Source organism: Flavobacterium sp., assembly GCF_024710485.1.
Taxonomy (GTDB): Bacteria; Bacteroidota; Bacteroidia; order Flavobacteriales; family Flavobacteriaceae; genus Flavobacterium.
Window position 1 is genome coordinate 57,282 of sequence record NZ_JANJUQ010000030.1, and the last position, 57,671, is coordinate 114,952.

Consider the following 57,671-nt stretch of genomic DNA (forward strand, 5'->3'; position numbering starts at 1 on the left):
GGTACAAATGCGCGTGTAGCGGACCAATTCCGGGATAATCCAATCCGGCTGAAATAGAGTACGGTTCTGTGATTTGTCCGTCATTCGTTTGCATTAATAACGTTTTGCTACCGTGGATAACACCTGTTTTGCCCAATACTGAGGTAGCGGCACTTTCTCCGCTGTGAATGCCTTTTCCCGCGGCTTCTACGGCAATTAATTTCACTTTTTCTTCCTCTAAAAAATGATAAAAAGCACCGGCTGCATTGCTTCCGCCGCCCACACAAGCGATGACGTAATCCGGGTTGTCACGGTTTTCTTTTTCTAACAGTTGCTGTTTGATTTCTGTTGAGATAACGCTCTGAAAGCGAGCTACCATGTCGGGATAAGGATGCGGACCAACCACAGATCCAATGATGTAAAAAGTATCTTCAGGATTGCTGATCCAATCACGAATAGCTTCGTTAGTGGCGTCTTTCAAGGTTTTTGAGCCTGAAACTGCTGCTCGAACTTCGGCACCGAGCATTTTCATGCGAGTCACATTTGGAGCTTGGCGTTGGATGTCAACTTCGCCCATATATACTATGCAGTGCAAACCCATTAAAGCACAAACTGTTGCAGTGGCAACACCGTGTTGTCCGGCTCCGGTTTCAGCGATGATTCGGGTTTTGCCTAATCTTTTGGCTAGTAAGATTTGGCCGATGGTGTTGTTGATTTTGTGCGCGCCGGTATGACATAAGTCTTCGCGTTTGAGGTAGATTTTAGTGTCAAATTGCTTTGATAAGCGTTCGGCATAATAAAGCGGTGTTGGGCGACCGACATAATCCCGTAAAAGCGCTTTAAATTCGTCTTGAAACGAAGGTTCGTTGGTGATGGTTAAATACTGTCGGCGCAAGGCTTCAACATTAGGGTAAAGCATTTCGGGGATAAAAGCGCCGCCGAACTCGCCGTAGAAGCCTTTTTCGTTAACGTTGTACGTGGTTTTCATAGCTGTTCTTTGATTTTTTTGAGGAATGTTTTTAGGGTTTCCGGATTTTTTTGCCCGGGTTGCGTTTCAAACCGACTGTTTAGGTCGATGGCGTAACAATAATGAGCGGCAGCTGTAGAAAGGAAGTCTTTCAAATCTGAAATGCTTTCGGGTCCGATTCCGCCGCTTAGAAAGTATGGTTTGGGCAAATGATATTGCTCTAAAAGTTTCCAATCGAATACCGTTCCGTTGCCGCCATATTGTTGGTCTTTGGTGTCAAATAAAAAGTAGTCGCAATAGTTTTTATATTTTTCTAAAATATTAAAATTAAATTGTTTATCTATGTTAAACGATTTTATTACTTTAAGTTTTAGTTGTTGAAGGGAACGGCAAAAATCCGGACTTTCTTCACCGTGCAATTGGATGAATTCCAATTGGTATTGTCTTGCTTTTGCTTCGATTTTGGGTTGTGTAGCGTTTACAAAAACACCTACTTTAGCAATAGGTTTTTCCAAGGCCGGAATTTCATTCAGCATGAATCGAGGCGATTTATCATAAAAGATAAAGCCCAAATAATCGGGTTGTAAAGCCGCAATTTCCTGAATGTTTTCCGGGTATTTCATACCGCATATTTTGATTTTCATATTGCTTTTAATTGTTTGATTATGGTTGCCAGTTCGGCTCCCGGATTGTTGGTTTTCATAAAAGCTTCTCCTATCAAAAAGCCATTAAATCCCGCGCTTTTGAGTAGTTTTATGGCTTCTGTAGAGTGTAAACCGCTTTCGGAAATCTTTACAAAATCATTCGGAATTTTATCAACTAAGGCTAAACTGGTATCCAAACGCACTTCAAAAGTTTTAAGATTTCTGTTGTTCACGCCAATCATATCTAATCCGGGTATCAGGCTTTTGTCTAATTCCGCTTGGTTGTGTACTTCCAGCAAAACATCCAGGGCGATGGAATGTGCGAATGCAGTAAGTGTTTTAAGTTCTTCTCGACTTAATACCGAAGCAATCAGCAAAATGGCATCGGCACCATAGGCTTTTGCTTCTAAGATTTGGTATTCGTCAATAATGAATTCTTTGCGCAATACAGGTGTTTTGACACTGGCTTTTGCCAACACCAAATCGTCTAAAGAACCGCCAAAAAACTTCGTATCTGTTAATACCGAAATCCCACTCGCTCCGGCATTTTCATAACCTTTTACTATATCTTCCAAGGATAAATGATGGTTGATAGTGGCTTTAGAAGGTGAACAGCGTTTATGCTCGGAAATAATGCCGAAAGGCGAATGCAGTACCGACTTGCTTAAAGAAATAGTTCGGCTGTTGAACAACTCACTGTTTTCTAACTGATTTACAGAAACAACGCTTTTCTTCAAGGCTATTTCTCTTTTTTTGTGCGCTATGATTTGGTCTAAAATATTCATGCTAATTGACTGATTTTTTGAAGTTTTTGTAATTTTTCTAATGCTTTACCCGATTGCAAACTGGCTTCCGCTTTAGCAAAAGCTTCAGGAATACTGCAGTTTTCCACGGTAGCTATGGCTAAAGCGGCATTGGCGCAAACCGCATTTTGTTGGGCTTTAGTACCATGGCCGGAAATGATGTTCATGAAGATTTGAGCCGATTCAGTCACAGTAGTGCCGCCTTTGAGGTCTTCAAATGTCGCCGGATTAAGATTGAAATCGGAGGCACTGATTATTTTTTCGGTTGCTTTAGTAATGACTTTGGTATCCGCGGTTAGGGAAATCTCGTCAAAACCGTCTAAAGCGTGAAGAATAGTGTAGTTTATATTGGTGTTTTGGTAGAGATAGGCATACATTCGAGCCAATTCTAAACTGAAAACGCCCACCAATTGATGTTTTGGAAACGACGGATTGACCATTGGTCCCAACATATTAAAAAAGGTTTTAACGCCTAATTCCTTCCGAATCGGACCCACGTTTTTCATAGCCGGATGGAATAAAGGCGCGTGTAAAATGGCGATATTGGCTTCTTCCAAACATTTGGTTAAAAAAGCTTTGTCATTGCTGAATTTTACGCCCAAAGTTTCCATTACATTACTGGAGCCGGAAATGGAAGAAACGCCGTAGTTGCCGTGTTTGGCAACCTGAATTCCCGCGCCGGCTGTAACAAAAGAGGCTAGTGTAGAAATGTTGAATGTATCTTTGCCGTCGCCACCGGTGCCGCATAAATCGATGGTGTTGTAAGTCGAAAAATCGACGGGAATGCAAAGTTCCAAAAGCGCTTCTCGAAAGCCTGAAAGTTCTTCTATAGTGATGTTTCGCATCATGTAAACCGTTAAAAAGGATGCGATTTGACTCGGATTGTACTGTCCGTTGGAAATATTAACTAAAACGGTTTTAGCTTCCTCTTTACTGAGGGTTTCGTGATTGATTAATCGATTGAGTATGGATTTCATAGTAACTTAGTTTAGGTGAACTGCCGAAAGCATCGACAGCATAAAAAGATTACTGTCAACGTTGGGCAGACAGTAAACTAAGCGTTAAGCCAGTTTTTTAAGATGGTTTTGCCGTGTGGCGTGAGTACGCTTTCGGGATGGAATTGGACGCCTTTCACGTCGAGCGTTTTATGTCGGAGTGACATAATTTGGCCGTTTTCATCGGTGGAAGTGATTTCCAAAACTTCCGGAAAATCATTGGTATTAACTACCCAAGAATGGTAGCGTCCTACTTCAAATTCTAGCGGTAAATCATTGAAAAGGGATTCATCGCTAGTAGTAGGTTTGACTGTAGAAGCCACGCCGTGATACACTTTCTCTAAATTGATTAGGTTGCCGCCGAAGACTTCGCCTATGGCTTGTTGGCCTAAACAAACGCCTAAAATGCTTTTGGTTGCGGCGTATTGAGCAATGATGGGTTTGAGTAAACCGGCTTCATCAGGTATGCCCGGACCGGGAGAAAGAAGGATTTTGTCGAAAGATTCCAGTTCTTCCAATTCGAGTTCGTCGTTGCGAAAGACAGTCACCGTAGCGTTCAAATCTTCCAGATAATGAACCAAATTGTAAGTGAAGCTGTCGTAGTTGTCGATAACGGCTATTTTCATGTTGTAAAGTTAAAGGGTTTCTGCTAATTCTAATGCTTTATTTAATGCGTTTAGTTTGTTGTATACCTCTTGTGTTTCGTTTTCTTCTGAAGAACTTTCTACAATTCCGGCTCCGGCTTGGTAGTGCAATTGGTGGTTTTTGCTGAGGAAAGTACGAATCATAATGGCATGATTGAAGTTGCCTTCGAAGTCCATAAAACCAATGGCGCCACCGTAAAAAGTTCGGTTGGTGCGTTCGATTTGTTCAATCAGTTGTAAGGCTTTATGTTTTGGAGCACCACTTAAAGTACCAGCCGGAAACGTATTTGCTATCAATGGTATAGTGGTATCTTTTAAATGGCCACAGACTTTGGACACGAGGTGAATGACGTGTGAAAAAAATTGCACTTCTTTGTATTTTTCCAGCGTGACATTAGAGCAATTGCGGCTCAAATCATTTCTCGCTAAATCGACTAACATCACATGCTCACTGTTTTCTTTCGGGTCTTCGGCTAGTTTTTTGGCTAGTTCAGCATCGCGCTCGTCGTTACCGGTTCGTTTGAAAGTTCCAGCTATCGGATGGATTTCGGCACGATTGTTTTTCACGATCAATTGGGCTTCGGGCGAAGAACCGAAAATCTTGAAATTCCCGTAATCGAAATAAAACAAATAAGGGGAAGGATTGATATTGCGCAAGGCTCGATACACGTTGAATTCGTCACCTTTGAAGGTTTGCGTAAATCTTCGGGACAAGACCAATTGGAATACATCGCCGCGGTGACAGTGCTTTTTGGCCAAAGTAACCATCGCTTTGAAGTCGGCATCGGTTAAATTGGAATGCGAATGACCTTCTTTAAAGAAACGGAAACTGGCAAACGTTTTGGTTTGGATGAGTTTTTCTATTTCGGCAGTATTGTCCGAATTGTCGGTGCTGTGGCAAAAAATATAGGCTTCGTTTTTGAAATGGTTGATGGCGATAATGTTTTGGTATACGGCGTAAAACAAATCCGGTATCGCCAAATCGCCGGTCTTTTTGCGGATGTCAATTTTATCAAAATATCGAACCGCATCATAACCGATATAACCAAATAATCCGTTGTTGATGAATTTGAATTGGTTTGGCTCAGGCTTGAAACGAGTCACAAATGTTTCCAGTTCGCGAACGATATCAGTATCAGCATTAACAGTAATGACCGATGATTCACCATCGGGAAAGCTTTGTGTTAGTACGTTGTTTTTCAATGTGATAGTCGCTATCGGATTGCAACAGATGTACGAGAAACTATTGTCGGAAGCGTGATAATCGCTGCTTTCGAGCAAAATACTGTTGGGGAATTTATCGCGGATTTTCAAATACACACTCACCGGAGTGATGGTATCGGCAAGGATGGATTTGTAACGAGTGTAAAGCGGATAATTTTTCATAGTGTAATTTTTAGGCATAAAAAAAGGCTTGTCGTGAATGACAAGCCTTTTTGGATATTTAGATTTTAAAATATACTCATAGCGGACTAATTCACGACGTTCGACGTAAAGTATTCCACCACCAAGTATTGTTTAAAATGTTGTTCATTTGTTATTGTTTTGAACAAAATTAGTCAAGTGCTTTTGAATTTCCAAACTAAAAATAAAAAAAACCTCGAAATTAATCGAGGTTTTGATTTCATAACAATGTTTCCCGTAATTAAAATACCAAGTTTACTTTTAATTCGAAATCATCGTAAATGGTTTTGTCTCCTAAACCTTCAAAGAAGCTTTTAGAACCGTATTTGATGTCGTATTTAGAACGGTCAACTACTAAGTTAGCAGAAGCAGAGTTTCCTTTTACGTTCAAATCGAAGTTGATTGGTTTGGTGATTCCTTTGATAGTTAAGTCGGCTGTAACACCGTAAACACCGTTTCCTTTATCAGCAATTTTAGTAAATTTTAAAGTTGCAGTTTTGAATTTGTCAGTCCCGAAGAAATCATCGGCTTTCAAGTGTCCGTCTAATTTAGCTTTCCACTCTCCGGTTAAATCGGTAGTGTTGATAGAAGTCATGTCTACTGTAAAGTTACCTCCGGCTACTTTTTTACCTTTAAAAATCAACATTCCTTCTTGGAAGTTGATAGTTCCGCTGTGTTCTCCGGTTACTTTTTTACCAACCCAGTTGATAGAACTTTTTTCCGTGTTGATTTTTTTGTTTTGAGCAGAAGCTGTTGAAACTCCTAATGCTACAAATAAGGCTAAGGCAATTGTTTTTAAATTTTTCATTGTAATAAATTTAGTTATAGATTATAAATTGATAAATAATTCTTGTTCTGATTTGCGTACCTTAGGGTAGCTTTGCGTAGCATCATCTGCGTGGCGGTAGCCGATGGTAGCGATAAGACTTGCGTTCAAGCCCATTTCATTCAAGCCTAGGATTTCATTCACTTTTTCAGGTTCGAAACCTTCCATAGGTGTAACATCAATGTTAAGCTCTGCAGCAGCATTCAAAAGGTTGCTTAAAGCAATGTAAGTTTGTTTTGAGGTCCAAATATTTCTTTGTTCTGCCGGAAGCGTAGTGATTTTTGATTTCATAAAATCACTGTAGCCTTGTAAGGTGTCAACCGGTAAACCTCGTGTTGCAGCCACACTGTTAATGTAAGCGTCAATTTCTGTGGCACCAAAGTTGGTAATGTTAGCAAATACCAATAGGTGAGAAGCTTCTGTAATTTGGGATTGTCCCCAAGCAACCGGTTGTAATTTTGCTCTCAATTCCGGATTTTCAACGAAAATAATTTTGTAGGGTTGTAAACCGTAAGAGGAAGCACTCAAACGCACGGCTTCTTTTAAGATTTTCATGTCTTCATCCGAAACTTTCTTCGAAGAATCGAACTTTTTAGTGGCATAACGCCAGTTGGCATTTTTAATAAAGTTACTCATAGCAAAGGGTTAATTAATTGTTCTGTATTTTTCTAATAAGTTATTCAAATTTTGCAATTCATCTTCAGTCAGGTTATTGGCAAAAAGTTGTTCATGGTTGTCTACTTTCGGATCTAGTTCAGTCAAAATATCCAATCCTTTTTGGGTAATTAAAACTTCTATTTTACGACGGTTATCCGGACAAACTTCACGAGTAACTAAATCTTTAAGTAATAACTTGTCAATCAATCGGGTAGTGTTGCTGTTTTTGGCCAACATACGTTCTTGTATAATGCACATATTAGCCGGATTGCCTTTTTGTCCTCTCAAAATACGCAACACATTGTATTGTTCTCCTGACAGGTCATAAGGTTTCAGAATTTCGTTGAACTTATCATTAATGACGTTTTGTGCATACATGATATTTAAAATCACCTTTTTGGCATCTTTCAACGCTACATTTGATTTTATGACTTCTTCGATTTTCATAATTACTATTACAATATTTGTAGGTACAAATGTAAAGGGTTTTTTATTTGTATATACAAATGTTTTGTTATTTTTTTGTTAATTTTTTAAAAATGCTACAGTAGTGGGCTTTTGAAAGGTTTAACGCAACATAGAAAAGCGTTATATTTGTTGAGCTAATACTTACTATTATGATCAACTTATCACAACAAGATTGGAAAGCACAATTGGAAAGAGACCCTAATGCGGTTATTTTGGATGTCAGAACACCTGAAGAATGCAATGAAGGCTACATTCCCAAAGCTATCAATATAGATATTTACAAAGGGCAGGGTTTTATTTATGCTGTGGACGAATTGGACAAATCCAAAAATTATTATGTGTATTGTAAAGCCGGTGCTCGAAGCGCGCAAGCTTGCCAAATCATGAATCAAATGGGGTTTGAAAATACCTATAATTTGGAAGGAGGTTTTATGAATTGGAAGGGAGATGTTGCTTTTTCGAATGAGGACTAACTGTTTTCCCAATTGTAAAAGAAGTCAATCTATATAAATACTTTAAAATTCCGGGAGTAGTGATGGCAAATTTATGGCTAATCATGAATTGGATTATGTTGGCAAACTTTAGCAGGGATACCATTAAATCATGAAGAAATTACTATTACTATTCTCAGTTATCATTTTAGTGTCTTGTAAATCGGCGTATTTGGATTCCAAAAAAGTTACTGTTTTATTGGATATCAATAAAGAAACTGATGACAATGCCTTTGTTAATCTGAAAAATTATAGCAACGATTTTGTGTTTGATATGAAATATGCTACAGCGGATAATTTTTTGAAAGAGAAAGTTTATCCTTGTGACGAGTGTTTCTTGAGAGTCAAAACTATAAAGTCTTTACTGCAAGCCAATCAAGCTTTTATGGCAAAGGGCTACCGAATTAAATTGTACGATTGTTACCGACCGTTAGCGATTCAAAAAAAGATGTGGAAATTAGTACCTAATCCGACTTATGTCGCCAATCCGAAAAAGGGTTCGATACACAATAAAGGAGGTGCTGTTGATATCACATTGGTTGATTCGACAGGAGCAGAGTTGAATATGGGGACAGGATTTGATTTTTTCGGTCCCGAAGCCGGACATAATTACACAGAACTTTCCGCGGAAATCTTGTCCAACCGGGAATTCTTGAAAGCGGTGATGCTGCAGTTTAATTTTAAGCCGTTCGACTCAGAATGGTGGCATTATAACCTGAATAATAGTGCCGCCGATGAAGTGTCTAATTTAAAATGGCGTTGCAACGATTAATTTTCGATGCATTTCAGATTGTTGATAAAGTAGTTTTCGGGACGGTATGTTTTTTTGTCTATTTCTGCTGTCAACTCCGTTCGGAATGGATAATCAACAGTTTCTCCTGCAAACTTTACCCGCATAAAAGTTACGGCTGAGGTTCTTAAGTCTTCAAAATTTTCTTTAGCAAACACAAAATTACCCGACATCACTCGGTTATTGATTTTGTCATCTCCTACAATCAGAGTTCCGCAAGTATCACTGCCAGCGTATAATAATGTCACAATTTTTCCATTAGCCAATTGCAAAAAAATCTTAGAACTATTGTCTAAGCAAGTTGCTTTTATGAAGTCCTGACTTCTCTGTAAAAACTGAGCTTCTAAGCTTAAAAGGCCATTGTTGTTAGACAAAGAAAAGAAGATGTTGGTTGAGTTTCCGGCAAAACTTCGTTCGAAAATAATATAGGATTTGGTAGATTTATAGGTTCCCAAACTGTCCTTAATGTCTTGGTCAATTTCACAAGGCTGTTGGGCATAAGTAGTAAAGCTAAAGAGTAATAGTAGGGCAAAAAATAATCTTTTCATAAGTCGGTTACAATTTGCTGCAAAGTAAAACTATTTTGTGATTATTTATATCGGTAGTAAAAAAACAATAACAATTTCCTCCATCTTTAATTTTCCATTTCTTGCGTATGTTTTCTACAGAATCCGGAAAATTTCTCACGGTGATATTGGCTTTTTGATTGGCCAATAGTTTCATTTCTAACTTGTGGTAGGGGATTGTTTGGTCGATTTTGAAAATCCTGCCGGGAAAGGCTATCACGGATTCAGAAGTGTATAAATGCGAATGTGGATGTAGTTTTTGTAGGTTAAACTGCATTGATATCCAATCAAATCCACCCGATTTCATAATGGCAGCATTAGGTTCATATAAATAGGCCTCGGGTTGACCATAATTGGCTGTTGCAACCGAGTTCCAAACAAAGTTGAACGTTTCGATTTTCTCTTTGGTTAAATTGACTGTAATAATTTCCGGCGCTTGATTCCATTCTTTTTCAATAATCCACAACAACTCTTTAACTTCATTTTCCAGCGCAACAATGTGTATGGATTTGACATTCTTCAATTCGATTAAACCGGCTGTTATATCAAGGATTGGTGCGGTTTTTATCATCAAATTCGAAGTAAAACGAAAGTAGTAATCAAGTTTTTCCGGTACATTCGGCAAACAATCTTTAAGCATGAATACTTTGCCTTTGGCTTCGTTTCTTCTGGAAGGATCGATGTACATCCAATCGAATTTAGTGTTTAATCTCTCCAAAGTAGCTTCACTGTCACCCGAAACACAACTGATGTTAGCAATCTTTAATTGTTCAAAATTATGACGTACAATTTCGGATAAATCCGCATCGATTTCACAGTGGATTACTTCTTTGAATTGTTTGGCGAAATAAAAATCATCTACTCCAAATCCACCGCTCAGGTCAATAAGTTTTTCGCCCGAAATCAATTCCGATTTGTATTTCGCCGTAGGCTCTGAAGATGTTTGCTCTACAGAAACTTTACTCGGATAATAGATGTTTTGGGTAGCAAACCAAGTCGGTAGTTTGCTTTCTGCCTTTTGTTTGGCTACTATTTGTTGTAAAACTAATGTCCAATTGGCTTCCGTAAAGGGATTTTTTTGCAAAGCTAACTTTGAAATGTCTACCGATATGTTTTGGTTGATGAAATCTTGCACAACCTTGGTCATTATGGCATGATCCATCCTAAATGTGTTTGGTTAGCTGTTGGATGATTTTATTTTCGGGATAAAATTCTTTGCCGAAAACTTTCAATATGGTGTACAACGGAATGGCAATAATCATTCCGATGATACCGAAAAGATAGCCTACAATGAGTACTATTAAGAAAATTTCCAACGGATGAGAACTTACGCTTTTGGAAAAAATAACGGGAGAGGTGACATTATTGTCTATCAATTGTACTATCCAAAACCCAATCATGACATAAATGGTTAACGGCAACATATGGGTTTGAAAATCACTGCCCAAATTGCCTAACATGGTTAAAATGGCCGCAACCACTGAGGCAATCAAAGGTCCGATGTAGGGCACTATATTCAAAATGGCGCATAAAAAAGCTATGACCAGCGCATTTTGCACTCCGAAAATTAAAAGGACTATGAGATATAAAACAAATACTATGGAAAGTTGAATTAATAGTCCGATAAAATAGCGCGACAGTAAGTTGTAAATCTTGTCTAAAGAATTTAAGATTTTATCCTCTTGAGCATCGGGAATCAACGCTTTAGCGCTTACAATAAAAGCAATACGGTCTTTGAGGAAGAAGAACGTAATAAACAAGACTGAAACTACGCCAATTCCAAAAGAGCTTATAGTGCCAATTATGGCGTTGAATAGGTTAGGAATAAAATTAAAATTTAATCGTGAACTGATGTCGGCTTCTTTAAAAAGTGCCTTGGAATCGATGTTATGGCTTTCTAAAAATAAGGCTATTTTATTAAGGAGTTCCAACGAATTCTTCTCTATTTCAGCAGTGTTCAGCAGTGAAAGATTGTTGCCTTGGTCGGCTATCAAAGGAACAAACATCAGTATTAAACCGAAGATCATCAATAAAAAGATCATCAAAGTGGCTATGGTTGCCATAAGATGGCTGAATTTTAATCGTCTTTTGAAAAAATCAAGTATCGGATTACCTATCAAGGTCAAAATGAAGGCAACTACCAAATAGATAATGACTGCCTGAATTTGGTACAGAAAATACAAGACCAAGGCAGCCAAAACTAGTATTCCAACACCTTTAACGATTCCCAGTGCAATTGTTTTTGAAGTGACCATGATTTTTAATTTGGTTTAAAAGTAAAAAAAAACTCGTCCGGTTACGAATAACCAAACGAGTTTTTACAATAATATAAATAAAAATTATGGCTGTGCGAAAGAGAATCTAGGACCACCTGAAACAAAGATAGCATCGATTCTTGATTTTTGACCTGCAGTAAACATGTACATACCTCTGTCGTCTGTATAATCCATGTAATTCATGGTCATTTCAACCGGAGTTCCTGAACAAGTACTGTAGTGAGGATAGGTTGGTACGCCATAGTTAGCAGTATTGTGGGTTGGTGTATCGGCAACTAAATCGCTTCCGCAAGTGGTGTCACCCCAAATGTGGCGTAAGTTCAACCAGTGTCCTACTTCGTGAGTAGCTGTTCTACCTAAATTATAAGGATAAGCCGGACCTGAATTGCTGGTTACACCCACATATTTTGAGTCAACCACTACACCGTCAGTAGCAGAGGAACCGCCCGGAAATTGCGCATAACCCAAAATTCCGCCACCTATAGTACAAACCCAAAAGTTTAATTTGGTAGTTGGCGAAGTAGGATTGATTCCTCCTTGTTTGGCCTTTTTCATAGTGTCTCTGGTTCCCCAAGAAGTTTTGGTTGTAGATTTTCTGATTACTTGGTCTAATACGAAAGTTATACCAACATTGGCTTTTACTCCTGAAAATAAAGTCGGCACTTGATTGAAATCAGCGTTGGCAGCATTGAAATCAGCATTTAATACGTCCAATTGTGATTGTAGCTGAGCATCGGAAATGTTTTCAGCAGCCGTTCTGTACAATACATTAAATACCACCGGAATCTCAATTTTTCCATTAACTAAGCGTCCTTGTTGAATGGCATTCTCAGTGAAAGCTTCAATTTCATTCATTTTGATTGCCAAGCTCGGGTTTTCTTTTAATTGTCTTTCCAATACTTCATGAGAAACACAAGTTCTTTTCGCTACTCTAGCGTTAGAATTAGTGGTTTTTTCATCGTCTTGACAAGAAAACACCAATAATAGGGCTGCTAATGATAAACAGATTTTTTTCATAATTCAATAGTAATTTGGTTAATTAGTTACTGCAATTTTATTAAATTATATTTTAATATGAAAATATTGCAACGGAAGTTTTTAATAAATAGATGAACATCACCTAATTTTAAGAATAAATAGGGCTTACTATTATAAAAAGAAAGAAAAATATTAATTCTTAAAAATATAATTTAAGATGTTAGCTCCCATTTTTAAGGCTTTTTCGCGAACTTCTTTAGGATTGTTGTGTACCTCGGGGTCTTCCCAACCGTCGCCTAAATCGCATTCGAATGTGTATAACAACACCAAACGATTGTCTACAAAAATACCGAAAGCTTGTGGTCTCTTCTTGTCGTGCTCATGAATTTTAGGTAATCCTGAGGCAAATGTGTTGGGTTTTTGAAAAATAGGATGATTGGCCGGAATTTCTATTAGGTCCTGATTGGGAAAGATCCGTTTGATTTCTCGGCGGATGTATTGGTCCATACCGTAATTGTCATCGGCGTGTAAAAAACCACCGGAAAGCAAGTAGTTTCTCAGATTCACAATTTCGGCATCGCTAAAAACTACGTTGCCGTGACCGGTCATATGCACAAAAGGATAACCAAAAATATCCGGACTTCCCGGTTCTACCGTGGCCGGTTTAGATTTGATGTTGGTGTTGATGGTTTGATTGGCGTACTTTATTAAATTGGGTAAAGAGGTAGGATTCGCATACCAATCGCCGCCGCCATTGTATTTTAACAGTGCAATTTCCTGAGCGAATCCCATGGAAGTGACCAATAAAAAAAGCAACCCTAATTTTTTCATAAAGCTGAAATCAAAAACCGTTAATCTTCATTCTTAAATACCACACTATGACAAGCCACTACAGCCGCTGTTTCTGTTCGCAATCGCGTTTGTCCCAAAGATACTGGAATAAAATGATGTTCCAGTGCCGATTGGATTTCTTTAACAGAAAAATCGCCTTCCGGACCAATCAAAATCACCACATCTTGTTGCGTTTGCAATTCATTTTTTAGTGATTTTTTATCGGTTGCTTCACAATGGGCAATGAATTTTTGTCCGCTGAATTCTTTTTTGAGGAATTCTTTAAAGCTAACAGGTTCATTCAACTTAGGCAGATAATAGTGTAATGATTGTTTCATGGCGCTTTCCAAAATCTTCTGAAATCTATCCGTTTTGATGACTTTTCGCTCTGAATGTTCGCAAATAATGGGCGTGATTTCCTGAATGCCGATTTCGGTGGCTTTTTCCAAAAACCATTCGTAGCGTTCATTCATTTTAGTAGGCGCTACTGCTAAATGCAAGTGGTGTTTCGGTGGTTCTTGACGCTCGAAAGCGTTGATTTTAACCGTGCATTTGCTGTCGGAAGCCAACGTAATTTCGGTGGTAAATAAGAAGCCTAGTCCGTTGGTTACAAACAAAATATCGCCTTCTTTTTTGCGCAAGACTTTTAGAATATGCTTGCTTTCTTCTTTGTCAAAAACAAAAGAAGTAGCGGTTTCGTTGATGCTTGGATTGTAAAATAGTTGCATGGCTTAAAATTCAATACGGGCTTTAGACACAACAGTCGAATCGGTAAATTGATCTTGTAAATATTTTTGATAACCAACAATCCCAATCATCGCGGCATTGTCCGTGGTATATTCAAATTTCGGAATGTAGGTTTTCCAACCATATTTGCCTTCAGCGGCTTTCAGCGTATTTCGAATCCCTGAGTTAGCCGAAACACCGCCGCCAATGGCGATTTGCTTTATACCGGTTTGTGCTACTGCCATCTTCAATTTGTCCATCAAAATCTCGATAATGATGTTTTGAACCGAAGCACAAATGTCGTGTTTGTTTTCTTCCACAAAATTCGGATTCGTTTGTACATTTTTCTGGATAAAGTACAAAATTTGGGTTTTCAAGCCCGAAAAGCTAAAGTCCAATCCGTCTACTTTAGGTTTGGTAAAAGCGTATTTTTTCGGATTTCCTTCTTTGGCAAATTGGTCAATCAACGGACCGCCGGGATAGGGAAGTCCTAATATTTTAGCGGTTTTATCAAAAGCTTCGCCCACGGCATCGTCGGTAGTTTCGCCTATGATGTCCATCGAAAAATAATCGTTTACTTGTACAATTTGGGTATGTCCGCCCGAAATGGTCAAGGCCAAAAACGGAAATTCGGGTTTGTCAAAACCTTCTTCGTCTATAAAATGCGCCAAAATGTGCGCTTGCATGTGATTAACAGCTATCAACGGAATGTTTAGTGCCATCGCCAACGATTTGGCAAAAGAACCGCCAACCAACAACGAACCCATCAAACCCGGACCTTGCGTAAAGGCTATGGCCGACAATTGCTCCTTACTAATACCGGCTTTTTTCAAAGCTACGTCTATCACCGGAACGATATTTTGTTGGTGTGCCCGTGAAGCCAATTCCGGTATCACGCCGCCGTATTCCTCATGTATGCTTTGTCTGGCTACTACGTTAGACAATACTTTGTTGTTGCGTAAAACCGCAGCCGCAGTGTCATCGCACGAACTTTCAATGGCCAGAATAAAAACTTCTTCAGTATGCATAAAAGGCACAAATTTTGATTTATATTTGACAAGCCTACAAAAAATCAAAAGTACTGATTTTTTGCAAAGGTAATTTTCTTTCCTAAGTCAGTACACCATTTGGAAAAAAATAAAAAAAATAGCAAGCTCATCAAAGTCAGAAAGATTGTATTGCGCACTTTAGCTGTGTTGCTGTTGCTTTTGCTATTATTAGCTTTTGCGCTTTCTCTTCCGGTGGTGCAAACCAAAATTGCCCATTACGCTACGGATAAACTCAATAAAGATTTTGGTACGAATATCAACATCGATGAAGTAGCGATTACTGTTTTCGGCGGTGTTAAGCTCAAAACCGTTTTGGTGTTAGACCATCACAAAGATACCTTGATTTACGCCGATAGGATCAAAACCAGTATTTTAGATTTTAAAAATTTAGTCGATGGTAAACTCCGATTCGGCGATTTGCGGTTTGACGCATTAACCTTGAATATTGTCAACTATAAAAAGGAAAAAGATACTAACTTAGATTTGTTTGTCGCTGCTTTTGACGATGGCAAACCGGGCTCCGGGAAGTTTTTAATGACTTCAGGTAATGTGTATGTTAAGAATTCCCATTTTACCATAACCGATTACAATAGAGCCGTTCCGAAAGATGCTGATTTTACCAAACTCAATGCGCATCTGAAACAGTTTAAAATCAAAGGACCGAATGTAACCTTTCAAATTGCCGAGATGTCGTTTCAAGACCATCGCGGATTGTGGGTAAAAAATTTGACTTCCGATTTTGGGTATACCAAGAAAAACATCAGCTTGGAAAACCTCAAGCTTAAAACCGATGAATCGTATTTGGAAGGCAAAGTAATCCTGAGTTATAGCAGAGAAAACAAAGACTTCAGCAACTTCAACAACAAAGTGGTTTTTGACATTGCCATAGACAAAGCAACTATCGCTACCAACGATATTCGTTATTTTTATGCCGAATTAGGAAAGAATAAAACCTTCTTTTTAAAATCGAAAATCAAAGGAACGCTCAACAATTTTGTAGCGACTAATTTGTATTTAAGAGACGATAAAAACTCCATTATACGTGGCGATGTCAATTTTAAAAATCTATTTCCGCGTAGTCCGGGCGAGTTTTACATGAAAGGCGATTTCGATAAAATCACCTCAAATTACAACGATTTGACGAAGTTATTGCCCAACATACTCGGCAAAAAATTACCAACGTCTTTACAAAAACTCGGGCAGTTTCAATTTACGGGTGAAGCAGAAGTCACCCAAAAACATATTGAAGCCGATTTTGTAATGAATACCGCTCTGGGTTTGGTAGAATCGAGTTTGAAAATGTCTGACATTGACAACATCGACAATGCCCAATACAAAGGCTATTTGATTTTGGACAATTTTGACATCGGCACATTAATTAACGATAAAACCGTTGGCCGAGCGAGTCTCGATTTGGATATAGAAGGCCAAGGATTTACCCAAAAATACCTCAATACTTCCTTTGTTGGGGATATTTATAAGTTGAAATTCAATAACTATAATTACAGCAATATCATAGTCGACGGGAAGTTCAAGCAACCTATATTCTCCGGTAAAGTGATTGCCAATGATCCTAATTTGTACATGGATTTCAACGGAACAGTAGATTTATCGGCCAAAGAAAACATTTATGATTTTCACAGTAAAATTGATTATGTCAACCTGGACAAACTCAACTTCCTTAAAGATTCCATTGCGGTTTTCAAAGGCGATATCGTAGTAAAAGCTACCGGGAATTCGTTTGACAACCTCAAAGGGAATTTGGTATTGAGCAATGCGTCATATCAGAACAAAAAAGACATTTATTTTGTGGACTTACTCGAAATCAATTCGAGTTTTGATGCCACCGGAGAGCGAACCATCATCATCAATTCACCCGATGCCATTCAGGGCGCAGTTGTAGGAAAGTACAAGTTTAATCAGGTGCAAAAAATGGTAGAGAATTCGTTAGGAAGTTTTTATGCCAATTATAAACCTAATAAGGTTTTACCCGGGCAATACTTGAAATTCAATTTCGACATCAACAGCAAGATTATCGAAATCTTTAATCCTGATATTTCTCTGTCTTCCGATACTCAATTAAAAGGCAATATCGGCTCCGACAGCAAGAGTTTTAACCTCGATTTTAATTCGAAACAAGTCACCGCTTATGACAATGTTTTTGACAATGTTTTGTTGCAAGTTGATAACCAAAATCCATTGTACAATGCCTACGTTCAATTGGATTCCATCAAAACGAAGCACTACAAAATCAGAGATTTCAGTATGATTAATACTTTTGCCAACGACACTTTACAATTCAGAACCGAGTTCAAAGGCGGCAAAAAAGGACTTGATTTTTACAACCTGAATTTTTACCACACCATCAACAACGAAAACCAAAATGTGGTAGGTTTTACCAAATCAGAATTACAGTTCAAAGATTACTTGTGGTATCTCAACGAAAAAGATGATTTAAAGGATAATAAAATTGTTTTCGATAAAAAGTTGACCAATTTTTCTTTCCGAGATTTGGAGCTTTCTCACGAAAATCAAACCATCAATTTTGTAGGATTGATAGCCGATAAAGTCAACAAAGACCTTCAATTGACCTTTAAAGATGTCAATTTGAATAAAGTCACGCCCGATGTCGATAAATTCCGCTTTGATGGTATTCTGGACGGCAATATCAATTTCAAACAAAACAACACGGTTTTCCAACCGACATCAACTTTACAAATCGATAGCTTATCGGTCAACGCTATTGCTTTGGGTAAACTGAATCTCAATATTTCAGGAGACGAATCGTTCAAAAAATTCTATTTGACTTCTAATTTAGAAAATGACAATTTTGATTCTTTTGAAGCCGATGGTAAACTTGAAATTGTAGACGACCAAACTTTATTGGATATCGACTTAAGTTTTGATAAATTCAATTTGGGAATTTTGAGCAAAATTGGAGGAGATGTTATTACCAATATCCGAGGGTTTGTCTCAGGAAATGCCCGAATAGACGGAAATATCAATAGTTTGGATTACAATGGTCGACTCTTCATCAACGATGCCGGGTTGACCGTTCCGTATTTGAATACTGATTACCGGTTTGTAAATAATTCCATTGTTGATGTAACCGAAAACAAATTCATCATCCGTGAAACTACAATTACCGATACTCAATTTGATACACAAGGTAGTTTGAGCGGTTTTATCAAACACAAGCAATTCGGCGATTGGCAATTGGATTTAGCTATCAATTCCAATCGATTGTTAGCGCTGAACACCAAAGACCATGAAGACGCGGCTTATTTCGGTCAGGCATTTATGAATGGTTCGGCTGCTATCAAAGGACCAACCGAAAGCTTAATGATTACCGTAAATGCTGAATCGGCTAAAGGAACTGATGTTAAAATTCCGATTAACGAAGCCGAATCCGTGGAAGAAAATAGCTTTATCCATTTTAAAACTCCGGCGGAAAAAAGTAAAAATGGCAAAGACAAATTGGTGCAAAATAAAAAGTATAACGGACTCGAATTGGACTTCAATTTTGAGATTACTAAAGATGCAGATATTGAAGTAATTTTGGATCGCGACTCCGGTCACGGGATGAAAGGGAATGGATACGGAACTTTGTTATTCCGAATTAATACTTTGGGTAAATTTGAAATGTTCGGAGATTTTATTGCATTGGAAGGTTCGTACAACTTTAAATATGGCGGTTTAATTGATAAAAAATTCGAAGTTAAAAAAGGCGGTTCCATCATTTGGTCTGGCGATCCTATGGCAGCCATCCTCAATTTGGAAGCGGTTTATGTGACTACCGCAAATCCGGCTGTTTTGATTGACAATCCATCGTTTAACAAAAAAATTGATGTGGAAGTGATTATTGGTGTCAAAGGAAATTTAACCAGTCCGGAGCCTGATTTTAATATCAATTTTCCTAACGTAAGCAGTTCGCTTAAATCTGAAATCCAATACCAATTAGACGATAAAGACAAGCGTCAAACACAAGCCTTATATTTATTATCCACCGGTAGTTTTTTAAGTCAGGAAGGTGTTAATCAAAGTCAGTTGTCTAATAATTTATATGAAAAAGCGAGTAGTCTTTTTAAAGATATTTTCTCCGGAGATAATGACAAGATTTCCATTGCACCCGAATATGTTGTGGCCGACAGAACGGCTACCGGACAGCAAACCGATGGTAGAATTGGGGTGACGGTTTCTTCTAAAATCAACGACCGAATCACGGTAAACGGTAAAGTGGGTGTTCCGGTAGGCGGTATATCCGAAACCGCTATTGTAGGCGATGTGGAAGTACAATATCGCGTAAACGAAGACGGAACGTTGAACCTAAGAGTTTTTAATCGTGAAAATGACATTACTTATATAGGTCAAGGTATAGGTTATACTCAGGGTATCGGAATGTCATACGAAGTCGATTTTGATACCATGAAAGAACTCATCAACAAAATCTTCAAAAACGCCAAACTGGACAGAATCAAAACAGCAAATCATGACGACCATGATTCGGAGATGTTTCCGGACGGCATGAATATGAAGCCCAAAAAAGCCGAAGAAAAAGACAAAAAGAAGCCTGAAATAGACCCAAATAAAGAGGCAGTTCCCACAGAAGATTAGCTTTTCACTTTCTTTTCACTTTCCCAAATAAAAAACTTATCAACGAAAACGATTGAATTTCTCCCTTATTATTAATATCTTGATAATAGGGGTGAAAAACTACTGGCTCTTTGCTAAATTTACATTTTAATATATAAAATATGTCGAAAAATATAAAAAAAATAGGTGTGCTTACATCAGGAGGTGATTCTCCGGGAATGAATGCTGCTATTCGATCTGTTGTCAGAACTTGTGCTTACCATAATGTTGAATGTATAGGCATTTACAGAGGTTACCAAGGTATGATTGAAGGCGACTTTAAAGAAATGGGACCGCGAAGTGTAAACAATATAGTGAACAAAGGCGGAACTATATTAAAATCGGCACGTTCCAAGGATTTCATGACAGTTGAAGGTCGCCAAAAAGCCTATCAAAATTTAAAAAACGCCGGAGTAGACGGTTTAGTAGTAATCGGTGGAGACGGTTCGTTTACCGGAGCAGAAGTTTTTAATCATGAATTTGATTTTCCGGTGATGGGTATTCCCGGGACTATTGATAACGATATTTTCGGAACCAGTCATACTCTAGGATATGACACCGCTTTAAATACAGTAGTGGAAGTCATAGATAAAATCAGAGACACTGCAAGTTCTCACAATCGTTTGTTCTTTGTGGAAGTAATGGGTCGCGATGCCGGCCACATTGCCTTGAACGCCGGAATTGGAGCAGGAGCGGAAGAAATTTTAATTCCTGAGGAAGATTTAGGTTTGGAACGATTGCTCGAATCGCTCAAGAAAAGTAAAGCTTCCGGCAAATCATCCAGTATTGTAGTCATTGCAGAAGGTGATAAAATCGGTAAAAACGTATTCGAACTCAAAGACTATGTAGAAGCTAACTTACCTGAATACGACGTAAGAGTTTCTGTTTTAGGACACATGCAACGCGGTGGTGCGCCTTCGTGTTTTGATCGTGTTTTAGCTTCTCGTTTGGGGGTTAAAGCCGTAGAATCGTTATTGGAAGGAAAAACCAATTTTATGGTAGGATTGATAGCCGATAAAGTAGCCTTAACGCCCTTAGAGCAAGCCATCAAAGGTCATTCGGAAATCGACAGAGAATTGTTGAGAGTGTCCGATATCATGACTACATAGTCAATAATGATGTCAATAATTAATAACAATAATAATTTAATCAGAAATACAGATAAAATGTCAAAAGTAAAATTAGGAATTAACGGTTTCGGAAGAATTGGAAGGATTGTTTTCAGAGAAACTTTTAACAGAGATAATGTAGAAGTTGTAGCCATCAACGATTTATTAGATGTAGATCATTTGGCTTATTTGTTAAAATACGATTCGGTTCACGGTCGTTTCAACGGAAAAGTAGAAGTTAAAGACGGTAAATTGTATGTAAACGATAAATTCATCCGTGTTACTGCCGAAAGAGACCCGAAATTAATCCAATGGGATGATGCTGCTGTCGATGTGGATGTAGTGGCAGAGTGTACCGGAATTTTCACTACTTTGGAAACAGCTCAGGCACACATCGCCGGTGGTGCCAAGAAAGTAGTGATTTCTGCGCCGTCAGCCGATGCTCCGATGTTTGTTATGGGAGTAAACCACCACGAAGTTAAACCAACTGACACTATAGTTTCCAATGCGTCTTGTACTACCAACTGTTTGGCGCCTTTAGCCAAAGTAATCAACGATAATTTTGGGATTGTAGAAGGGTTGATGACAACGGTTCATGCTTCAACAGCCACTCAAATGGTTGCTGACGGGCCTTCTAAGAAAGATTGGAGAGGCGGACGTGCTGCCAGCGTAAACATCATTCCGTCATCTACCGGAGCGGCTAAAGCGGTTGGAAAAGTAATCCCGTCGTTAAACGGAAAATTAACCGGAATGTCATTCCGTGTGCCAACAGTTGACGTTTCTGTGGTAGATTTAACCGTTAAATTAGCCAAAGAAACCAGCTATGATGACATCATGGCGGTGTTGAAAAAAGCTTCAGAAAATGAAATGAAAGGCATTTTAGGCTTTACCGAAGATGACGTTGTTTCACAAGATTTTGTTGGCGATACCAGAACTTCTATCGTAGATGCTAAAGCCGGAATCGGTTTGAACTCAACGTTCTTCAAATTGGTTTCTTGGTACGATAACGAATACGGTTATTCCAGTAAATTAATCGATTTATCGGTGCATATTGCGAACTTATAATTGTTTCAAAATCCCGTCTGTTTTCCAATGGACGGGGTTTTTATTTTTACAAACAACTAAACCAAACCCATAATGAAATTACTAGTTGACAGCGGTTCCACCAAAGCCGATTGGATAGCCATTGACGATAACGGAAAGGTACTTTTTACCACGCAATCTTTAGGGTTAAATCCTGAGGTGCTGAACGAAGAAGAAATCATCCATCGCTTAGACGATAAATTCGATATCGAACACAATAAGGACAAAGCCACACATTTGTTTTTTTACGGCGCCGGTTGTGGTACCGATCGAATGAAAAACTTTTTGACCGATGTTTTTCAAAGATATTTTAAAAATGCTGTTGTTTCAGTGCATGAAGATACTTATGCAGCAGTATACGCTACTACGCCGAAAGATGAAGAAGCTATCGTTTGTATTTTAGGAACCGGATCTAACTGCAGTTATTTTGACGGCAAAGTGTTGCATCAAAAAGTCCAGTCTTTAGGCTATATAGCTATGGATGACTGCTCCGGAAATCGCTTCGGGCGCCATTTGATTCGGGGGTATTACTTCGGAAAAATGCCGGCCGATTTAGCCAAAGAGTTTGAAGAAGAATACAATGTCGATCCGGATTACATCAAATCCAATTTGTACAAAGAGCCAAATCCAAACGCGTATTTAGCCACTTTTGCCAAGTTTTTAATCAAACACAAAGACACTGAGTTTTGTCAAAAATTCATCAAAGCAGAAATGACTGATTTTGTGGAGAATTATATCATGCAGTTTGATAATTGTACCAAAGTACCGGTGCATTTTGTAGGTTCGATTGCGTTTTATTTGAAAGACGAATTGGAGCAAGTACTCAATAGCTACGGCATCAAAATTGGAAATGTATTGCGCCGTCCTATAGACGGATTAATTGCATATCATATTCTGAATAAATAATCATTTTAAAGTCCCGATTCGTCGGGATTTTTTATTTTTACTGAAAAACTATTCTCATGGAAATCGCCATTATTGCTCATAACGGTAAAAAAGCCGATATGGTGCAGTTTATCAACAAGAACAAACATATACTGGAGAAAGAAAATATCAAGCTCATTGCCACCGGAACTACCGGCAGTAAAGTAGAAGCGGTGGGTATTAAAGTTAAAAAGATGTTGTCCGGACCTTTAGGCGGCGATGCTCAAATTGCGGCACGTGTGGCCGAAGGCAAAACCAAAATGGTCTTATTCTTCAAAGATCCGAATTCAAGTCATCCGCACGAACCTGACATCAATATGCTCATCAGAATTTGCGATGTGCATAACATCCCTTTGGCCACGAACGAGGCTACAGCTCAGCTGTTGTTGTTGGGATTGGATGAAATGAAGTAATTTAACGAAACTCTTTGGCTACTTTCCACTGGGAAATCTCAGGCGGTCCGGCCAGAAAATTTCGTGCTTCTCCCATGAATTTTTGAAGATGCGGCGTTTGCATGTGCTCATTGTTGTAATAATCGGCATTATGCCATTCTTCGTAAAGTAAAATATTAGTCGCATCTTTCGGGTCAACGTGCAGTTTGATACTCATAAAGTGCGGTTCTTTTTTCACCTTTTCTATCAGTTGGGTCATTTGACCTATAGTTTCCTCACTTTTTCCGGCTTGGGTTTTATACTTGACTAAAACAATAAGACTATCATTAGTAAAGACTTTATCGTCATTCCAACTCAAGGCTACAAAAGCGATTAATAATACCAACAGCGGAAGTGTTTTTTGTAAAAGTTTCATAAGCGTAATTTTTAAGTTAAATCATTGATTATGAATTAAAAGTAATAAAAAAAATCCTTCGCAGAACACTACAAAGGATTATTATTTTAAGTCTGTCAAGCTCTATTTAATCGCTATCATCGAAATTTCGACATTCACATTTTTCGGCAAGCAGGCCACTTGAACTGTTTCTCTGGCTGGAGCCGTAGCTTCGTCAAAATAACCGCCGTAAACGGCATTAATTCGAGCAAAATCGCCCATATTCATAATAAAAATAGTCGTTTTAACTACATCTTCAAAAGTCATATCGGCTGCCGCTAAAACGGCTTTCATGTTTTCCATAACTTGTTTGGTTTCGGTCTCAATATCGTCTAAAACCAATTCCATGGTCTGCGGATGCAAAGCAATCTGACCCGAAGTATACAAAGTGTTACCTACTAAAACAGCTTGGTTATACGGTCCGATTGGTGCAGGCGCTTTGTCTGTAAAAATTATTTTTTTCATGATATATATTTTAAACTTCGTATTTCTAATTTCGTAAATCGTAGTTACCTTAAAGTTCTATCCGGTAACGAACGTTTGTCCCACTTGATATCGCTTAACACACCCGATTTGATTCCGATAAAGAATCCCCAGTAAGCATTGTCGCCAAACGGGACCCAATTAAAGTCCATGCGCCAACTCAACAAATCGCGTTCAAATCGGAATTGGGTAAATGTCACCCCTTTTTGTACAAAATCATATCCGGTAGAAACGCCGATTTTCCATTTCGGTGTTAAATCAGTATTCATGGAAACCATTAATGAATTACCAATGATTTTCTTTTCTCTGCGGTTGTTAGAATAAGTTAAGGCGTAGGCCAAATTCATGTCCCAAGGCAATTTGTAGTTGAAAAATTCCGAGACGGGGTTTTCCTTGTCGTTACTGTCATCAAATTGGCTTTCCCTTCGATCGCTCAAATCGGTGTTGGTACCAAATAAATCATCACTGCGTCCACCATTTCTCTCTCCTTGTGTGTTTTTCTTGTTATCACTTCCATCACTGCTTGCAAAAGTATAATTCAGCGTCAGATTGGCGCTTGTCATTCTGAACAAACTACCGCCGTTATCAATGTTCCATGTATTGATGCGTTGTCCGGCATTGTTAATAGCATACGGGTCAAGTGTTGCAGCAAAGTTAATGTTCATTTTCTGATTCAAGATCTGAGTTCCCCCGCTTACACGCATTGGTGCCCAACGCAACGAATCTGCTGTAATATCATAACTGGTCGAAAAGTTCAGGTTATTTAACAACATAATTTTTTTCGGCTCTGTTTGCGTTGAATCTTTATCGGTTACTTTCGCTTCAAAAGTGTTACTTAAAGTAAATCCTATGTTATTTGACATGTTTTGTCCCGGTGCCCCGAAAATTCCACCTTCAAAACGAGTGTATTCTTTTAACATGGTGCCACTGCCGTCAGGATCGTAAGTGTCGTAATATTTTGAAAAACTCGGCGTATAACTGTAGGAAATATTCGGACGCATTACGTGTCTGATGGCTTGGATTTTTTTCTTTTCGCCAAAATTAAAAGTACCGTAAATGGTAGTACCTAAGCCGGCCGAGAAAGAATAAGTTCTGAAGGCATCAAAACCGCGAACGTCGTTATTAACCACTGTATTTTGGGTGGCGTCAAATTGTTTTTGGATGGTTTTGAAATACCAAACTTCGTTGTAATTAACCGATGTAGAGGCACTGAAGTATTTAAAGATTTTGAAATTGGTACTCAAAGGGATGCTGTGCTGGAAACCTAACAAAGCATTTTCAAACATTTCCGGTTTGAAGAACAAAGAATCGGTGGTTTGAATTCGGTTTTCGCCTCTTAAATTGTATTGTAAATTGATGTTTTTGAAGAACCCTTTTTTAGCTCCATCTTTCGGAGCAAAAGGGAATATACGGTCCACGCTCATTTGAAGCGTCGGTAAAGTCATATTGATTTGTTCCGTATTCGTATTCTGTGAGTGAGTAGCCGTTAAGGATAGATTCACCTGTGGTACGGAATTGAAGGTTTTGGAATAAGAAATCGAAGAACTCAAGGTGTTGTTCAAAGTCGATCCCACGTTAATTTGGTTCAATGATCGTCGGAAATAAGTGCTGCTTCCTAAGTTAACCGAAGCTGAAAATCGGGAATTCGGATTAGACTTACTGTCTTTAGAATGCGACCATTGAATATTGTAAATATTGCTTCTTGCGTAGTCGGGATATCCTCTTTCGCTATTGATGAGGTTCTCAAATCGGAAATTCAAATTTCCGTTGAATTTATATCGTTTGCCGTAAGACGATTGAAAACGGAAGCCGTAACTTCCATTAGTGTAATAATCTCCCAAAATGGCTAAATCATAATAATCGCTCAAGGCAAAATAGTAACCGCCGTTTTGTAACGAAAAACCTCTGGTGTTGCTATCGTTGTAAGTAGGCATAATGATACCCGAACGTGCTTTGTCGGTCATAGGAAAAAAAGCAAAAGGCAAAGCCAAAGGTGTCGGAACATCGGCAATAACCATATTGGTTAATCCAACCACGACTTTCTTACCGGGAACTAATTTTACCTTATTGGTTTGGAAGTAATATTCCGGATTTTCAATGTCTTTTGACGTGGTGAAACGTGCGCCTTTCATAAAGTAAACCGAATCGTTTTCTTTTTTGGTTATGGCAGCTTTGACTTTGAATTCGCCTTGGTCGGTTCGGGAATTCCATACCAAAGCTTTTTTGGTTTTGAAGTTAAAACGAATAGAATCAGGTTCTACCACATTGCTTCCTTGTTTGAAAACAGGAAGTTGGGTGTATTTTCCGGTGGAGTCTTTAATTCTTCCGGCATAGACTTCGTCCTTTTCGTAATCAATTACGATAATCCCCGATTTTAACTCGATGTCCTGATAATAAACTTCTGCTTTGTTGTACAAGGTAATCAGCTTCTTTTTTTGGTCGAGTTTTTCGTAGTCTACCGCTTTTCTCTTGATTTTATCTTCAATTACAGATTTTTTGGGTTTTACGCTGTCTTTTTTGGTAGAGTCAATCACCTTAGTCAGTTCAGATATCACGACTTTAGTGCTATCTGCTTGGTTTTTAGCCGGAAAGCTTCCGCTTTTTGGAGGAGTATCTTGCGAATATATTTTTTGGATTCCTACTGTTAGGAAAATTGTTAAAAAAACGATATAAATTAACTTTCTTTGCAAAGGTTTAATGCTATTTTTGTAGAAGTATGGCTTGGTTTTTGACGGGACAAACTTAAACAATATTTTCGGTCAAAAATAAGGAAATAATGATTTTATAACCTTTCGGTTTTAATTAAAATTAACTTTTAGATTTAATGCTTTTGTTTACAAACAGAAATATATTTTTACTGTTGCTGTCGTTTTGTGTTTTTACGAGTTTCGCTCAGAAAAAAAACGCAAAGTTTACAGTGGTCTTGGATGCCGGACATGGCGGAAAGGATCCGGGTAATTCTTATCATGGTTTTGTGGAGAAAGAAATCGCCCTTAAAACAACTTTAAAAGTGGGTGAGTTACTCGAAAAACAGAAAGATTTTGAAGTAGTGTACACCCGAAAATCAGATGTTTTTATAGAATTGGTTAATCGCCCGAAAGTGGCTAATAAAATTAATGCCGATCTGTTTGTTTCTATTCATTGTAATTCAGTTACCAATCAAACTCCTTCAGGAACTGAGACTTTTGTAATGGGACTGTCGCGCAGTAATATGAACTTGGAAGTCGCCAAAAAAGAAAACTCGGTAATTTTACTCGAGGACAATTACAAAAAAACATATGAAGGCTTTGATCCGCACAAACCCGAAAGTTTGGCCGGTTTGAAAATTGTTCAGGAAGAAAATTTAAACAGCAGCATCAGTTTGGCATCTTTGATTCAGGACAATTTTACGTATAATTTGAGTCGGAAAACCCGAGGCGTGAAACAACAACCTTTATGGGTTTTGGATGCGGCTTACATGCCTGGAGTTTTAATCGAATTAGGTTTTTTGTCTAACAAAGAAGAAGGCGAGTATTTGAATTCAGAAGATGGACAAAGTCAAATGGCAGAACAAATTGCTAAAGCCATCATTGCATATCAGAAAGAGTTTTTTAACGATATTGTCGTTCAAAGCGATAAAACAGACTTGGTAAATCAGAAACCCAAAAAAGAGGAAGTAGTCGATAAACAATCGGAATCGATTCCTGTTTCGGCTACAGAAAACGGTAAGTACAAGATACAACTTTTTGCTTCTTCTAAAAAAAGAGCCGTAACTTCGCCTGATTTTAAAGGACTGAAAGAGATTTCGTTTACTTTCGATAACAACTTGTACAAGTATTTTTACGGTAGTGTGACCGATTTGAATGAAGCCAAAAAGTTGTGCCAACAGGCTAAAAAAAGTGGTTTTTCGGATGCATTTGTAGTCATGGTTACCGATGGAAAGACATCAGCAATTAAATAATTTAAAAACAATTTTTGAAAGTGATAAAACCAATGAAAGGATTCAACGTAGTTGTAGGTGCGATTTTATTATTCATTTCTAACTTAATAGTAGCCCAATCGGGAGAAAAATTCAAAGTAGCTTTAGACGCCGGTCACGGTGCACACGACTTTGGTGCCGTATATCACGGTCATATCGAGAAAAATATTGCTTTGGCCGTAGTGCTTAAAGTGGGTAAGATTCTCGAAAAAAATTCAGGGATTGAAGTCATTTATACCCGAAAGACAGATGTTTTTATCGATTTGATTGAGCGAGCCAATATTGCAAACAGAGCCGATGCTAATATTTTTGTTTCCATACATTGTAATGCGAATAAGAATACCGCTGCTTGTGGTTCCGAGACTTATGTAATGGGTATGTCTAAAAACGCTTCCAACTTAGAAGCTGCTAAAAAAGAGAATGAGGTAATCACTATGGAGAAAGATTACAAACAAAAATACCAAGGTTTCGATCCGAAATCGCCCGAGACCTTTATTGGTTTAGTGGTACAACAAGAAGAATTTATGGAAGGCAGTATTGCTTTGGCCGGAAATGTTCAGGAATTCTTCATGAAAGCCGGCTCCAAAAGTCGTGGTGTAAAACAAGCGCCTTTTATGGTTTTGCACAAAGCCTATATGCCGAGAGTGTTGATAGAAATGGGTTTTATCTCTAATCCGGAAGAAGGCAGTCGATTGGATTCCGAATCAGGTCAGGATGCAATGGCGGAAGCAATTGCTAATGCCATTATTAAATACAAAAAAGAGTTTTACGGTACCGGTGAAGGCGAAACAACCGTGAAGCCTTCCCAAAAAGTTGAAAATATCAAAGTAGTTGATTCTCCTGCGGTTGCTAAAACCACTAAAGCACCGGAAGTAAAAAAGCCGGAAACGAAAACCGAACCGAAACCTGAAGCAATCACTCCAGGCGTAGCTATTTTTAAGGTGCAATTATCAGCTAGTGGAACTAAGTTAGATCCTATACCAAGTAATTTTAAAGGTTTGAATAACATTTCAGTGGCCAATGAAGGTTCTTTATACAAATATATGTATGGAGAAACCTCAAGTTATGAAGAAGCCAAAAGGTTATTAGCCGAGGCCAAAGCCAAAGGTTTTACATCCGCTTTCGTAATCGCTTTTAAAAATGGTAAAAAAGTCTCTGTGCAAGAAGCTTTAAAACAATAATAACAAGGAGTTTTAGTATTTTATTTTAACTTTGTAAAAAAAAATCAGCTTTGAAAATCACCAGAGAAATTAAAACAGCCATTCTAGTAATTGCCTCTATTTTATTGTTTATTTGGGGTTATAGCTTCTTAAAAGGAAGAGATTTATTGTCAAGTTATAATAAATATTACGTCAGCTATGCCAATGTAGATGGTTTGGTTGTTGCTGCACCGGTTACTATTAACGGATTGACGGTTGGAAAAGTGAATTCCATCGCTTTGCAGGACGATTGGACTTCCTTAGTGGAACTTCAAATAAACGGCGATTATCAAATCCCGAAGAACAGTGTGGCCGAATTGTATTCTCCCGGACCCATCGGCGGTAAACAAATTGCCATCTTACCCAACACGGAAACTCAGGAAATTGCTGCTTCAGGTGATTTTTTAAAGTCGGCTAACAAGTTAGGACTAACCGAAGAAGTGTCCAACCAAATCAAACCTATCAAAGAAAAATTGGATAAAGTTTTGGAAAATGCCAATATGATGTTGGTCAACATCAATCAGGTATTAGACGAAAAAACCAAGCAAAATCTCAGAGGTAGTTTAGAAAGCCTAAATGCAACTTTAGCCGAGTTTAAAGAAGCATCTGCAACCGTTAACGGAATGCTGGCAGAAAACAAAGGGAAAATCAATACTACAATGACAAACTTCGAGAAAACATCAGCCAATTTGACGATAATGTCTGATTCGTTAGCCAAAGCCAATATCGCGCAAACGGTTAAAAATCTCGAAAAAACATTAGCTAGCGTAGACAAGCTAATGGCCGATATGCAGTCCGGAAAAGGAACTTTAGGCAAGTTAGCTAAAGATGAAGCGCTCTACAACAACTTCGCCAAAAGTTCCAAAGAGTTAGAATTGCTTTTGCAAGATTTACGATTGAACCCAACCCGTTATATCAATGTTTCGCTTTTCGGTAAGAAAAACAAACCATATAAAGCGCCGGTTAACGACACTATTACCAAGTAAAATATCATTTTATGCTGTACATCGACAACATACTTTTTGCCTTAATCTTGATAGCCGGAATTGGTTTTTTTGCCCAAAACGTAAAGAAACTCAAACGCAATATTAATTTGGGTCGCGATGTAAATCGCACTGACAATAGTTCAGCTCGCTGGAAAAATATGGCTATGGTTGCTTTAGGGCAATCTAAAATGGCAAAAAGACCAATAGCTGCCTTTTTGCACTTAATAGTGTATGTGGGCTTTATTATCATCAATTTAGAAGTACTCGAAATCATTATCGATGGTTTGTTCGGAACACACAGGGTGTTTTCTTTTATGGGCGGATTTTACGGTTTTCTAATCGGTTCATTTGAAGTTTTAGCCGTATTGGTTTTGGTAGCTGTAGCTGCTTTTTGGATTAGAAGAAATGTTCTCAACATTGGTCGATTCAGGAGTTCGGATTTGAATGGCGCTCCTAAAAAAGACGCCAACACTATCTTGTATTTTGAAGTAGTCTTGATGTCGTTATTCTTAATCATGAATGCCTTTGATTTGCATTTTCAGGATATGAATTCCGGAAATATCATCTCACAATTTTTAGCCCCTTCACCGGACACTTTTTCTTTAGAGGCCGTGACCATTATTGAAAGAACCGCTTGGTGGTTGCACATAGTTGGGATTTTGATTTTCTTGAACTATTTGTACTATTCCAAACATTTACACATTTTATTGGCTTTCCCGAATACATATTTTGCGGATTTGAATGCCAAAGGCAAATTCGACAACTTGGAAAGCGTAACCAAAGAAGTAAAATTAATGATGGATCCGAATGCCGATCCGTTTGCGGCTCCACCGGTGGATGAAAATGCGGTGCCAAGTAAATTTGGAGCTTCGGACGTGCAAGATTTGAATTGGGTTCAATTGCTCAATGCTTACACTTGTACCGAGTGCGGCCGTTGTACTTCCTCTTGTCCGGCCAACCAAACCGGGAAGAAATTATCGCCGCGAAAAATTATGATGGACACCCGCGATCGTTTGGAAGAAGTTGGAAAAAATATGGATGCCAACAAAGGCGTATTTGTACCGGACGGTAAGTCGTTATTAAACGATTACATTACTACCGAAGAACTTTGGGCTTGTACTTCCTGCAACGCTTGTGTGGAAGAATGTCCTGTAAACATCAGTCCGTTATCGATTATTATGGATATGAGAAGGTATTTGGTTATGGAACAAAGTGCCGCACCGCAATCCTTAAACGCCATGATGACCAACATAGAAAACAATGGCGCACCATGGCAATACAACCAAATGGATCGCTTGAACTGGAAAGACGAAAATTAATTATAAAAGGATAAATTCTCATATTTGTGAGGCTTGGGAATTTGTTGAATGAATTTGAAAAACTATAAAAAGTAACCCAATGAAAGCGGAAGACATCGAGAAAAAATTACAAAGCATCACAGAGAATGGCCAACAGTTAAGTCCGATTTTACCGGAAGGCATCAAGAATTATTTAATCGACATCGACGGAACGATTTGTGATGACATTCCGAACGAAGAACCGGAAAGAATGCTAACCGCGGAAGTCTATCCCGACGCTTTAGCTACCTTGAACAAATGGTATGATGAAGGACATATTATCTTCTTCTTCACCTCAAGAACAGAAGCACACAGAGAATACACCGAGCGTTGGTTAAAACAACACGGATTTAAATACCATGGTATTTTATTTGGAAAGCCACGCGGCGGTAATTACCATTGGATTGACAATCACTTGGTAAAAGCCACGCGTTACCGAGGCAAGTTCACCGATTTGGTAGACAAAGAAGTAACCATTCAAGTGTTCGACGACGAGCACCACGAGTAATATCAAATATTAGATATTAGATATCAAAATTTGAATATCAAATATCATAAATCTAAAAATTGATTATGTCAGAAGTATTAAACGTGCCGACTATGGCAGAAATGATGGCTCAAGGCAAGCAACCCGAAGTATTGTTTTGGGTAGGTTGTGCCGGAAGTTTTGACGACAGGGCCAAAAAAATCACTAAGGCTTTCGTGCGCATTCTAAATCGCGCCAAAGTAGAGTTTGCCGTTTTAGGAACTGAAGAAAGTTGTACCGGTGATCCGGCCAAACGCGCCGGCAACGAATTTTTGTTTCAAATGCAAGCCATGATGAATATCGAGGTATTAAATGCTTACGAAGCCAAAAAAATCGTTACCGCTTGTCCGCATTGTTTCAATACTTTAAAAAATGAATATCCGGAATTGGGTGGCACTTATGAAGTGGTTCACCATACCGAATTTTTAAAACAACTTTTAGATTCGGGTCGATTAACTATCGAAGGCGGCCAATTTAAAGGTAAAAAAATCACTTTCCACGATCCGTGTTATTTGGGACGCGCCAATAATGTGTATGAAGCACCAAGAGATTTGATTCAGAAATTAGATGCTGAGTTAGTCGAAATGAAACGCTCTCGTGCCAATGGATTGTGTTGTGGTGCCGGAGGTGCTCAAATGTTCAAGGAACCTGAAAATGGGAACAAAGACATCAACGTGGAAAGAACGGAAGATGCTTTAGAAACCAAAGCCGAAATCATTGCAGCCGGTTGTCCGTTTTGCAACACCATGATGACCGACGGTGTAAAAGCCAAAGAGCAAGAAGGCAACGTAAAAGTGATGGACGTAGCCGAACTTATCGCGAATGCACAAGATTTATAATGCTGTAATCTCAATTATTAATACCCAATCATCAATCTCATGTTTGTACCTTTTGAAAATCTACCCGAAGAATCCCGAATTTGGATTTATCAGTCCAATCGCAAATTTTCAGATGATGAGATGACTGAAATCGAACAAGATTTGAAAGCATTTCTCGAGAATTGGTCAGCTCACGGTACCGGATTGGAAGCCTCTTATTTGCTCAAATACAATCGTTTTATTATTATAGCAGTCAATCAAGAAGTGCAACAAGCCACCGGTTGTTCTATTGACACTTCGGTTTCTTTTATCCAAAGTTTAGAGCAAAAATACCAAGTAGACTTGTTGGATAAAATGAATGTTACTTTTAAAAACGGAGAGCACATCGCACATAAATCGCTTATCGATTTTAAACGCATGGCCAAAGAGAAAGCCGTAACGGCCAATACTATAGTGTTTAATAATTTGGTTAATACCATCGAAGAGTTCAACGAAAGCTGGGAAGTTCCTGCTGCCGACAGTTGGCATAGTCGTTTCTTTTAATTTCCGTTTTTTCATGAAGCAGTTTTTGTTCAGAATAGCAGTATTCAGCGCTTTGTTGTTTTTGGTTACGAATTGTTCGACTACCAAGGACAAAAAGTCGTTTGTAACCCTGAGCAAAGCCGGCATCGCAGAAGACGAAGAAATTTACATTCCTCATCTTAAATCGGAGCGAAAAAACTTTTTCCCCGAGACCTTAGCCGAAAGCCAATGGGTTGACAGCATCTACAACCAAATGACTTTTGATGAAAAAGTAGGGCAGTTGTTTATGGTGGCAGCTTATTCTAACAAAGATTCCATTCACACCAATGCAATCAAAAAGTTGGTACGCGATTATAAAATCGGTGGCGTAATTTTCTTTCAAGGCGGTCCGAGAAGACAAGCGCGTTTAACCAACCAATACCAATCATTAGCCAAAGTGCCGCTGTTTATTGGGATCGATGCCGAATGGGGCATGAGCATGCGTCTGGATTCTACGTTTCGCTATCCGTTCAACATGACTTTAGGCGCTGTCAAAGATTTGAAATTGGTTGAGAAAGTCGGAGTAGCCATGGCTAAAGAAAGCAAAAGAATGGGTGTACACTTTAATTTTGCACCGGTTTTAGACATCAATACCAATCCCAAAAATCCGATTATCGGTTTTCGTTCTTTTGGCGAAAATAAAGTTAATGTTGCCGAACACGCCATCGCATTAATGAACGGAACTCAAAGCCAAGGCATATTTGCCACGGGGAAACACTTTCCGGGTCACGGCGATACTTCAACAGATTCACATCATACTTTACCGGTAGTTAATGCCTCTGCAGAGCATATCGAAAAAGTAGAATTGTATCCTTATAAACGTATGTTCGATGAAGGTTTGGTTTCTGTAATGGTCGCACATTTGAATGTGCCGAGTTTAGAGCCGCGCGAAGGCTATCCGACTTCTATTTCGCAACCCGTAGTCACCAATTTGTTGAAAAATGAAATGGGTTTCGAAGGCTTGATTTTTACCGATGCCTTGAATATGAAAGGAGCCAGTAATTTTAAAAAGCCCGGAGATATTGATTTGGAAGCCTTTATGGCCGGAAACGATATTTTGCTTTTTGCCGAGAATGTGCCTTTGGCAGTCGATAAAATCAGAGCTGCTTTTCAACAAGGATTGGTTACTGAGAATCGTTTGGCCGAATCGGTTAAAAAAATATTGCGATACAAATTCAAAGCCGGATTGCACCAATACGAACCGGTAGAAGAAATCAATTTGTACAACGATTTGAATCCGAAATCTAATCTTTCTTTGCAGTACGAACTCTACGAAAATGCGGTGACAGTGGTTAAGAATGACGGAATTTTGCCGATTCGCAATTTGAATCAAAAGATAGCCTACGTGAAAATAGGTGAAGACCACAACAGTGCTTTTGTCAATACGTTAAAGAAATATACCGAAGTTACCGAAGTGTCAGATGCCAATCCGGATTCTCTTATGGTCAAGTTGGCTGATTTCGAAACAGTTATTGTAGGTTATCACAAATCGGATAAAGCCTGGTGGAAATCGCATGAGTTTACGGAAGCCGAGTTGCAGTTGATTGCGAATATTGGCGCCCAAAAGAAAGTGGTTTTAGATTGTTTTACCAAACCGTACACCTTATCTAAAATTCAAAATTTTGAAACTATTGAAGGCGTTATTGTTTCTTATCAAAATGCTGAAATAGCTCAGGAAGTTTCGGCTGAATTGATTTTTGGTGCGATTGAATCCAAAGGAAAGTTATCGGTTTCCATTAACGATGAATACAAAGCCGGACACGGATTAACCACAGAGAAGTTAAATCGTTTAGGATTTTCCACACCAGAGAATATGGGAATGAGTTCGGAAAAGCTCAATCAAATCGAAAAATTAGCCATCAAGGCCATCGACGGAAAAATGGCACCCGGAATGCAAGTTTTGGTAGCGCGTAAAGGCAAAGTGGTTTATCAAAAATCATTCGGTTACCAAACTTATGACAACAAGGTAAGGGTGAAGAACACGGATTTGTATGATGTAGCTTCTTTAACTAAAGTCATAGCTACTTTGCCCAACGTGATGCAGTTGTACGATCGTAAAAAGGTGCGCTTAGAAACCACTTTAGGTGAAATGTTGCCTAGTTTTCAAGGTTCCAACAAAGCTTCCATTGATTTTAAAACTTTGTTGTCACATTACGGACAACTCCAGGCCTGGATTCCGTTTTACAAAGCTACTGTTGGAGCCGATAAAAAGCCTTTGGAAAGATATTACAGAAAAACGGCAGTTCCGGGGTTTACTAAAAGAGTAACTGACAGTCTGTACCTACGTGACGACTACCACGATAGCATCATGAAGCAAATTATCGATAGTCCGTTACTCGATAAAAAAGAATACAAATACAGCGATTTTACCTTCATCATTCTCAAACAATATTTAGAAAAGAAAACCGGAAAATCTCTAGATCAACTCACTTACGAGAATTTCTACCAATCGTTGGGAATGAATTACACTTTGTATAATCCGTTGACTAAGTTCGATAAAAGTCTGATTGCACCTACGGAGGAAGATAATTATTTCCGCCAAACAACTATTCAAGGCTATGTACACGATATGGAAGCCGCTATGGAAGGTGGCGTTGCCGGTCATGCCGGTGTTTTTTCCAATGCCTTGGATGTGGCGAAAATGATGCAATTGTTTTTGCAAAAAGGGCAATACGGTGGCGTTACTTATTTTTCTCCTGAAACTTTTGACGTATTCAATACCTGTCATTTCTGTGCCGAAGGCAATCGCAGAGGCTTAGGATTTGATAAACCACAACTCAGCGGTGGTGGTCCAACTTGCGGTTGTGTTTCCAAATCAAGTTTCGGACATACCGGATTTACAGGAACCATAGCTTGGGCTGATCCTGAAACAGAAATAGTTTATGTGTTCTTGTCCAACAGAACTTACCCGGATTCAAATTTACCGAACAAACTTTCTAAAGAAAACATTCGTGAAGAAATTCAAAAAGTAATTCAAGACGCCATCATAGTCCACTGATTCTTTAACGCTTTTTTACCAAATCACATCGCTATTTTCTTTAAATTCGTACCAACAAAAACAGTTTATGAAAATAGCCATAGTTTGCTATCCTACATTTGGAGGTAGCGGTGTTGTAGCCACAGAACTCGGACTCGAATTAGCCCATCGCGGTCATGAAATTCATTTTATTACTTACCGTCAGCCGGTGCGTTTGGCCCTTCTAAATCCTAACGTACATTACCACGAGGTAAATGTACCTGAATATCCGCTGTTTCATTACCAACCCTACGAATTGGCCTTGTCTAGTAAGCTGGTGGATATGGTAAAATTGTACAAGATAGAAGTCCTGCACGTACATTATGCTATTCCGCACGCATACGCCGGCTATATGGCTAAGCAAATGTTGAAAGACGAAGGCATCAATATTCCAATGGTAACTACATTGCACGGTACCGATATTACCTTAGTTGGCAATCATCCTTTTTACAAACCGGCAGTGAGTTTCAGTATCAATAAATCCGATGTAGTTACTTCGGTATCGCAAAGTTTAAAAGACGATACTTACAACTTGTTTCCCATTGAAAAAGACATACATGTAATTCCGAATTTTATCGAGTTGGATAAGACCAGAAATGAGAGTTTGATTTCTTGTCAGCGTTCGGTTATGGCTCAAAAAGAAGAGCGAATCGTAACGCACATCAGTAATTTCAGAAAGGTAAAACGCATTCCGGATGTTGTCAAAATCTTTTATAAAATTCAGCAACAAATTCCGGCTAAACTAATGATGGTTGGCGACGGACCTGAAAAAGCCAAAGCCGAAGAACTTTGTGAAGAATTAGGCATACAAGACAAAGTTATTTTCTTTGGAAACAGTAACGAGATTGACCAAATTTTGTCGTATTCTGACTTATTTTTATTACCGTCGGAAACCGAAAGTTTCGGATTGGCAGCTTTGGAAGCAATGGCTTGGAGCGTACCGGTTATCTCCAGTAATTCAGGCGGTTTACCCGAAGTGAATTTTGACGGTGAATCCGGTTATTTGAGCAATGTAGGTGATATTGATAATATGGCTGAGAATGCTTTGAAGATTTTAAAAGACGACAAAATACTTGAGCAATTCAGAACCAATGCTTTGAATATTGCCAAACGATTTGACATTAAAAACATATTACCGCTTTATGAAAATTTGTATATTCAAGCCATAAAAGAAACCCGATGCGAAAAATAATTTCCTTATTGGCCTTTATAGCACTGTATTCGTGTTCCACTTCAAAAGCAACAGCACCATTGCCATTGTATGAAGTCTTGGTAACCAATAATGATGGTGGTGCTAACATCAAGTTTTATGAAATTCTTACTGAACCCAAAGAAATCATGATGCTTTTGGGAGATGAAACGCTACAAAAGAAAATCAAATCGCAAGATACCCAGAAAAGCAGTTTTATTATTCTTAATTCCGGACCGACAAAAGAGACTTACAATAGGGTGAAGGTTGAAAAAGTGGTTGAAACTCCCACAGAGATTGTGGTCTATGTTAAAGACACTCAAAAGCCAACTGAGGCGGATTTGAGTAACGAAAATATTATCTATCCTTACACCATTATCAAAATCAATTCGAAGAAACCCATAGTTATCAAATAAAAAAAATCCCGATTTTCAAAGAATCGGGATTTTTTTTATTTCATTTTTAAATTACCAACGGTAACGGATACTCAAAGCAATGTCCGGTCCGAAACTGTCTTCTCTGTAGTCGTCAGAATTAAAATAAATTTCAGGTCTGAAGTCCAAAGACAATTGAAGCGGAATGTCGAAGTTGTATTCAATACCGATGTCACCGGCTGCTAACAAAATAGTTCCGTTTTCATCGAAACCATTGTCCTTATAACTCCAACTTCCGATACCACCACCAACTCCGGCATACCAATTGAAGCCTCCGTCAATATTCCAAACCCATTGGTACAAACCAACCAATTTAAAAGCATCGACATTTTGACTGTTTCTCCAACCCAAATCAAGCTCTAAACGATTGTTTTTAGACAAACCTCTTTGGTATGAAACTTCACCACCAAATCCATCGTTGTCTCCCAAACGTAATCCTAAGGCATTTTTTGAAATGTCTTGAGCCTGCGCGCTGAATGCTAATCCGATTAGCATAAAAGCTGATAAAATGATTTTCTTCATAAATGTGTTTTTTTGTTAATACAAATATACTCATTAACGAGGAAAAATGCCGATTATTGTTAATAGTAGTCTTATATTTTTGTTAAAATTATTTCTGCTCCTTAGATAAAATGATAGAGGCAATAAGCTGTTGTTCTATATAATTTTCCATATCAGACCAATCCTCTTCTTCCTCTTCTAGTTCGGTGTAGTCTTCATAACGGTATAGTTTCCAACGTTTTTTGTGGTATTCTAAAGCAGTTAGGTTTTCTACCCAATCCCCTGAATTTAAGTACAAAGTAGCACCGTTTTTATTTTCTTTTTTTTCAATTTTAGGTTCGTGAATATGGCCGCAAATAACATAGTCATAATTTTTTTCGATGGCCAAATCAGTCGCCGTATTCTCGAAATCGGAAATGTGTTTGACGGCTTTTTTAACTCCGGCTTTGATTTTTTTAGAAAACGAATAAGGTTCTTTTCCCATTTTTTTCAAACACCAATTGATGAAGCGATTCAGTAAAATGAGATAATCGTAGCCGATACCACCGAGTTTGGCTATCCATTTGGAATGTTGGACAGAGGCATCAAATACATCTCCGTGAAATATCCAGGCCTTTTTATGATCGAGTTCTAAAACGAGTTTGTCCACGACTTTAAAATTTCCGATAGAAGTATCACTGAATTTTCGTAGGAATTCATCGTGATTCCCTGTAATATAATACACCTGAGTACCTTTAGAAGCTAAGTTGATAATCTTTTGGATTACCTTTAAATGCGACTTCGGAAAATAGGATTTTCGAAATTGCCAAATATCGATGATGTCACCGTTTAAGATTAATATTTTGGGTTTGATGGAGGATAAGTAATAACCCAATTCGTGCGCATGAGCTCCAAAAGTACCAAGGTGAACATCGGAAATCACCACTACATCCGTTTTTCTTTTTTTCAAAATAATTGCTTTTAAGGTTTTCCAAATTAACTATTAAGATGTTAGTCTAAGTTTACCTAAGGATTAACTTTTGAATAATAATCTTTTGCACTTTTAAACTTTGCCCTATATTTGTTTAAAATCGATAAACATGGCCGGAAACAGTTACGGAACTCTTTTTAAAGTCACCACTTTCGGAGAATCTCACGGAGAAGCTTTAGGAGGAATTATCGATGGCTGTCCACCCGGAGTAGCGTTAAATTTTGAAGCCATTCAAGCCGAAATGCAGCGCAGAAAGCCCGGACAGTCGGCCATAGTTACCCAACGAAAAGAAGCCGATGAAGTACAGTTTTTATCCGGAATTTTTGAAGGAAAAACGACAGGCACACCAATCGGTTTTATCATCCCGAATACCAATCAAAAATCGGATGATTATACGCATATCAAAGATTCGTATCGACCGAGCCATGCCGATTATGTGTATGAAAAAAAATACGGCATTCGTGATTACCGCGGCGGCGGAAGAAGTTCGGCCAGAGAAACTGCTTGTAGAGTAGTAGCCGGAGCGGTTGCTAAACAATTATTGCCTTCGGTAAAAATAAACGCTTTTGTATCATCTGTTGGGACTATTTTTATAGACAAACCATATCAGGACTTAGATTTTTCGCTAACAGAAAGCAATGCTGTTCGTTGTCCCGATTTAGAGACAGCAGCTAAAATGGAAAACTATATCAAGAGCATTCGCAAAGAAGGCGATACGGTTGGCGGAACTATCACTTGTGTTATTCAAAATGTTCCTGTCGGATTAGGTGAACCTGTTTTTGACAAATTGCATGCCGAATTGGGCAAAGCAATGTTGTCAATCAATGCTGTAAAAGGATTCGAATATGGTAGCGGATTTTGCGGTGCACAAATGAAAGGCAGTGAACACAACGATCTTTACAACGATGACGGATCTACCAAGACCAATCTTTCCGGTGGTATTCAGGGCGGAATTTCTAACGGGATGGATATCTATTTCCGAGTAGCTTTCAAACCGGTTGCCACTTTGATGCAAGAGCAGGAAGTTTTAACCAATCAAAATACTATTGTCACACAGCAAGGGAAAGGACGTCATGATCCTTGTGTGGTGCCGAGAGCGGTACCCATTGTGGAAGCTATGGCTGCCTTAGTTTTGGCTGATTTTTATTTACTAAACAAAACCTATCAAAAATAAATGGACACAACAGAAACGTCGAAAAAGTCAATACTTTCTAATCTTACTTTTCAAATTTTAATTGCCGTAGTACTTGGTGCCTTGTTGGGAGTCTTTGTTTTTAAAAATTTTGACGAAACTTTCCGAGAGTCTTTCAGCAAGAATATTAAGTTGCTAGCAACCATATTTATTCGGCTGGTACAGATGATTATTGCACCTTTAGTCTTTACTACTTTGGTGGTAGGAATTGCCAAATTAGGCGATATCAAATCGGTAGGACGAATAGGAGGTAGGGCTTTGGGCTGGTTTTTTTCCGCATCATTTATTTCTTTGTTGATAGGAATGTTTTGGGTAAATCTATTAGAACCCGGAAAGAATATTCAATTACCAAATCTTGATCCTAATAAAGCCTCAGAGATTGTACAAAAAACGGAAGGTTTTTCTGCTCAGAATTTTATAGAGCATATCATTCCTAAAAGTGTGGTTGAAGCTATGGCTACTAATGAAATTTTGCAGATAGTAATTTTCTCTATTTTCTTCGGGTTAGCCGCTGCATCCATAGGTTCGCATGCAAAACCGGTTATCAATGCTTTGGATAAAACATCACACATTATTTTGAAAATGGTGAACTATGTAATGAAGTTTGCTCCTTTCGGTGTTTTTGGTGCTATAGCTAGTGTTTTGGCCATGATTGATTTTTGGGAATTGATTAAAACTTACATTTACTTCTTTGGTTCGTTTTTGGTTGGAATAGCCTCTTTGTGGGTTGTGCTATTGTTTGTTGGTTATTTGTTCTTGAAAGGGCACATGACAACGCTCTTGAAGCGAATCATGAGTCCGTTAGTAATTGCTTTCGGTACAACGAGTAGTGAAGCGGTTTTTCCCAAACTAACAGAAGAGTTGGAGCGATTTGGCGTTAAAGACAAAATTGTTTCTTTCATGTTGCCTTTAGGATATTCTTTTAATCTTGACGGTAGTATGATGTATATGACATTCGCCAGTATTTTTATTGCACAAGCCTACGGTATTCCATTGGATACCGGAACCCAAATGACAATGTTGTTAGTTTTAATGTTAACCAGTAAAGGGATTGCAGGAGTTCCCCGAGCCAGTTTAGTTGTTGTGGCTGCTACTTGCGGGATGTTTGATATTCCTGAAGTAGGCATTGCTTTGATTCTCCCGATAGATCATTTTTGTGATATGTTCCGAAGTGCTACCAATGTATTGGGCAATGCCATTGCAACAAGTGTTGTAGGTAAATGGGAAAAGGATAGTTAAGGATAGGAAAAAAGAAAGTTAAATTATGCCAGATTATAATTAACTTTAATATATTTGCTTAACAATTAAAAAACTATTTTATGAAAAAACTTTTACTTTCTTTGACTCTTTTAGGAGGTTTATTTGTATCCAATGCTCAGACAATTCAATCTGATGACTTCAATGGTCTAACAATTGGAAACATTGGTACAGATTTAACAGGTACAACAGCCGGGCAAGGCTCTTGGTTGACTTTTTCTAACAATGGAACTGATCCTACAACTACAACCAATTCAGCGAGTTCTAATTTTCAAATTATTGCCGCAGGAAATAATGCTACTAAAGGTTTGCAAATTGTTGGTCCAAATGGAAATAAAGGTGTAAGATATATGTGGAAAGATGGTCTTCCTACTGCTTGGGCAGCAAGAACAGCCGGAAACGAAATAATTGAAGTTGAGGTAGATTTTTTCACTGGAGCCACAACAACCAGCACCGGATTTACAGGGGTTTATTTATATGATCCAACTTTTGAAATCATTAATGGATTAATTTACACCAATAATACAAGATTATTAAGAGGTGTTGCAAAATTGAATAATGCCGGTACAGTTGATACATACACTGTTAATTTAGCTACTGGTGGTTTAATTTTACAAGCCAACACTTGGTACAGAATTGGATTTGGTTACAACACTACTACTGGTCAGCCAACGTGGAGAGTTAATACTATGACTGATACTGCTACTATTGCTAATACTTTTTGGGCAGGAGGTGCTGATTTAGCTGATCCGGGTGAGTTAGATTTAGCTTCTGAGGCAAACACTACAAACGCTGCATCTTTCAGCGGTGTTTTTGATAATTTTGTAATGAGAGCTTCTGCTACTGATACGCTTTTAGGAGTTAACGATTTATCAGTTTCTAATGATACATTTGTTGTTTATCCAAACCCGGTAGACAATGTTGTGAACATTTCTCTTATGAGTAACACTTTTGATGTTGAAATCAACAAAGTGAGAATTTCTGACGTTAATGGAAGAACTGTAAAAGAATTCAATTCTAATTTAAATCAGTTGAATATTGCAGATTTGAACTCTGGAGTTTATTTCTTAAACATTGAAACAGCAAACGGAAAAGCTACTAAGAAAATTGTAAAACAATAATTTTACATTTCTCTATAAAGAAAAACGACTAAGGAAACTTAGTCGTTTTTTTTATTCTTACTATTCATCATCAGGAGTATGGCGCCTACCAACCCGATGATGACTAAGGTAAATACGCCTACCATAATGAAGGCACCGTTGTCCCAAGAATACAAGGAAATGTTTTGTGATGTCATGACTTATCGATTAGAGTTTATCAAAATTACTTTGATAAATTCTAATACGGTATGATAATTATCATGCCAGAAATTTTGCTGCCAATTCAGGTGTAGGCATCATACAACTTTCTTTTTTGCCATACCAACGGTAACGATTTTTGGCGATGTAATCATAAACCGTGTTCGAAATAAACTTTGGGAGTATTTGCAAGATGTTAAGCAGCTGATACAAACCTCCAAATTCATTTATTATTTTCAATGCAGCTTCTGCTTTGTAAAAATAGGCTTTACCGGGTTCATAAAGCACCATACTGTCGGTATGCTCACGATTAATGCCAATATGATTCAAAATCTTATTGCCCAAATCAGATTGCAGCGGTACAAAACGAAATACGTCTTTGGTATCCCGTTTAATAACAAACTGTACTGAGGCGTTGCAAAGATTACAAACCCCGTCATAGAGTATAATTTTCTTGTCTTTGGGTAATTCGTTAATTTCCATCATCAATGGGCTTGAACAAATTCTAATTCTTCTAAACTGACTTTAGAAGTAAAGATGCCGTAATTCACCACGGCTTTATTTTTCTCAATTTTATCAATGGTACCAATCGATTTTCCGTCAACCATGCGAACCCTGTCTCCAATTTTTAAAACCACTTTTGGTTTTTCGGTTTCGAGCTTTTGCGCTTTAATCTTCTTTTCCTTTTTGGCTACTCGAATTTCTTCTACTTTGACTTTAACTTCTTCCACCACTTTTTTCTGGATAATCTCCTTTTCTTTTTTCTCTTTGGCTGTGGCTTTTTTGCGTTTGGAGTTTTCAATTTCCACCAATTTCAAAAATTCTCCAATCAATACTTTTTTGTCTTTGTTGTTAAAGTATTTCTCGGATAAATCATCTATTTTCTGCCCGATGTAAATCAGCCGTTGATTGGCATCATACAATTCTTGATAGCGCTCCAATTTTTCCTGAATCTTAGCATTAATGGTTTCCATTTTTTTGCTTTCTTCACGGGCTTTGATTTCTTCTTCTTTTAAGGTTAGCGAGGTCTTTTCGAGTTTGGAACGCTCTTTTTGCAAGGTGGCTATTGTTTTGTCGAAACGCACTTTTCCACCTTCAATTTTTTTCTTGGCCCGATTGATTAATCCGTAGGGTATACCGTTCTTTTGCGCTACTTCAAAGGTGAAAGAACTTCCGGCCTGCCCTAAAATTAATTTGTACAAAGGTTCTAATGATTTTTCATCGAAAAGCATGTTGGCGTTGGAAGCAAACGGTAATTCGTTGGCCAATATTTTCAAATTGGAATAATGCGTGGTGATAATCCCAAAGGCTTCCCGATGGTAGAATTCTTCTAAAAAGGTTTCTGCCAAAGCGCCTCCCAATTCAGGGTCGGAACCGGTTCCGAATTCATCGATCAAGAACAAGGTTTTGGCGTTGCATTTTTTCAAAAAGTAATTCATGTTCTTCAATCGGTAACTGTAAGTGCTCAAATGGTTTTCAATCGATTGATTGTCGCCTATGTCCGTTAGAATTCTGTCAAATAAAAAGGTTTCGCTTCGTTCGTGTACCGGAATCAGAATCCCGCATTGAAACATCAATTGCAGTAAGCCGACTGTTTTTAACGAAATGGTTTTACCGCCGGCATTCGGTCCCGAAATCACGATAATCCGACTGTCGTTTTTCAATTCAATGGTTTGCGGAAATGTTTTTTCCTTTTTCTCCAAATTGTTCAAAAACAATATCGGATGATAAGCTTCGCGGAAAAACAAACGCTTTTCCTCAGTAATGTTAGGCAATAATGCATTGATTTTACGCGCATATTTGGCTTTTGCAGCCACTACGTCGATATCACTCAGAAAGTCTTGGTATTGCTTTAGTAAATCAACATAAGGCCTAATTTCATGGGAAAGTTTCTTTAAAATTCGAGTGATTTCCTCTCTTTCTTCGTATTCTAAATTGTTCAATTCTCTCGAATAGCGCAGCGTAGCTTCGGGTTCAATGTAAGCGATGCTACCGGTTTTAGAACTGCCTAAAATGGAACCTTTGACTTTTCTTCTATACATGGCCAAAACTGCCAAAACCCGTCGGTTTTCAACGATACTTTCTTTAATCTCATCCAAATAGCCTAAGCTGTTGTATTGGCTTAATGCCTGACCGAAACTTTGGTTGACTTTTCCGCGAACCACATTCATATCGCGGCGGATGTTAATCAAATCGGGCGAAGCATTGTCTTTGATTTCCCCGTATTTGTCAACTACTTCATCAATTTTTTGTGTGATGTATTTGGTGTATTCAATTTGGGCTGCTTTCTCGTTTAATTTCGGATAGTAATCGTGAAATTTCTTCAGAAACAATAACAATACATTCACAGTTTCAGACAGCGTAGCGATTTTACGAAAACTACTCACTTCCAAAAAACTGTCTTCAATGGCTAAAAACTTTAAATCTTGGGTGATATTTTCGAAACCGTGGTTGGGAATGGCGTTGTTATTGGTGAACGACGACAAGTACTCCGAGGTTTGTAAAAGCTCGTTCATCAAAGTGGCTTTGTCTTTGAAAGGAACAATGTCGAGTGCTTTTTGTTTGCCGATTTCGGTATTGCATCGGTCGGATATGGTTTGCAGGACCGTATTGAATTCTAAATCTTGTAATGTTTTCTCAGTAATCGCTATCATGCTTTCAGGTCTATGCTTCAAAGTTACAAAGGTTAAAAGCCATATTGCAACAGAAAATACTATTTTTGGTAAAATTTTATGAGATGTTAATCAAAATGGAGCCGACTTGGCAGGAACAACTTTACGGCGAATTTAACCAACCTTATTTTCACCGATTGGTAGCCTTCGTGAAAGAAGAATATGCCACCAAAAGATGCTTTCCCAAAGGGAGTCAAATATTTGCTGCTTTTGACCATTGTCCGTTTGACAAGGTGAATGTAGTCATTATCGGTCAAGATCCTTATCACGGTTTGGGCCAAGCTAACGGTTTGTGTTTTTCGGTAAACGATGGGATTGCTTTTCCGCCTTCGCTTCAAAATATTTTCAAAGAAATTGAGTCCGATTTGCAAATTCCGTTTCCCATCAGCGGTAATTTGGAACGTTGGGCCGACCAAGGGGTTTTGTTGCTCAATGCTACCTTAACCGTAAGGGAAAGCGAGGCGGGAAGCCACCAAAATCAGGGTTGGGAAACCTTTACCGATGCGGTAATTCAGAAAATATCCGACACTAAAGAGAATGTGGTTTTTTTACTTTGGGGCGGATTTGCCAAAAAGAAAGGCGCTAAAATCAATCGAAACAAACACCATGTTTTAGAAACCGGACACCCATCGCCCTTAAGTGCTAATAGAGGCTTATGGTTCGGCAATCAGCATTTCAGTAAAACCAATCAATATTTAGAAAGTCTCGGAAAAGAGCCTATTCGTTGGTAATTTAGTTTACGGTAAAATAATAATATCCGTTGTTATCTAAATTAGAAACAGCCGCATTGATATTTACAATCAAGTCTTTAGGAGCACTCAAGGAAACCATCTCTACACTGTTAGCAGAAGAACTGTTGTATCCGAAAGAGAGACGATAATTCCCGGCGTTTAACAACGGAAAGCCAACGTTATAACGATAATATTCTTCAGTAGTGTTGTATTCACAAACACCGTAAACATAAGCGCCGTTTTGTGCATTTCCGGAAATGATATCTAGTTGGTTATCATTCACCGTTACCACTTCCCAATCGGTAGCGTTAATTTTTCGCTCAATCACATACGAAAAAACAAACTGTGAGGCATTCCCGGTAGTTTTGTAAATGTCTAAAAGTGCGGTTTGCGTTTGTCCGGGTTCCGGAATGTATCTTGCCAAATCAGCTTTAACGTATAAATAATCACCAACGGTATAAGTAGATTGCGTTTCAATCCTTACGATATTATTACCGCCTTCTACATAAATGGTTTTATAGAAATCGTCATCGTTGGTGTCGCAGTTGGAAAATAAAAGACCAACAAACAATAATGCTGCATAGTGTAATTTTTTCATCTTTCTTTTTTTAAAAACGATAGCCTAAGTTAAAACCGACTCTGGAAATTACATCCGGACTCTTATCGCGATTGGTTAAATTAGAACCGAAACCGGCTAAGAATTCTACCAAAAAGGCTTCTTTGATATACAATTTGTATCCCAAGCCACCGCCCAAACCAAAATCGGAATATGCTGATTTTTTGGTGGTGTAGTAGCCATTCAAATTGTTATCGACCAAACGAATAATCTCTTTGTAATCACCACCGTTGTAGGAAGCAAACACTTCCGCAAAATAAAAACTGGTCTTGCCTTTTGACAATTGGTATCTCACATACGGATTGAATTCAAATTTCGGGACATTATTGCGGTATCCTCTTTCAAAATCATCATTCAATTTACCACTATCCGAAAAATTTAAGTTGAAACCCGTCGAAAAGGCTCCGCCGAAAAAGCGTTCATAACTGAAACTGGCTTTTTGCCAAACCAAGGCAGACAATACATCTACTCGGAATTCATTTTTTTTGTTGTCAATAGCCGCACTTTCTTGCGCTTGAGTTGCCGTAGAAAGCAACAGCAACAGCAGTAAAACTTTTTTCATATGGGTTAGTTTAACGGAAACGAATATACTAAATAAACCAGTTGTTTAAAATATTTTAAGGAAGATTTATTCCAGTGTTAAAGCCCCTAAAATTTCTTCATTCATGAACGGTCCGCCGGGGTATTTGGCGGTGTAATCCAAGTTAAGCCAAATGTTTCCTCTTTCGTCAATGTGGTAATTAATAGTTTGATTTTTACTTTCCGTAGGGAACAATACTTTCTTAATGACGTAATTAATCTGTTCTAAATCTTTTTGGGTACCAATGTAAAGCTCCGGATAAATATGGCCTTTGGTATGGATCAATCGGGTAGTGCCGCCAATCGATTTGATGCAAGCCACCATAAAAATCGAATGGTCATCGCAGTCTCCGGAAAGGTATTGTAAAGACTCAGTTGCTTTGGCAATATAGTCCCGTCCTTTGGGATCGCTGACGTAGTTCCACCGGGTATTAATTTCTTTAAAAATCGCAAAAGATTGGACGATGGTATGGATTTCGTGATAGCCTTTTACCTCTCTGAAGTGTTTGCTCGTTGCCATAATGGCGAAGTTCCGAATCCTGGGATTTTGGTATTCTACAGCATCCAAGATTTTGGATTTGTTCGGAAATGGCAGTAACTTAGAAATGATAATGTCCTGCGGATATGGATTTTCGCTCATGGTGTAAACCATTGAACGGTAGTCTTCAAAAACACTTTGGAAACCGTATTTTCCGGATAAAGTACCGAACAGCAATAAGATGAAATAAAGAATCACCGAGATTAATGTTACCCTTCTTAAAGCTCTTAATAAGAGTTGGATAACTGCTAAAATGACAATGAAAAGCAAAACGCGGTCGAAGTGGTTCGCCCAGTCTAAAACCACTAAGTTTTGGTGGGCAATGATAAAAATCGGAATGGTAATCAGGATGTTCAAGACAAAAATGATAATCATGTCCCAAGGACTTTTTATCCTGAACTTTTCTTTAAGTTGCTGATACGTAAGATTTCCCGGTTTTATCATGTTGCCATGGCAAAAGCTAAACGGCTTTTACTATTTCAGCAAAAGTACCTTTTTTCTCGATAATTTTGAGGTCAAATAATTGATTTTGAATTTTGTTTAACACTTTTTCCTCTAAGGGTTTTTGTGCCCATTTGGTGAGTGATAACCAAGTTTGAATGTCTTCTAACTTTTGGTTGTATTTAGTCGCTAAAGTGCGATCAATGCTCGGAATTTCCTTAAATTCAATCGTAGTATTATTGATTATTTCCAGTAATAAAGCCACGGTTTGGCGATTGTTTTCGAGAAACTCGTTGCGTATGGCAATTACAAAGCAAGGCCAAGGTGTGGGGCAATCGGCTACGTGTCGAAAGATACCTTTGTCAACCAAAGGCTGAGTCATAAAACGTTCCCACATAAAGTAATCGGCTTTCCCATGGGTTAAAGCTTCCACAGCGCCGTCTATGGTATTAACTACTTCAAATTGCAACGTTTCGGTGTTCCAGTGTTGGTTTTGTGCGTTGACATAAGCCATCAAGTGTGACCCTGAGCCATAGCGTGAAATGGCCACTTTGGTGTTTTCTAAATCGGATAAAGTTTGGTATTGGGATTCCGCTGCAACGTGGATTCCCCAGATAAGCGGACTATCCACATAAGTCTGAACAATCGAACTCGGATTACCGCCAACGATGTCTTTAACAATGCCTTCGGTTAAAATCACCGCGATGTCGGTTTCATTATCGCGCAACAGTTGGCACATTTTTCCGGTACCTTCGGGTACATCAGTCCATTGCAAATCGATGCCGACTTCCTCAAACTCGCCATTGTCCAAGCATAAATGCCAAGGTAAATTGAAATGTTCCGGTACGCCGGCTATTCTGACTGTTTTCATAGTAGGATAATGTCTTTATATCTGTAATCTGAATATCTGTAATCCGAAAATCTATCTAACATGCGGATTCTCCATTTGCCACCATTTCCAGGTAGCGCCGTCTTTATCGGTGTAATCTTCCATGAATTGCATCCCGATTTTTTGCAGAATGTGATTGGAAGCGCCATTGTCAAAATGCGTGTACGCATTCATCTTGTCGATGTTCATTTTTTTGAAACCGTAATCCAACCAGGCATAAGAGGCTTCCGTGGCATAGCCTTTGCCCCAAAATGGTTCTGCCAAGCGATAGCCGTAATCGTAAAAATTAGTGTTGCCGTTTTCTGTGTGGTCGTCTACGAATTTAATTCCGGTCCAGCCAATAAACTCTCCGGTTTCTTTTAGAATAGTAGCAAATCGACCGATGTTGTTTCTTTTGTATTGCTCGTTAACGTAGTGAATCACTTTGATGACTTCCTCTACTTTTTGTACCGGAGTTTGCCAAAGGTATTTGTGCACTTCCGGATTTTTATCCATAGCAAACATGGCTTCCGCATCGGAAAGTTCTAGCGGACGCAGGAGTAAGCGGTCGGTTTCTAAAATTAAATTCATGACAAGATGGTTTCATAGCCCCGATGGAAGCGGCATCCTTTTTTACCGGTTCTCGATACATCCTGAAATAGTACACCGGAACTGACGGTAAAAAAGATACAGCGGACAGCGGGAAATAGCTCCTGAAATTATTCGGCTAACTTATTTAAGGCGTAGGCAATTAATGCGTCTACAGCTTTGTACGGATCTTCGCTGAAGTTTCCGGTGGCGCGGTTGGCAATGATGGCGTTGAGCGACAAACACTCGTGGCCCAACAGTTTGCCCAAACCATAGATGGCTCCGGTTTCCATTTCGAGGTTGGTCATTTTGATGCCTTCGAACTCGAAGCTGTCCATTTTAGCATTGAGTTCCGGATCTTGGATTTCCAAGCGCAATACGCGGCCTTGCGGTCCGTAAAAACCGCCGGCAGTTCCGGTAAATCCTTTGAATATTTGATCGCTTTCCATTCTTTTTTCCAGCGTTTCCGAGCAAGCAATAACATAAGGACGGCCTTTTCGCATGTCCCAATTGGTCTGACTGATAAAGGCGTCTTCCATGGCTTTTTCCGAAATGTCGTCGATTAAATAGGAGCGAAGCATGTTGTCTAAGCCTAATCCGTACCGACTCATCACAAAACTGTCACACGGAATATCGGCTTGCAACGAACCCGAAGTTCCGATGCGGATAATGTTGAGCGACGTCAGGTTTTCTTTTGGTTTACGCGTTTCTAAGTCGATGTTGACCAACGCATCAAGCTCATTCATAACAATATCAATATTGTCCGGACCGATACCGGTTGACATGACAGTCATTTTTTTGCCTTTGAAGTAACCGGTTTGGGTTTTGAATTCGCGCTTTTGCGTCGAAAATTCGATGCTGTCAAAGAATTGTGTAATTTTTTCTACGCGGTTTTGATCGCCAACGAAGATGATGTCGTGGGCAATATGTTCCGGTTTTAAGTTGAGATGGTAAACACTGCCATCCGGGTTTAATATTAATTCTGAAGATTGTATCATAATTTTTTGTTTCGAGTTATGGTTTGCGGGTTTCGGGTTCCGAGTTTTAAACTTGAAACCGGTTTATCCGCCTACGCGTTTGGTTTTGAATCCTTTCTCTTGCAGGATTTTCATGATTTTGTCGCGGTAATCGCCTTGTATGATGATGGCTCCGTCTTTGAATGTACCGCCGACACTGAGTTTGGTTTTGATTTCTTTAGCTAAGATTTTAAAATCTTCGTCACTGCCTTCGTAGCCTTCAATAATGGTAGTGGCTTTGCCTTTGCGTTTTTCGTATTTGCAAATCATGGGTTCTTTTTGGATAAAGAGCTCGTGATTTTCAGCTACTGTTTCTTCCGTCTCATTGGAAGGTTCGTGATCGGGGAATAATTTCTTGAGTTGTTCTTGTAAGTCCATTTATCGATAAAGGTACTAAGGTTCTGAGTTGCTAAGGTCCTAAGGTTTTTTACCTGAGTTCCTCAGTGCCTTAGCACCTTGGCGTCCTAATAAAAAACCAAAAAAGACATCAAGTTGGAAAACTCAATGTCTTTGATGAAATTATTGAATTAACCTTTACTTTTTGAGTCCTAATTCTACCAAACGTTCGTCCAAGTATTCTCCAGCTGTAATATCGTCGAATGCTTTCGGATGATCGGCATCGATACATTTTTCCAAACAATTCAGAGGCATATCGCTTACCGGATGCATAAAGAACGGAATAGAGTAACGTGACGTTCCCCACAATTCTCTTGGTGGATTCACTACTTGGTGGATGGTTGATTTTAATTTGTTATTGGTGTGACGGGACAACATGTCGCCTACATTAATCATCAACTCGTCCGGTTGCGCCATGGCATCAATCCATTCGCCATTGTGATTTTGTACTTGTAATCCTTTGCCTTGGGCACCCATTAACAACGTAATCAAGTTGATGTCACCATGAGCGGCAGCACGAACGGCGCCATCTTTAGGTTCGTCTGTAATAGGTGGATAATGAATTGGTCTTAAGATACTATTTCCGTCTTTAATGTAATTGTCGAAATAAAATTCATCCAAGCCAATGTATAAGGCTAAAGCGCGTAATACATACACGCCGGTTTTTTCTAACATTCTGTAAGCTTCTTTTCCGACTTCATTAAAATGAGGCAATTCGGCTACTTCTACATTGTCAGGATATTCGTTGGCGTATTTTGAGCCTTCACTCACATACTGCCCAAAGTGCCAAAACTCTTTTAAATCTCCGGCAGAGCGACCTTTAGCATGTTCTTTTCCGAAAGAAACATAACCTCTTTGTCCGCCAATTCCCGGAATTTCGTATTTGGCTTTGGTTTCCAATGGCAGGTTGAAGAAATTGCGCACTTCTGCATACAAGTCTTCTACCAATTTGTCATCTAAAAAATGACCTTTTAGTGCAACGAAGCCGATGTCTTCGTATGCTTTTCCGATTTCATTTACAAATTTTTGTTTACGTGCCGGATCGTCCGACAGGAAATCACGTAAGTCAACACTTGGAATTTGTTGCATACTACTAAAAAATTTTTGTTAATAACTCAGACTGAGGAAATCCCAATCATAACTACAAATGTAACTAAATTTTAATTAGAAAAAGTCAAAGTTATTAACAATTGTTGTCCTATTACGCGTTCATTTACAGATATTAAGACAGTCTTGCATTTTTAAATTAAATGGGTTACATTTGAAATGTTAACCTCCTAAAAAACAACCTCATGAGAAAACTTTACGCTTTATTTTTATTGATAACTGTTGGCTTGTATGGGCAAACTGGCAGTTTATGTACCGATCCCATAGTTATAAATAGTTTGCCTTACACCACTACAGACAATACGGCTAACTATGGTGATAATTACGATCCTCCGACAGCCACCCCAATTTCTTGTGGTGCAGGAACTTCTGGGAATTATTATCTTGGTGGAAATGACGTGATTTACGCTTACACTCCAACAGCAAACGGAAATATTTCCATACAATTGCCCTCTGCGCCAGGTTGGACCGGTCTTTTTGTGTATACCAGTTGTGCCGGTATAGGAGCTGCACCTTATGCTTGTAATTGCAGTTCGGCTGCCGGTAACAGAACTATTAATGATATGGCGGTTACGGCCGGGCAAACATATTATATCGTAATTTCTTCATGGCCATCGCCTCAAACCATTGCTTACACGTTAAATGTAACGCAAAGCAATTTGGATAACAGTGAATTTAATCCTAATAAAACGGTCACTTTGTATCCTAATCCGGTGCGACAAGAATTATTCGTGGAAACCGATGCATCGATTAAAAATGTCAGCATTATTTCGGTTAATGGACAACGTTTAGCGGCTAATTTAATCAATAACAATAGTATTAATGTTGACGGTTTGTCGGCCGGATTTTACATTTTAGAGATGACTACGGAAGAAGGACTACTATTGCGTAAAAATTTCATAAAAGCAGCCAATTAAAAAGCAGCATGATTGAACCGAAAACCCCGAGTATTGATTTGCTCGGGGTTTTTCTTTGGTAAAATTGGCTTAACTTTCCTTTAAAAACTACAACGATTGAAATCTGTTTTTATACTTTTGCAACACCAAAACAAACCCAATGAAATTCGATAGAAAAGAATTGTCCAATATCCAGTTGTTGGACTTGTATAAAAGATTACTCAAGCCCCGATTGATAGAAGAAAAAATGCTCATCTTGTTGCGTCAAGGGAAAGTGTCTAAATGGTTTTCGGGCATTGGTCAGGAAGCCATTTCAGTAGGAATTACGGCTGCGTTAGACCAAGATGAATATATTTTACCAATGCACCGCAATTTGGGTGTATTTACCGGGAGAGACATTCCATTGCACCGATTGTTTTCGCAATGGCAAGGAAAGAAAAGCGGTTTTACCAAAGGAAGAGACCGCAGTTTTCACTTTGGTACCCAAGAGTTTAAAATTATCGGAATGATTTCGCATCTCGGACCGCAAATGGGTGTAGCCGACGGTATCGCTTTAGCCAATAAACTCAAGCAAAACGGCAAAGTTACAGCTGTTTTTACCGGAGAAGGTGCTACTTCGGAAGGCGATTTTCATGAGGCATTGAATATAGCCGCTGTTTGGGATTTACCGGTAATGTTTGTGATTGAAAACAACGGTTATGGTTTATCAACACCGACCAACGAGCAATACCGCTGTGAAAACCTGGCTGACAAAGGCGTAGGCTATGGCATGGAAAGTCATATCATAGACGGTAACAATATATTAGAGGTTTATTTGAAAGTAGCTGAATTAAAAGCGTCGATGACAGTCAATCCTCGTCCGGTGTTGTTGGAGTTCAAAACCTTTAGAATGCGCGGTCACGAAGAAGCCAGTGGAACTAAATATGTACCTCAGGAGTTGATGGACATGTGGGCGATTAAAGATCCGATTGCCAATTACCGAGATTATTTGATGACAGTTGGTGTGCTTTCTGAAGAAATGGATGCCGAGTTTAAAGCTAATATCAAAGCCGAAATTGATGAACATTGGGCCATTACTGTCGCCGAACCTGAATGCGAAGCCAGTTTGGAAGAAGAACTCAATGATGTGTATGAACCATATACTTTTGAAGTCTTTGAACCTGGCGCAGAAAAAGAAAACATTCGTGTTATTGATGCCATTTCTTCGGCCTTACGCCAATCCATGGAACGCCATGAAAATTTGGTGATTATGGGACAAGATATTGCGGAATACGGAGGGGCCTTTAAAATTACCGATGGTTTTGTAGCGCAATTTGGCAAAGACCGCGTACGCAATACACCTATCTGTGAAAGTGCTGTAGTATCGGCGGCGAATGGATTATCTATAAATGGTCATAAGGCTGTAGTGGAAATGCAGTTTGCCGATTTCGTGTCTACTGGATTCAATCCGATAGTGAATTTATTGGCTAAACAACACTATCGTTGGGGCGAAAAATCGGATGTAGTAGTTCGTATGCCTTGTGGTGGCGGTACGCAAGCCGGACCGTTTCACTCACAAACCAACGAAGCTTGGTTTACCAAAACACCGGGCTTGAAAGTGGTTTATCCGGCGTTTCCGTATGATGCCAAAGGATTATTGAATACTGCCATTAACGATCCGAATCCGGTGATGTATTTTGAGCACAAACAATTGTACCGTTCCGTTTATCAAGAGGTTCCGACGGATTATTACACCATTCCTTTCGGGAAAGCCGCTTTATTGAAAGAAGGTACGCAAGTAACCGTTATTTCGTTCGGAGCCGGTGTGCATTGGGCTTTGGAAACCTTAGATAAACACCAGGATGTTAGTGCCGATTTGATTGACTTAAGAACATTACAACCTTTGGATACCGAAGCGATTTTTACTTCGGTTAAAAAGACAGGTAAAGTTATTATTCTTCAAGAAGATACTTTGTTTGGCGGAGTGGCAAGTGACATTTCGGCTATGGTTACCGAAGCCTGTTTTGAGTATTTGGATGCGCCTGTGCGAAGAGTAGGTAGTTTGGAAACGGCTATTCCTTTTGTGAAGCCATTAGAAGATCAGTATTTGCCTAAAGCTCGTTTTGAAACTTCATTACTTGAGCTTATAGCTTATTAACAACATATAGAGTTAATGTAAAAAGACACAAGCGCTTGTGTCTTTTTTTATTATTTTAAATTTAAAAGTGGATTTATATACAATTCAGCAGGACTTCTTTGGATAATGGCTTGCTGATGTAACTTACTACATTTGGGTTTTGTTCTGCTCTCGATTTGTCAATCGGATTTAGTGAAGCTGATATTACGTGGATATGGCATTCAATATGTAAGTTGGATTTTACTTTCTCGAACTCATCTAAGAATTCCCAACCGTTGATTAAAGGCATATTTAAATCTAAAAAGATGACAACTCTTTTTCCGGGCTTAGATTCCTTGTTAATATTGATGATACCTTCTAAGGCTTGTTTGCCGTTAAAAAAGGTCTGAATATCGTCTGTTATGTTTAACAACGTAATGAGTCGTCGATGAAAATAATTCACAGACAAGTCGTCGTCGATGAGTATGATGGTATTTGATGTCATGGTTTTAAATGTTTTGAAAGGGTGAAAATGATCGAAGTGCCTTTATTGATCTCCGATTTTATCCATATTTTTCCATTGTGGATATCGACAATTTTTTTGCAATGGGCCAGTCCGATACCGAAGCCACTGTACTCATGTGAAGTGTGTAATCTTCTGAAAATTTGAAAAATCTGCTCAAAATATTTTTCCTCGATGCCGATTCCGTTATCGGTTACTTTAAATTGCCAGTATTCTCTCAATTCTTTGGCTTCTATAGATACTATTGGAGCGGTCTTTTCTTTTCTGAATTTCAGTGCATTACTGATTAGATTTTGGAATAACAATCTAATGAAAATGGGATAGCATTCAATTACAGGAAGTGATTTAAAAGAAATTTCCGCATTCGTTTCTTTAATGTTAACGGAAAGATCTTCCAATACCTCAGTTAAGGTTTCATTCAGATTGAGTAATTGGGTTTCATTACCTTTATTGATTCTGTTGTACTCTAATAAGCCTGAAATAAGAAATCGCATTCTGTTGGCCGAATTATTGATAAAATTCAGGAATAGATTGCCTTCCTCATTTAATTGTTGGCTGAATTCTTTCATCAACAAATCCGAATAGCTGATAATAGTAAGAAGCGGTTCTTGTAGATCATGTGAAGCGATGTAGTTAAACTGCTCCAATTCGGTATTTTGACGCTTTAGAATTTCGTTTTGAAGTTGAATTTGTTTTTCTTTTTCTTTTCGACTGCTGATATCACGGATAAAAACAAAATATTTGTATTTATAGTCTAAATCATCAACGGCAATCAATGTCAGCTCAATAGGAAATGTTTTTTTATGTCGATCAATCGCCATTAAATCCAAAGTGGTATTTGCCTTACCCGATAATTCTACTTTTTTAAAGAAATCGCTGATTTCAAAGCAATTATTTTCATCGGAAAGAATCAGTTCAGGAAGGTTTTTACCGATGACTTCGTTGAGCGACCAACCAAATATTTTCTCAGCTTTTGTATTCCAAAATGAAATTGTGCAATCTTCGTTGATAATAACAATTCCTTCCATCGAAGATTGCATAATCAAGTTGTTTTGCTTTTCGGTTTTTGATAGTAGGCTTTGTAGGTTTTTGATATCGGAGATGTCAATCCCGTAGCCTATCATATAAGCAAGCTCGCCTTCGACATAAAAAGGGAAAAACCTTCTCAAGATGTAGAATGTTCGGTCTCCTCTAATCACCTCATCCACCCATT

At 38.6% G+C, this 57,671-nt stretch carries 57 protein-coding genes (2 of these 57 cut by a window edge); 23 read left to right on the forward strand and 34 right to left on the reverse strand.

What is annotated here, in order from left to right; translation table 11 throughout:
- From trpB to Q0M21_RS06980, 9 genes are all read right to left on the reverse strand, one after another.
- Window positions 1–967: the 5' portion of a tryptophan synthase subunit beta gene (gene trpB / locus Q0M21_RS06940; protein WP_295336166.1), read on the reverse strand. 221 nt of this gene lie to the left of the window's left edge; the window shows 967 of its 1,188 coding nt (coding positions 1–967); it begins with the start codon at window positions 965–967; its stop codon lies off the left edge, out of view.
- Window positions 964–1,590: a phosphoribosylanthranilate isomerase gene (locus Q0M21_RS06945; protein WP_295336169.1), complete on the reverse strand. Its 627-nt coding sequence runs from the start codon at window positions 1,588–1,590 to the stop codon at window positions 964–966. The genes trpB and Q0M21_RS06945 overlap by 4 nt, the downstream gene beginning before the upstream one ends.
- Complete coding sequence (trpC, locus tag Q0M21_RS06950) at window positions 1,587–2,375, reverse strand: indole-3-glycerol phosphate synthase TrpC (protein ID WP_295336171.1); 789 nt, start codon at window positions 2,373–2,375, stop codon at window positions 1,587–1,589. Before trpC ends, Q0M21_RS06945 begins: the two co-directional genes overlap by 4 nt.
- A complete protein-coding gene (gene trpD / locus Q0M21_RS06955; RefSeq protein ID WP_295336174.1) occupies window positions 2,372–3,370 on the reverse strand; it encodes an anthranilate phosphoribosyltransferase in 999 nt (332 codons plus the stop codon). The genes trpC and trpD overlap by 4 nt, the downstream gene beginning before the upstream one ends.
- 77 nt (window positions 3,371–3,447) lie before the next feature.
- Window positions 3,448–4,014, reverse strand: a complete 567-nt coding sequence (locus Q0M21_RS06960) for an aminodeoxychorismate/anthranilate synthase component II (RefSeq protein WP_295336177.1) — start codon at window positions 4,012–4,014, stop codon at window positions 3,448–3,450.
- 9 nt (window positions 4,015–4,023) lie between these two features.
- Complete coding sequence (locus tag Q0M21_RS06965) at window positions 4,024–5,418, reverse strand: anthranilate synthase component I family protein (RefSeq protein WP_295336180.1); 1,395 nt, start codon at window positions 5,416–5,418, stop codon at window positions 4,024–4,026.
- 259 nt (window positions 5,419–5,677) lie between these two features.
- Window positions 5,678–6,244 (reverse strand): YceI family protein, encoded by a 567-nt coding sequence (locus tag Q0M21_RS06970; protein ID WP_295336182.1) that lies wholly within the window; start codon window positions 6,242–6,244, stop codon window positions 5,678–5,680.
- A gap of 21 nt (window positions 6,245–6,265) precedes the next feature.
- Window positions 6,266–6,898 (reverse strand): NAD(P)H-dependent oxidoreductase, encoded by a 633-nt coding sequence (locus tag Q0M21_RS06975; protein ID WP_295336185.1) that lies wholly within the window; start codon window positions 6,896–6,898, stop codon window positions 6,266–6,268.
- 9 nt (window positions 6,899–6,907) lie between these two features.
- Window positions 6,908–7,366, reverse strand: a complete 459-nt coding sequence (locus Q0M21_RS06980) for a MarR family transcriptional regulator (protein WP_295336189.1) — start codon at window positions 7,364–7,366, stop codon at window positions 6,908–6,910.
- Window positions 7,367–7,536: 170 nt separating this feature from the next.
- Here Q0M21_RS06980 and Q0M21_RS06985 point away from each other — a divergent pair, with 170 nt between their 5' ends.
- Window positions 7,537–7,860 (forward strand): rhodanese-like domain-containing protein, encoded by a 324-nt coding sequence (locus Q0M21_RS06985; protein WP_295336192.1) that lies wholly within the window; start codon window positions 7,537–7,539, stop codon window positions 7,858–7,860.
- Between the two features lie 130 nt (window positions 7,861–7,990).
- On the forward strand, window positions 7,991–8,650 hold the full coding sequence (locus tag Q0M21_RS06990) for a M15 family metallopeptidase (protein ID WP_295336194.1): 660 nt from the start codon (window positions 7,991–7,993) through the stop codon (window positions 8,648–8,650).
- Here Q0M21_RS06990 and Q0M21_RS06995 read toward each other — a convergent pair.
- From Q0M21_RS06995 to tsaD, 7 genes are all read right to left on the reverse strand, one after another.
- Window positions 8,647–9,216 carry a hypothetical protein gene (locus Q0M21_RS06995; protein ID WP_295336197.1) on the reverse strand — a complete coding sequence of 190 codons (570 nt, stop codon included), beginning with the start codon at window positions 9,214–9,216 and terminating at the stop codon, window positions 8,647–8,649. The two genes, Q0M21_RS06990 and Q0M21_RS06995, sit on opposite strands and share 4 nt — an antisense overlap.
- Window positions 9,217–9,223: 7 nt before the next feature.
- A complete protein-coding gene (locus Q0M21_RS07000; protein WP_295336200.1) occupies window positions 9,224–10,396 on the reverse strand; it encodes a class I SAM-dependent methyltransferase in 1,173 nt (390 codons plus the stop codon).
- Window position 10,397: 1 nt separating this feature from the next.
- Window positions 10,398–11,489: an AI-2E family transporter gene (locus Q0M21_RS07005; protein WP_295336203.1), complete on the reverse strand. Its 1,092-nt coding sequence runs from the start codon at window positions 11,487–11,489 to the stop codon at window positions 10,398–10,400.
- 84 nt (window positions 11,490–11,573) lie between these two features.
- A complete protein-coding gene (locus Q0M21_RS07010) occupies window positions 11,574–12,527 on the reverse strand; it encodes a zinc metalloprotease (protein ID WP_295336206.1) in 954 nt (317 codons plus the stop codon).
- Between the two features lie 153 nt (window positions 12,528–12,680).
- On the reverse strand, window positions 12,681–13,319 hold the full coding sequence (locus Q0M21_RS07015) for a DUF4159 domain-containing protein (RefSeq protein ID WP_295336209.1): 639 nt from the start codon (window positions 13,317–13,319) through the stop codon (window positions 12,681–12,683).
- 20 nt (window positions 13,320–13,339) lie between these two features.
- Window positions 13,340–14,047: a 16S rRNA (uracil(1498)-N(3))-methyltransferase gene (locus tag Q0M21_RS07020; RefSeq protein ID WP_295336212.1), complete on the reverse strand. Its 708-nt coding sequence runs from the start codon at window positions 14,045–14,047 to the stop codon at window positions 13,340–13,342.
- 3 nt (window positions 14,048–14,050) lie between these two features.
- The gene (tsaD, locus tag Q0M21_RS07025) at window positions 14,051–15,073 is read right to left on the reverse strand and encodes a tRNA (adenosine(37)-N6)-threonylcarbamoyltransferase complex transferase subunit TsaD (protein ID WP_295336220.1); all 1,023 of its coding nucleotides are present in this window, start codon (window positions 15,071–15,073) and stop codon (window positions 14,051–14,053) included.
- A gap of 99 nt (window positions 15,074–15,172) precedes the next feature.
- On the opposite strand from tsaD, the gene Q0M21_RS07030 reads away from it, so the two are divergent.
- The 5 genes from Q0M21_RS07030 (at window position 15,173) to Q0M21_RS07050 (ending at window position 23,255) form a co-directional block, all read left to right on the forward strand.
- Window positions 15,173–19,708 carry a translocation/assembly module TamB domain-containing protein gene (locus Q0M21_RS07030; RefSeq protein ID WP_295336229.1) on the forward strand — a complete coding sequence of 1,512 codons (4,536 nt, stop codon included), beginning with the start codon at window positions 15,173–15,175 and terminating at the stop codon, window positions 19,706–19,708.
- A 140-nt stretch (window positions 19,709–19,848) separates the two neighbouring features.
- On the forward strand, window positions 19,849–20,835 hold the full coding sequence (pfkA, locus tag Q0M21_RS07035; protein WP_295336235.1) for a 6-phosphofructokinase: 987 nt from the start codon (window positions 19,849–19,851) through the stop codon (window positions 20,833–20,835).
- A gap of 57 nt (window positions 20,836–20,892) precedes the next feature.
- The gene (gap, locus tag Q0M21_RS07040) at window positions 20,893–21,900 is read left to right on the forward strand and encodes a type I glyceraldehyde-3-phosphate dehydrogenase (RefSeq protein ID WP_295336238.1); all 1,008 of its coding nucleotides are present in this window, start codon (window positions 20,893–20,895) and stop codon (window positions 21,898–21,900) included.
- A 72-nt stretch (window positions 21,901–21,972) separates the two neighbouring features.
- A complete protein-coding gene (locus Q0M21_RS07045) occupies window positions 21,973–22,824 on the forward strand; it encodes a BadF/BadG/BcrA/BcrD ATPase family protein (RefSeq protein ID WP_295336240.1) in 852 nt (283 codons plus the stop codon).
- Between the two features lie 56 nt (window positions 22,825–22,880).
- Window positions 22,881–23,255: a methylglyoxal synthase gene (locus Q0M21_RS07050; RefSeq protein WP_295336243.1), complete on the forward strand. Its 375-nt coding sequence runs from the start codon at window positions 22,881–22,883 to the stop codon at window positions 23,253–23,255.
- 1 nt (window position 23,256) lies between these two features.
- On the opposite strand, the gene Q0M21_RS07055 is transcribed toward Q0M21_RS07050, so the two are convergent.
- From Q0M21_RS07055 to Q0M21_RS07065, 3 genes are all read right to left on the reverse strand, one after another.
- Window positions 23,257–23,649, reverse strand: coding sequence for a putative quinol monooxygenase (locus tag Q0M21_RS07055; protein ID WP_295336245.1), 393 nt, complete (start codon window positions 23,647–23,649; stop codon window positions 23,257–23,259).
- A 102-nt stretch (window positions 23,650–23,751) separates the two neighbouring features.
- Window positions 23,752–24,132: a RidA family protein gene (locus Q0M21_RS07060; protein ID WP_295336247.1), complete on the reverse strand. Its 381-nt coding sequence runs from the start codon at window positions 24,130–24,132 to the stop codon at window positions 23,752–23,754.
- A gap of 44 nt (window positions 24,133–24,176) precedes the next feature.
- Window positions 24,177–26,840, reverse strand: coding sequence for a putative LPS assembly protein LptD (locus tag Q0M21_RS07065; RefSeq protein ID WP_295336250.1), 2,664 nt, complete (start codon window positions 26,838–26,840; stop codon window positions 24,177–24,179).
- A gap of 134 nt (window positions 26,841–26,974) precedes the next feature.
- On the opposite strand from Q0M21_RS07065, the gene Q0M21_RS07070 reads away from it, so the two are divergent.
- The 10 genes from Q0M21_RS07070 (at window position 26,975) to Q0M21_RS07115 (ending at window position 38,156) form a co-directional block, all read left to right on the forward strand.
- The gene (locus Q0M21_RS07070; RefSeq protein WP_295336253.1) at window positions 26,975–28,090 is read left to right on the forward strand and encodes an N-acetylmuramoyl-L-alanine amidase; all 1,116 of its coding nucleotides are present in this window, start codon (window positions 26,975–26,977) and stop codon (window positions 28,088–28,090) included.
- A 32-nt stretch (window positions 28,091–28,122) separates the two neighbouring features.
- The gene (locus Q0M21_RS07075; protein WP_295336256.1) at window positions 28,123–29,289 is read left to right on the forward strand and encodes an N-acetylmuramoyl-L-alanine amidase; all 1,167 of its coding nucleotides are present in this window, start codon (window positions 28,123–28,125) and stop codon (window positions 29,287–29,289) included.
- Between the two features lie 50 nt (window positions 29,290–29,339).
- Window positions 29,340–30,293, forward strand: a complete 954-nt coding sequence (locus tag Q0M21_RS07080) for an MlaD family protein (RefSeq protein ID WP_295336260.1) — start codon at window positions 29,340–29,342, stop codon at window positions 30,291–30,293.
- Between the two features lie 11 nt (window positions 30,294–30,304).
- Window positions 30,305–31,612: a (Fe-S)-binding protein gene (locus tag Q0M21_RS07085; RefSeq protein ID WP_295336262.1), complete on the forward strand. Its 1,308-nt coding sequence runs from the start codon at window positions 30,305–30,307 to the stop codon at window positions 31,610–31,612.
- 79 nt (window positions 31,613–31,691) lie between these two features.
- Entirely contained in the window at window positions 31,692–32,138 is a 447-nt protein-coding gene (locus Q0M21_RS07090) for a phosphoheptose isomerase (RefSeq protein ID WP_295336265.1), read from the forward strand.
- A 65-nt stretch (window positions 32,139–32,203) separates the two neighbouring features.
- The gene (locus tag Q0M21_RS07095) at window positions 32,204–32,995 is read left to right on the forward strand and encodes a (Fe-S)-binding protein (protein ID WP_295336268.1); all 792 of its coding nucleotides are present in this window, start codon (window positions 32,204–32,206) and stop codon (window positions 32,993–32,995) included.
- A 39-nt stretch (window positions 32,996–33,034) separates the two neighbouring features.
- Window positions 33,035–33,517, forward strand: a complete 483-nt coding sequence (locus Q0M21_RS07100; RefSeq protein WP_295336270.1) for an ABC transporter ATPase — start codon at window positions 33,035–33,037, stop codon at window positions 33,515–33,517.
- A 13-nt stretch (window positions 33,518–33,530) separates the two neighbouring features.
- Window positions 33,531–36,533: a glycoside hydrolase family 3 N-terminal domain-containing protein gene (locus Q0M21_RS07105; protein ID WP_295336272.1), complete on the forward strand. Its 3,003-nt coding sequence runs from the start codon at window positions 33,531–33,533 to the stop codon at window positions 36,531–36,533.
- A 67-nt stretch (window positions 36,534–36,600) separates the two neighbouring features.
- The gene (bshA, locus tag Q0M21_RS07110; protein WP_295336274.1) at window positions 36,601–37,743 is read left to right on the forward strand and encodes an N-acetyl-alpha-D-glucosaminyl L-malate synthase BshA; all 1,143 of its coding nucleotides are present in this window, start codon (window positions 36,601–36,603) and stop codon (window positions 37,741–37,743) included.
- On the forward strand, window positions 37,731–38,156 hold the full coding sequence (locus Q0M21_RS07115) for a hypothetical protein (protein ID WP_295336276.1): 426 nt from the start codon (window positions 37,731–37,733) through the stop codon (window positions 38,154–38,156). The genes bshA and Q0M21_RS07115 overlap by 13 nt, the downstream gene beginning before the upstream one ends.
- Before the next feature lie 51 nt (window positions 38,157–38,207).
- Here Q0M21_RS07115 and Q0M21_RS07120 read toward each other — a convergent pair whose 3' ends face one another.
- Window positions 38,208–38,696 carry a hypothetical protein gene (locus Q0M21_RS07120; protein ID WP_295336279.1) on the reverse strand — a complete coding sequence of 163 codons (489 nt, stop codon included), beginning with the start codon at window positions 38,694–38,696 and terminating at the stop codon, window positions 38,208–38,210.
- Between the two features lie 88 nt (window positions 38,697–38,784).
- A complete protein-coding gene (locus Q0M21_RS07125) occupies window positions 38,785–39,624 on the reverse strand; it encodes a UDP-2,3-diacylglucosamine diphosphatase (RefSeq protein WP_295336281.1) in 840 nt (279 codons plus the stop codon).
- Window positions 39,625–39,754: 130 nt separating this feature from the next.
- On the opposite strand from Q0M21_RS07125, the gene aroC reads away from it, so the two are divergent.
- The 3 genes from aroC (at window position 39,755) to Q0M21_RS07140 (ending at window position 43,215) form a co-directional block, all read left to right on the forward strand.
- Entirely contained in the window at window positions 39,755–40,819 is a 1,065-nt protein-coding gene (aroC, locus tag Q0M21_RS07130; RefSeq protein ID WP_295336283.1) for a chorismate synthase, read from the forward strand.
- The gene (locus tag Q0M21_RS07135; RefSeq protein WP_295336286.1) at window positions 40,820–42,076 is read left to right on the forward strand and encodes a cation:dicarboxylase symporter family transporter; all 1,257 of its coding nucleotides are present in this window, start codon (window positions 40,820–40,822) and stop codon (window positions 42,074–42,076) included.
- A gap of 80 nt (window positions 42,077–42,156) precedes the next feature.
- Window positions 42,157–43,215 carry a T9SS type A sorting domain-containing protein gene (locus tag Q0M21_RS07140; RefSeq protein WP_295336289.1) on the forward strand — a complete coding sequence of 353 codons (1,059 nt, stop codon included), beginning with the start codon at window positions 42,157–42,159 and terminating at the stop codon, window positions 43,213–43,215.
- 38 nt (window positions 43,216–43,253) lie between these two features.
- On the opposite strand, the gene Q0M21_RS07145 is transcribed toward Q0M21_RS07140, so the two are convergent.
- The 3 genes from Q0M21_RS07145 to Q0M21_RS07155 form a co-directional block, all read right to left on the reverse strand.
- On the reverse strand, window positions 43,254–43,391 hold the full coding sequence (locus Q0M21_RS07145; protein WP_295336292.1) for a hypothetical protein: 138 nt from the start codon (window positions 43,389–43,391) through the stop codon (window positions 43,254–43,256).
- A 61-nt stretch (window positions 43,392–43,452) separates the two neighbouring features.
- Window positions 43,453–43,875: a thiol-disulfide oxidoreductase DCC family protein gene (locus tag Q0M21_RS07150; protein ID WP_295336295.1), complete on the reverse strand. Its 423-nt coding sequence runs from the start codon at window positions 43,873–43,875 to the stop codon at window positions 43,453–43,455.
- 2 nt (window positions 43,876–43,877) lie between these two features.
- Complete coding sequence (locus Q0M21_RS07155; RefSeq protein ID WP_295336452.1) at window positions 43,878–46,046, reverse strand: DNA mismatch repair protein MutS; 2,169 nt, start codon at window positions 46,044–46,046, stop codon at window positions 43,878–43,880.
- Window positions 46,047–46,129: 83 nt separating this feature from the next.
- Here Q0M21_RS07155 and ung point away from each other — a divergent pair, with 83 nt between their 5' ends.
- Entirely contained in the window at window positions 46,130–46,795 is a 666-nt protein-coding gene (gene ung / locus Q0M21_RS07160) for a uracil-DNA glycosylase (RefSeq protein WP_295336298.1), read from the forward strand.
- A gap of 1 nt (window position 46,796) precedes the next feature.
- On the opposite strand, the gene Q0M21_RS07165 is transcribed toward ung, so the two are convergent.
- The 8 genes from Q0M21_RS07165 to Q0M21_RS07200 form a co-directional block, all read right to left on the reverse strand.
- Window positions 46,797–47,393 (reverse strand): hypothetical protein, encoded by a 597-nt coding sequence (locus tag Q0M21_RS07165; RefSeq protein ID WP_295336300.1) that lies wholly within the window; start codon window positions 47,391–47,393, stop codon window positions 46,797–46,799.
- A 10-nt stretch (window positions 47,394–47,403) separates the two neighbouring features.
- Complete coding sequence (locus tag Q0M21_RS07170) at window positions 47,404–47,973, reverse strand: hypothetical protein (RefSeq protein WP_295336304.1); 570 nt, start codon at window positions 47,971–47,973, stop codon at window positions 47,404–47,406.
- A 66-nt stretch (window positions 47,974–48,039) separates the two neighbouring features.
- Window positions 48,040–48,972, reverse strand: a complete 933-nt coding sequence (locus tag Q0M21_RS07175; protein ID WP_295336307.1) for a transglutaminase — start codon at window positions 48,970–48,972, stop codon at window positions 48,040–48,042.
- A gap of 16 nt (window positions 48,973–48,988) precedes the next feature.
- The gene (locus tag Q0M21_RS07180; RefSeq protein ID WP_295336309.1) at window positions 48,989–49,840 is read right to left on the reverse strand and encodes a substrate-binding domain-containing protein; all 852 of its coding nucleotides are present in this window, start codon (window positions 49,838–49,840) and stop codon (window positions 48,989–48,991) included.
- Between the two features lie 51 nt (window positions 49,841–49,891).
- Window positions 49,892–50,428 (reverse strand): GNAT family N-acetyltransferase, encoded by a 537-nt coding sequence (locus Q0M21_RS07185; protein WP_295336312.1) that lies wholly within the window; start codon window positions 50,426–50,428, stop codon window positions 49,892–49,894.
- A 128-nt stretch (window positions 50,429–50,556) separates the two neighbouring features.
- Window positions 50,557–51,423: a nucleoside phosphorylase gene (locus Q0M21_RS07190; protein WP_295336314.1), complete on the reverse strand. Its 867-nt coding sequence runs from the start codon at window positions 51,421–51,423 to the stop codon at window positions 50,557–50,559.
- Window positions 51,424–51,486: 63 nt separating this feature from the next.
- Window positions 51,487–51,819 (reverse strand): translation initiation factor, encoded by a 333-nt coding sequence (locus tag Q0M21_RS07195; protein ID WP_295336317.1) that lies wholly within the window; start codon window positions 51,817–51,819, stop codon window positions 51,487–51,489.
- 156 nt (window positions 51,820–51,975) lie between these two features.
- Window positions 51,976–52,926 carry a 2-oxoglutarate and iron-dependent oxygenase domain-containing protein gene (locus Q0M21_RS07200; protein WP_295336320.1) on the reverse strand — a complete coding sequence of 317 codons (951 nt, stop codon included), beginning with the start codon at window positions 52,924–52,926 and terminating at the stop codon, window positions 51,976–51,978.
- A 203-nt stretch (window positions 52,927–53,129) separates the two neighbouring features.
- Between Q0M21_RS07200 and Q0M21_RS07205 the strand changes: the two genes are divergently transcribed.
- Together Q0M21_RS07205 and Q0M21_RS07210 are read left to right on the forward strand one after the other, a co-directional pair.
- Complete coding sequence (locus tag Q0M21_RS07205; protein ID WP_295336323.1) at window positions 53,130–53,861, forward strand: T9SS type A sorting domain-containing protein; 732 nt, start codon at window positions 53,130–53,132, stop codon at window positions 53,859–53,861.
- A 139-nt stretch (window positions 53,862–54,000) separates the two neighbouring features.
- The gene (locus Q0M21_RS07210) at window positions 54,001–55,977 is read left to right on the forward strand and encodes a dehydrogenase E1 component subunit alpha/beta (protein ID WP_295336326.1); all 1,977 of its coding nucleotides are present in this window, start codon (window positions 54,001–54,003) and stop codon (window positions 55,975–55,977) included.
- Window positions 55,978–56,050: 73 nt separating this feature from the next.
- Here the strand turns inward: Q0M21_RS07210 and Q0M21_RS07215 are convergent, their stop codons facing one another.
- Together Q0M21_RS07215 and Q0M21_RS07220 are read right to left on the reverse strand one after the other, a co-directional pair.
- Complete coding sequence (locus Q0M21_RS07215) at window positions 56,051–56,440, reverse strand: response regulator (RefSeq protein ID WP_295336329.1); 390 nt, start codon at window positions 56,438–56,440, stop codon at window positions 56,051–56,053.
- Window positions 56,437–57,671: the 3' portion of a PAS domain S-box protein gene (locus Q0M21_RS07220; protein ID WP_295336331.1), read on the reverse strand. The gene runs 1,318 nt beyond the window's last position; 1,235 of the gene's 2,553 nt are visible here — the last part of the coding sequence; its start codon lies off the right edge, out of view; the stop codon is at window positions 56,437–56,439. The genes Q0M21_RS07215 and Q0M21_RS07220 overlap by 4 nt, the downstream gene beginning before the upstream one ends.

Bases quoted from the DNA above. Each gene is read 5' to 3' on its own strand.
- Q0M21_RS06945 (WP_295336169.1), bottom strand. From the start codon at position 1,590: ATGAAAATCAAAATATGCGGTATGAAATACCCGGAAAACATTCAGGAA.
- trpC (WP_295336171.1), bottom strand. From the start codon at position 2,375: ATGAATATTTTAGACCAAATCATAGCGCACAAAAAAAGAGAAATAGCC.
- trpD (WP_295336174.1), bottom strand. From the start codon at position 3,370: ATGAAATCCATACTCAATCGATTAATCAATCACGAAACCCTCAGTAAA.
- Q0M21_RS06960 (WP_295336177.1), bottom strand. From the start codon at position 4,014: ATGAAAATAGCCGTTATCGACAACTACGACAGCTTCACTTACAATTTG.
- Q0M21_RS06965 (WP_295336180.1), bottom strand. From the start codon at position 5,418: ATGAAAAATTATCCGCTTTACACTCGTTACAAATCCATCCTTGCCGAT.
- Q0M21_RS06970 (WP_295336182.1), bottom strand. From the start codon at position 6,244: ATGAAAAATTTAAAAACAATTGCCTTAGCCTTATTTGTAGCATTAGGA.
- Q0M21_RS06975 (WP_295336185.1), bottom strand. From the start codon at position 6,898: ATGAGTAACTTTATTAAAAATGCCAACTGGCGTTATGCCACTAAAAAG.
- Q0M21_RS06980 (WP_295336189.1), bottom strand. From the start codon at position 7,366: ATGAAAATCGAAGAAGTCATAAAATCAAATGTAGCGTTGAAAGATGCC.
- Q0M21_RS06985 (WP_295336192.1), top strand. From the start codon at position 7,537: ATGATCAACTTATCACAACAAGATTGGAAAGCACAATTGGAAAGAGAC.
- Q0M21_RS06990 (WP_295336194.1), top strand. From the start codon at position 7,991: ATGAAGAAATTACTATTACTATTCTCAGTTATCATTTTAGTGTCTTGT.
- Q0M21_RS06995 (WP_295336197.1), bottom strand. From the start codon at position 9,216: ATGAAAAGATTATTTTTTGCCCTACTATTACTCTTTAGCTTTACTACT.
- Q0M21_RS07000 (WP_295336200.1), bottom strand. From the start codon at position 10,396: ATGGATCATGCCATAATGACCAAGGTTGTGCAAGATTTCATCAACCAA.
- Q0M21_RS07005 (WP_295336203.1), bottom strand. From the start codon at position 11,489: ATGGTCACTTCAAAAACAATTGCACTGGGAATCGTTAAAGGTGTTGGA.
- Q0M21_RS07010 (WP_295336206.1), bottom strand. From the start codon at position 12,527: ATGAAAAAAATCTGTTTATCATTAGCAGCCCTATTATTGGTGTTTTCT.
- Q0M21_RS07015 (WP_295336209.1), bottom strand. From the start codon at position 13,319: ATGAAAAAATTAGGGTTGCTTTTTTTATTGGTCACTTCCATGGGATTC.
- Q0M21_RS07020 (WP_295336212.1), bottom strand. From the start codon at position 14,047: ATGCAACTATTTTACAATCCAAGCATCAACGAAACCGCTACTTCTTTT.
- tsaD (WP_295336220.1), bottom strand. From the start codon at position 15,073: ATGCATACTGAAGAAGTTTTTATTCTGGCCATTGAAAGTTCGTGCGAT.
- pfkA (WP_295336235.1), top strand. From the start codon at position 19,849: ATGTCGAAAAATATAAAAAAAATAGGTGTGCTTACATCAGGAGGTGAT.
- gap (WP_295336238.1), top strand. From the start codon at position 20,893: ATGTCAAAAGTAAAATTAGGAATTAACGGTTTCGGAAGAATTGGAAGG.
- Q0M21_RS07045 (WP_295336240.1), top strand. From the start codon at position 21,973: ATGAAATTACTAGTTGACAGCGGTTCCACCAAAGCCGATTGGATAGCC.
- Q0M21_RS07050 (WP_295336243.1), top strand. From the start codon at position 22,881: ATGGAAATCGCCATTATTGCTCATAACGGTAAAAAAGCCGATATGGTG.
- Q0M21_RS07055 (WP_295336245.1), bottom strand. From the start codon at position 23,649: ATGAAACTTTTACAAAAAACACTTCCGCTGTTGGTATTATTAATCGCT.
- Q0M21_RS07060 (WP_295336247.1), bottom strand. From the start codon at position 24,132: ATGAAAAAAATAATTTTTACAGACAAAGCGCCTGCACCAATCGGACCG.
- Q0M21_RS07070 (WP_295336253.1), top strand. From the start codon at position 26,975: ATGCTTTTGTTTACAAACAGAAATATATTTTTACTGTTGCTGTCGTTT.
- Q0M21_RS07075 (WP_295336256.1), top strand. From the start codon at position 28,123: ATGAAAGGATTCAACGTAGTTGTAGGTGCGATTTTATTATTCATTTCT.
- Q0M21_RS07085 (WP_295336262.1), top strand. From the start codon at position 30,305: ATGCTGTACATCGACAACATACTTTTTGCCTTAATCTTGATAGCCGGA.
- Q0M21_RS07090 (WP_295336265.1), top strand. From the start codon at position 31,692: ATGAAAGCGGAAGACATCGAGAAAAAATTACAAAGCATCACAGAGAAT.
- Q0M21_RS07095 (WP_295336268.1), top strand. From the start codon at position 32,204: ATGTCAGAAGTATTAAACGTGCCGACTATGGCAGAAATGATGGCTCAA.
- Q0M21_RS07100 (WP_295336270.1), top strand. From the start codon at position 33,035: ATGTTTGTACCTTTTGAAAATCTACCCGAAGAATCCCGAATTTGGATT.
- Q0M21_RS07105 (WP_295336272.1), top strand. From the start codon at position 33,531: ATGAAGCAGTTTTTGTTCAGAATAGCAGTATTCAGCGCTTTGTTGTTT.
- bshA (WP_295336274.1), top strand. From the start codon at position 36,601: ATGAAAATAGCCATAGTTTGCTATCCTACATTTGGAGGTAGCGGTGTT.
- Q0M21_RS07115 (WP_295336276.1), top strand. From the start codon at position 37,731: ATGCGAAAAATAATTTCCTTATTGGCCTTTATAGCACTGTATTCGTGT.
- Q0M21_RS07120 (WP_295336279.1), bottom strand. From the start codon at position 38,696: ATGAAGAAAATCATTTTATCAGCTTTTATGCTAATCGGATTAGCATTC.
- aroC (WP_295336283.1), top strand. From the start codon at position 39,755: ATGGCCGGAAACAGTTACGGAACTCTTTTTAAAGTCACCACTTTCGGA.
- Q0M21_RS07135 (WP_295336286.1), top strand. From the start codon at position 40,820: ATGGACACAACAGAAACGTCGAAAAAGTCAATACTTTCTAATCTTACT.
- Q0M21_RS07140 (WP_295336289.1), top strand. From the start codon at position 42,157: ATGAAAAAACTTTTACTTTCTTTGACTCTTTTAGGAGGTTTATTTGTA.
- Q0M21_RS07145 (WP_295336292.1), bottom strand. From the start codon at position 43,391: ATGACATCACAAAACATTTCCTTGTATTCTTGGGACAACGGTGCCTTC.
- Q0M21_RS07150 (WP_295336295.1), bottom strand. From the start codon at position 43,875: ATGGAAATTAACGAATTACCCAAAGACAAGAAAATTATACTCTATGAC.
- Q0M21_RS07155 (WP_295336452.1), bottom strand. From the start codon at position 46,046: ATGATAGCGATTACTGAGAAAACATTACAAGATTTAGAATTCAATACG.
- ung (WP_295336298.1), top strand. From the start codon at position 46,130: ATGTTAATCAAAATGGAGCCGACTTGGCAGGAACAACTTTACGGCGAA.
- Q0M21_RS07165 (WP_295336300.1), bottom strand. From the start codon at position 47,393: ATGAAAAAATTACACTATGCAGCATTATTGTTTGTTGGTCTTTTATTT.
- Q0M21_RS07170 (WP_295336304.1), bottom strand. From the start codon at position 47,973: ATGAAAAAAGTTTTACTGCTGTTGCTGTTGCTTTCTACGGCAACTCAA.
- Q0M21_RS07175 (WP_295336307.1), bottom strand. From the start codon at position 48,972: ATGATAAAACCGGGAAATCTTACGTATCAGCAACTTAAAGAAAAGTTC.
- Q0M21_RS07180 (WP_295336309.1), bottom strand. From the start codon at position 49,840: ATGAAAACAGTCAGAATAGCCGGCGTACCGGAACATTTCAATTTACCT.
- Q0M21_RS07185 (WP_295336312.1), bottom strand. From the start codon at position 50,428: ATGAATTTAATTTTAGAAACCGACCGCTTACTCCTGCGTCCGCTAGAA.
- Q0M21_RS07190 (WP_295336314.1), bottom strand. From the start codon at position 51,423: ATGATACAATCTTCAGAATTAATATTAAACCCGGATGGCAGTGTTTAC.
- Q0M21_RS07195 (WP_295336317.1), bottom strand. From the start codon at position 51,819: ATGGACTTACAAGAACAACTCAAGAAATTATTCCCCGATCACGAACCT.
- Q0M21_RS07200 (WP_295336320.1), bottom strand. From the start codon at position 52,926: ATGCAACAAATTCCAAGTGTTGACTTACGTGATTTCCTGTCGGACGAT.
- Q0M21_RS07205 (WP_295336323.1), top strand. From the start codon at position 53,130: ATGAGAAAACTTTACGCTTTATTTTTATTGATAACTGTTGGCTTGTAT.
- Q0M21_RS07210 (WP_295336326.1), top strand. From the start codon at position 54,001: ATGAAATTCGATAGAAAAGAATTGTCCAATATCCAGTTGTTGGACTTG.
- Q0M21_RS07215 (WP_295336329.1), bottom strand. From the start codon at position 56,440: ATGACATCAAATACCATCATACTCATCGACGACGACTTGTCTGTGAAT.